The organism is Priestia sp. MDV22-iso46, from assembly GCF_058629175.1.
Genome location: NZ_JBZVWT010000015.1, coordinates 1 through 56,360 on the forward strand (window position 1 = coordinate 1; position 56,360 = coordinate 56,360).

Here is a 56,360-nt window from a genome sequence, read left to right on the forward strand (position 1 = left end):
TCCTGAGCCAGGATCAAACTCTCCGAAGAAATGTTTGACTTGCTCAATTTAAAAAATAAAAATTAACGTTGACGTTTGTCGCTTTGTTCAGTTTTCAAAGTTCAACCGCCGCTCTTGAGCGACTTTTTTATATTAACAAGTTGTCTTTCATTTGTCAACAACTTTTTTAATATTTTATTTCTGATGAATTGCGATTGTTTTCCAATCACTCATCAGCGACATTTAATAATTTAACATCTATACTATATAAAGTCAACACTTTTTGAAAAGTTTTTTTCATTTCATCAAAAAACCTTATTTACTTCCCTGCTTTCACCGAACCTTAGCAAGATCTTTGAAAGGATTTGATACTTCTCTTGAATGTTTCGTTCAAGAACTACATGATTCAAACTTTGTTGAAAAGCAACGTTTGTTCTCTTCATTTCTTCTCTAAGTAGTGCTTCTAACTCTAAACACTCCACCTGATTAAATAAACAAATTTTCATTGATTCACCTGCTTTTTGCGACATTGATTCTCAAACATCAAAATAAAATCACTTCTTCTTTTCCTTACCTGTTATTAATTGTAGACAAAACGCATACAAATTAGACAAGTACTACTTATTAAATGAGGTGACAAAATGAATATGTTTTATACTATTCGAGCCAAAAGAATCAAACAAACAATGCTTATCGTAGTTGCTGCGTTTTTTACAAGCTTTTTTCTCTATGCTCAGCAGACGTTTCACTTTCCCGTGTTTTCAACAGATAACGGTCCAAGAGCTGTTTATAAGGCGGATGACAAAAATCAGGAAGTTGCTCTTACATTTAACATCAGCTGGGGAGATGAAAGAGCTATTCCCATTCTGAATGAACTAAAAAGACAGCATATTGAACATGCTACTTTCTTTTTATCTGCTTCATGGGCTGAGCGTCATCCAGATATTGTAGAGCGCATTAAGAAAGAAGGTCACGAAATTGGCACAATGGGCTATGACTATACTTCTTACACAAGCCTAGAACCTAATGAGATTAGACAGGATCTTGCAAAATCAAAGAAAGTCTTTGATTCACTAGGCCTTAAAGATGTTCACCTTCTTCGTCCTCCTAACGGGCAATTTAATAAAGACATCTTAAAATTAACGGCAGATATAGGATATACTACTGTTCACTGGAGCATTGATTCTAAAGACTGGACAAATCCAGGGGTTGAAAAAATTGTCTCGAATGTTACAAAGCCTTTAGACGGGGGGGATATTATATTGCTGCACGCGTCTGACTCCGCTCAACAAACAGCAAAGGCTATTCCATATATCAAGAATTCATTACAAAATAAAAAAGTCTCAAACGTAAGTGTTTCAACATTAATTTCAAATTCAAAAACCCAAGTAAAAGATATCCGCTGAGATCTATTTCCACTGCATATGGAAAGCAAAAGCAGACAAATATGCTATTTGTCTGCTTTTGCTATTCTTGCGTGCGTAAGAAGTTTGGGCAAAATAAGAAGTTGATACATATTACAAATTAGAAGTGGAAACAACATAAGGTAAAGCCAGCTTTCTTCGTTCGTTCGCAGCGCTGGGAACCATTCAATTGTCGTTACAACAATCATAAAAAACAGCGCTGGTACAAAAGCCTCTTTATTCGTCTGCTTTTTCTTTGCATACGCCACTAATAACCCCACCGCTAACAAGAAAACGCTTAACAAAATATACTTGCCTATGCCTTCTCCCGGTTGTTGAAAGAACTTATATCGAAAATAAGCAACGTCAAATAATACAAATAAAACAAATACAATTTGAACCGATTTCCAAAGTGATGCAGATTTAAAAATTCCCAACCCAAATCGGTGAATAGTTAAATATGCAAAAAAACCCATTTGGCTAATTAAACTAAAAATAAACCCTACGCCTACGAGCCATGTTAAAACAGCAACAATTTCTCCTATCTTTCCTTGTTGAAATAAGTGACCGTATTCCCCCCAGCGCACCGCAAACCCAACAACAGCTGTACTTATACCCCCGACAGCTAACGTGGTTAGAAATAGACGAACCCAATTTCGACTATTCACTTCCATCTCCCCCATAAGTTACAAAATTGTACCTTTTCATAAATTGTACCAATCACGTTTTGAAAAATCTAGAGCTCTTTTATGAATAAAAAACCTTGATTATCTCATATTAAGCGTAAGCATATTAGGAAAGGAGCTCATTACTATGAAAAAGCGACTCATGCTCCTCATTTATATAGGAATGTGTATGCTTTTAGCTACAGCCTGTGCACCGCAAGATGAAGAGAACAATGGTATGGATTATGATCAAACAAAGAAAATGGTTGTTGATATTTTAAAAACAGATGAAGGAAAAAAAGCAGTCGAGGCAATTATGAAAGACCCTTCTGTTAGACAAGATATTTTAATGGATCAAAACGCGATAAAAGATACAATTTCTCAAACCCTAGTATCAGATAAAGGCGTGGAATTTTGGAAAAAAGCCATGGATGATCCGAAGTTTGCTGAAAGCTTTGCTAAAAGTTTGGAAAAAGAAAATAAGACGGTCATCAAACAACTGATGAAAGATCCTGAATATCAAGGAATGCTTCAAGATGTTTTAAAGGATCCGGCTATGGAAAAAGAAGTACTGACTGTTTTAAAGAGTAAAGAATATCGCACTTATTTACAAAAGATTATGACCGAAACGTTTGATAGCCCTCTTTATCAATCTAAAATTCAAGACATTCTTTTGAAAGCTGCTGAAGAAACACAAGGTGGACAAAAACAAAGCAGCGACGACGGTGGTTCTTCTTCCTCTGGATCTGATTCAGGCGGAGAACAGCAACAGCAGTGATTAAATACGCATCTCATATGAGGTGCGTATTTAATTATGTCATTTATTTTTATTAAAAAACCTAAATGACTTCTTTATATTTTTTAATACTTAGTATTTTTATTGGAATTGTAAACTTTAATTCTTAGCTTTATGGTAAAATATTAGAAATTAACACAATCGTTTTATAGCAAAAGGAGGGAATTTGATGGAATTTCGCGTTATTAAAACGTTTCAAACCATTGTTCGTTTAGGAAGCTTTCAATTAGCCGCTGAATATTTAAAGTACTCTCAGCCTACCATTACACTGCACATTCAAAAGTTAGAATCCGAACTAGGATTTAAGCTTTTAGAACGAGGAAAAAGCATTAAACTTACTGAAGCAGGTAAAATCTTTTACGAGCGGGCAAATATTTTACTAAAGGAATATGAATATCTAAATAACACCTTAAAGGATTATTCAACAGGCGAAGCTGGCACGATCCGTATAGGTGCTGCGGAACCTACAGCAAGCAGTCGACTGCCTTCCATTCTCTCATTATTTAAAAAAAGATATCCCAACACAGAAATTAGCTTACTCGTTGCAGACGAAAAGCACCTTCATCAAAATATACGCAATCAAGAAATTGATTTCGCGATTGGCACTGTCTCAGAATCGTTCAGAGATATAGAATTTGAGGCATTACTAACGGAAAAACTTGTGCTGCTACTACCATTCAATCATGCTCTAACAAAAAGAAAAACAATCTTTGCAAAAGATTTAATACACGAAACGCTGATTACAGCTGGGCAATCTTCCGTTCAAAAGAAAATTGAGCAGCTACTCTTTGAGCGAACAGGCCAGCTGCCTGCTAAAGTCCAGTTAGGCACTATTAGCACACTTCAGCATTTTGTAAAAGAAAACTTAGGAATAGCCGTTGTTCCACAAATAAGCGCAACTCTTCCGCCAGATCAAGTGGTGGTTAAAACAATTCATGACTTGCATGACGGGCCTGCAATCGGCATTTTAAAGCACCAGTCTCACACCGTAAGTACAGCTGGAAAAACATTTTTAGCTCTCTTAAAACAAAACCTTGCATTTGATTTAAAAAAGGCGCAGATTGAACTCTCTGTATAATAACAAAAAGCACGCGCTCGAACAGCGCGTGCTTTTTGTTATTTTCCTGTTGCTGCTTTTTCATTTTCGCAAATAAATGCAATCTTGCTTGCAATCTCTCCATATATTTTACCTAAACGATGCGATTCATCGTAAATGGAAGGTGCAAAATCTTCTTCATTCCAGTCGGGCTGACTTAACGGAAGCTGTCCTAAAAGCTCTGTCTGAAGTTCCTCAGCAAGTTTTGGACCTCCGCCTTTACCAAATACATACTCTTTTTCCCCTGTTAGCTGGCTTTCAAAGTAGGCCATATTTTCTACAACTCCAATTACCTCATGATCAGTTTTCAAAGCCATAGCACCCGCTCTAGCTGCAACAAATGCGGCTGTAGGATGTGGTGTCGTAATAATGACTTCTTTACAAGCAGGAAGCATGGAGTGAACGTCTAATGCGACATCACCTGTTCCGGGAGGTAAGTCTAGTAAAAGATAATCTAATTCTCCCCATTCAACTTCTGTAAAAAAGCTCGTCAACATTTTTCCAAGCATAGGTCCTCGCCAAATAACGGGTGAATTATCTTCTACAAAGAAGCCCATGGAAATAACTTTTACTCCGAAACGGTCAACTGGAATAATCTTTTCACCTTCTACTACAGGACGCTGTGTGATTCCCATCATATCTGGGACGCTGAATCCATAGATGTCAGCATCAATTAAACCAACTTTCTTTCCTAAACGAGCTAGAGAAACGGCCAAGTTAACAGAGACTGTTGATTTACCAACGCCTCCTTTACCGCTGGCAATAGCAATAAATTCAGGTGCATTCGGACTAGTTAGTAAGTTGCCAGTATTCGGTTGCTCAGCGCGGTACTGCTGAAGTTCTTCAGGCGTAAACTCAACAAATCGCAGTCCAACCGACTGTACACCTGCTTTTTTTAATTCTTCTACAATCGTGCCTTGAAGGCTCAGCTGTTCACTAGTACCTGTTTTTGCAACAGCAATCTTCAGGCTTATATGCTGTTTTTCAGCTTTGATTGTTATTTCTTTAATCGCATCTGTTTCTGATAGTTTTTTATTTAAAAATGGATCCGTAATTTCCCCTACTACTTCTTTTACTTGCTTTTCCGTTAGCATACTCCCACCACCATGTTAAAATCTATTTATTTATACTATCAAGTATATCATACATATTAGATTTTTCTGAATAGAAGGATGCTATGCTTTTTATTTGGGCTTTTCTCCAGTAAAATACCGGCTGACTCCTTCATAAATGGATTCAGCTAACTTTTTTTGATAGCGTTTCGATTGAAGCATTTTACGTTCTGTAGGATTTGATAAGAATCCTACTTCAACCAAAGCACCTGGTGGCTTGGAATGCTTAAGAAGGTAAAGCGTTTGAATAGCTTTTGCTTCACGACTCGTATTATCCAGATTATTTCTTAGCTCTTGTTGAATGAGTTTGGCCACTTGCTCGTTTTCTTTTAGGGACCCGTAATAGAAAGTTTGAGCCCCTCTCCACGCAGAGGATGGAATAGCATTCAAGTGAATACTTAAGTACAAATCAGCATTGGATTTATTAATCATCGTTAAGCGATTTTTTAAGTCTTCTACTTTTCTGCGACTGTATCCTCTTGTGTCTTTGGCCGCTAGGTCTTCGTCTTTTTCTCTTGTCATAATAACAAGTGCCCCTTGCTCTTGCAGATAGTCCCGAAGCATTAACGAAATTTTAAGAGTTATTTCTTTTTCAAGCACTTCATCCCCTCCTACGGCTCCTCCATCAACACCGCCGTGTCCAGGATCTAGTACAATAACTTTCCCGCTAAGAGGAAGTGAAAGCGAACCGGATGATGTTCTATGATCTATCTGATATTGTACAATGACAAAAAGAACGAGAAGCGCTATAATTGTGCTCATTATTTTTACTTTAGACATTTTATCCCTTCCCTTCTTGCCTCACCTATTTATTTCTATATGGGACAAGAACGGGAATTATGAGTACTTTTTAATGCAAACGTAACCGACGTCTTTTTTCTGCGGTTCGATAACCTTCTTTCCACCAGTCTTGCACATATCCTTGACACAAATAATACAGACCATCTTGATAAAGATCTGTTACAGACATGCTGACGGCTCCGTACAATGTATCAATTAAAAGAGACTCTTCTTGCTTACTGTGCTTCTGAAAGTCTTCGTAGCCTTTACCACGTTTACTCACCCGGGCACCTAATAAAAATGATTCGATGGCAATATCAAGACAGTACTCCTCCACATGTTCGTCTCCTAGCATATTCCACTGAAACATTGGATGAAAATAACGGCGCAGCCTCTCTTGAAGCAAATCAAACGACAGTTCCCTTAGGACTTTGCGTTCATATTTCATTTCTTTTTCATAACGTTTTTCTTTTAAATATGTAACCTCATTCACGATAACGCCTCCCTTTTTTACATATTGTCTGCACAAGCCTTCGTCTCATACGCAAACAACAAATAAAAAAAGCCCTGGTCCAAAGACCAAGGCTTGAAACGTAATATAAAATTAACGTTTTGAGAATTGTGGTGCACGACGAGCGCCTTTAAGACCGTATTTTTTACGTTCTTTCGCACGAGCGTCACGAGTTAATAGACCAGCACGTTTTAATGTTCCACGGTATTCAGGGTCTGCTTCTAATAAAGCACGAGAGATTCCGTGACGAATAGCGCCAGCTTGACCTGCATAACCTCCACCATTAACGTTTACAAATACGTCATAGTTACCTACAGTTTCAGTTAAAGCAAGTGGTTGTTTTACTACTTCACGTAGTGCAGCAAATGGAATGTATTCTTCGATTTCACGACCGTTGATTGTTACGCGACCGTTACCTGGTACTAAACGTACACGAGCAACAGAGCTTTTACGACGACCAGTTCCGTAATATTGTACCTGTGCCAAGATAATAACCTCCTCTTATTAATTATCCGCGAAGTTCGTAAACTTCTGGTTTTTGTGCTTCATGTGGATGTGTTTCACCAGCATACACATGTAATTTTTTGAACATTTGACGGCCTAGGCTACCTTTTGGAAGCATGCCTTTGATTCCTAATTCAAGCATTTTCTCAGAGTAGTTAGTACGCATTTCTAATGCTGTACGTTGTTTCAAACCACCTGGGTGCATGCTGTGACGGTAATAAATTTTATCAGTTAATTTTTTACCTGTTAGTTCGATTTTTGACGCATTGATAAGGATCACGTGATCACCAGTATCAACATGTGGTGTAAAAGTTGGTTTATGTTTACCGCGTAAGATTGATGCTACTTCACTTGCTAAACGACCTAAAGTTTTACCTTCAGCATCGACAACATACCATTTACGCTCTACTTCGTTTGCTTTCGCCATGAAAGTTGTACGCATGAGTTTCCCTCCTAATTTTCATCATCAATTATAAAATTATTTCAACCTTCTATTTCAACACGATTAATTTCCGGGGCTAACCGTGGGGTTAAAATACATACCATATGATATATTATATCTTTAAGCTACTAATGTCAAGAAAATGTTACACCAGGTTTAGTTGTCATAGAAAACGCGCCATAAATATAGTCCTTGCGAAGGCGCAGTTTTCCCTGCACGAGGACGTGATTTGCTTTCTAGAATATCTTTTATAGCATCTGGTTCAATACGGCCTTGTCCTACTTCTAAAAGCGTTCCAACAAGAATACGAACCATATTATACAGAAAGCCACTTCCAACGAATCTAAACACAAGTTGACTATTCTCTTCATACATATCAATCTTGTAAATCGTACGAATCTTATCTTCCACTTCTGTTCTCGCTGAACAAAAGCTTGTAAAGTCGTGTGTACCGAGTAAATATGTGATGGCTTTTTTCATTTTTGAGTAGTCTAATGGATAAGGGTAATGGTATGCATAAGAACGAGTGAAAGGATTTCGATCTTCGCCGCGCAAAATATGATAGCGATACTCTTTTGAAGTAACGTCATACCGGGCGTGAAAATGTGCATCAACTTCACATACATTCTTCATTACAATATCATCTGGTAGCATTGAATTCAATGCTTTTTTCCACTTATCACATGGAATATTTAGGTTTGTATCAAAATGAATGACTTGCCCCTGTGCATGAACATTTGTGTCCGTTCGTCCAGAGGCGTAAATCGGCACTTTTTTGTTATGCATTTTCTCTAAAACGGCTTCAATCTCCAGTTGAACAGTTCGCTTATTGGGCTGAACTTGATAACCTGAAAAGTGTGTGCCGTCGTATGCAACTATACATTTTAAACGTTTCATCTTTTCACCAAACAATCTTTACGTTCTAATCAGCACTAAAACAACTGCTACTGCCAGCAGAAGTAAAAGCATAATTGTATCTATGCTTCCCCATTTCAATTGACGATACTTTGTACGCCCTTCTCCGCCTTTATAACCCCTTGCTTCCATGGCAATAGCTAGCTCTTCAGCACGCTTAAATGAACCTATAAATAGAGGAACAAGCAAAGGAACGACAGCTTTCAAACGATCCGTAACGGGGCCGCTGCTAAAGTCCACTCCTCGTGCTGTCTGCGCTTTAATAATTTTATCTGTCTCTTCCATCAATGTAGGAATAAAGCGAAGAGAAATGGACATCATTAAAGCTAATTCGTGTACGGGAAGCTTGAGCTTTTTAAATGGATTCAGCAAGCTTTCCATTCCATCTGTTACTTCAATAGGCGTAGTCGTTAAAGTTAGCATCGTCGTAATTAAAATTAAGAACAAGAAGCGCAAGGAAATTAAAACACCTTGAATAAGGCCGCCTTTATAGACAGAAAACCATCCCCATTCAAATAAAAGAGGACCTTCCTTTGTCATAAAAATGTGCAAAAGAAACGTGATGATAATAATAAACATAACGGGCTTTAACCCTCTTAAAATAAACGAAAGGGGCACTTTACTCATGGCCACTATCATAAGGGTATACACACCTAAAAAAGCATAGCCGATAGGGTTATTTGCTAAAAACACAATTAATACATACGCAAACACAAGAAGCAGCTTGGCCCGAGGATCCATTCGATGGACAACCGATTGACCCGGCACATACTTACCAATAATGATTGAGTTCATCATAATCGTTCACCTTGCTGCATAAGGTGCTGCACTTTCTCTACCACTTCAGAAAAGGTAATTACCGTATCCGATGCTTCAAGCTGAAATTTCTCTTGCAGCTTCAGCATAAAGCGAAGCGATTCTGGAACATCCAATCCATATTCTTTTAGCTGCGTATGCTGACCAAACACTTCTCTAGGTGACCCTTTCATCGCAACCGTTCCCTTATTCATCACAATTAGCTCATCAGCGTACATAGCTGCATCTTCCATACTGTGAGTCACGAGAATCGTCGTCAAGCCTTTTTCTTTATGAAGACGATAAATCATATTCATAATTTCTTGACGCCCTCTAGGGTCCAATCCAGCAGTTGGTTCATCTAAAATTAGCACATTAGGATTCATCGCTAAAATACCTGCTATCGCTACACGACGCATTTGTCCACCGCTCAAATCAAAAGGAGATCTGGTGAGAATGTCTTCTGGCAACCCTACTAACTTGATAAGCTCTCTTGCTTTTTGCTTTGCTTCTTCTTCCGAAACGCCATAATTCATTGGTCCAAAAGCTATATCTTTTTCCACCGTTTCTTCAAAAAGCTGATGTTCTGGAAATTGAAACACCACGCCTACTTGCTGACGAATAGCTTTTAAATTCTTTTCTTTTCGATTGGCTTTAATGGTGCGCTCACCGATTTGAATTTCACCAGCAGTTGGCTTCAATAAGGCATTCAGATGCTGTATGATTGTTGATTTCCCAGAACCAGTATGGCCAATAACAGCCAAAAATGTACCTGATTGAATGTTTAAATTTAAGTCATGTAGAGCAATTCGTTCAAATGGTGTATTAACTTGATAACGATGCTCTACTTCTTTGAATATAATGTCCATAGTTCGTCCACCAAGTCCTCATCTGTTAAATGAATTTTTGATAAAGGAATTCCTACGGAAGCAAAACGATGGCTTAGTTTAACGGAAAACGGCAAGTCTAGTCCAATATCCGTTAACTTGGAACCTAATGCAAATACTTCGCGTGGAGTACCTGTTGCATATATCTTCCCTTTGTTCATCACAACGACTCTGTCAGCCATTGCTACTTCATCTAAATCGTGAGTAATTGAAATAACCGTCAGTTGTTTTTCTTCTTTTAATTTTCTAACAGTTTCAAGCACTTCAGTTCGCCCAATAGGATCTAACATAGATGTTGCTTCATCTAGAATGATGACAGATGGCTGTACGGCAATTATACCCGCAATGGCCACACGCTGTTTTTGTCCACCTGATAGCTGATGAGGCTCTTGATCCAGAAAAGCACTCATATTGACCATTTCGATTGCTTCAGGTATACGTTTTTCCATAATCTCAAATGGAATCCCGTTGTTTTCAAGCCCAAACGCAATATCGTCTTGAACGGTTGAGCCAACAAATTGATTATCTGGATTTTGAAACACCATTCCAATCTGCTTGCGCACATCCCATATTGTTTCTTCAGATAAAAGAGTATCGCCCACTCGAACCGTTCCTTTTTCAGGTAGCAAAAGGCCGTTTAGAATTCGTGCCAGCGTCGACTTACCAGATCCATTATGTCCAGCTATCGCTAACCATTCACCTTTATAAGCAGAGAGAGAAAGGTGATCTAATGTTAGGTCTGCTTCAGGATCGTATCGAAAGCATAAATCTTTTACCTCTAAAGACATTTCTTTCAACGCTATCTTCCTCTCAGCTTTTTCTATTGCAGCATTGCCTACATTGATTTTTTACACTATTTACCTGGTTTTAGGTATAAAAAAAGGGCAACGACTAGTTACACACTGTCTCGCCCTTTTCTATCTGTATTAAAAATATTAAACTAATTCAATGATAACCATTGGAGCACCGTCACCACGGCGAGGTCCAACTTTTAAGATACGAGTGTAACCGCCTTGGCGATCTTCGTAGCGAGTAGCGATATCGCTGAATAGTTTTTGTAAAGCGCTTTGACCAGCTTCTTCGTTAGCTACTTCATTACGGATGTAAGATGCAGCTTGACGACGAGCGTGTAGATCTCCACGTTTACCTAAAGTAATCATTTTTTCAACAGTTGAACGTAATTCTTTTGCACGAGCTTCAGTTGTCTCAATGCGTTCACTGATGATTAAATCAGTTGTTAAATCACGAAGAAGCGCCTTGCGTTGTGCGCTTGTACGACCTAATTTACGGTAAGACATGTGAGGTCCCCTCCTTTGTTAAGTAGTTAAACAGGTAGATATAATCAGTCGTCCTTACGTAGACCCAAACCTAATTCTTCAAGTTTAGCTTTAACTTCTTCTAAAGATTTACGGCCTAAGTTACGAACTTTCATCATATCTTCTTCTGTTTTATTAGCAAGCTCTTGTACAGTATTGATGCCTGCTCGTTTTAAGCAGTTGTAAGAACGAACAGATAAATCTAGTTCCTCGATCGTCATCTCTAGAACTTTTTCTTTCTGGTCTTCTTCTTTTTCTACCATAATCTCTGCTTTTTGAGCTTCATCTGTTAAGTTAACGAAGATATTTAAGTGTTCCGTTAGAATCTTTGCACCTAAAGCAACAGCTTTTTCTGGCTCGATGCTACCGTCAGTCCAAACATCCAACGTTAACTTATCGTAATTTGTCATTTGACCAACACGAGTATTCTCTACATAATACGATACGCGAGTAACAGGCGTATAGATTGAATCAATTGGAAGTACACCAATTGGTTGGTCTTCACGCTTGTTAGCATCGGCAGGATTATAACCTCGACCTGTGCGAGCAGTAAGTCTCATACGGAAATGAGCATCTGACTCAAGTGTTGCAATATGAAGATCCGGATTTAGAACTTCGATATCGCTGTCTGCTTGAATGTCAGCAGCCGTTACTGTACCAGGACCTTTAACATCGATCTCAAGTGTTTTCTCTTCATCAGAGTAAATCTTTAACGCTAACTTTTTAACGTTTAAAATGATGTTTGTTACATCTTCAACAACTCCAGGAACTGTTGAAAATTCATGTAATACACCTTCAATTTGAATAGATGTTACAGCTGCACCAGGGAGTGAGGATAATAGGATACGACGTAAGGAGTTACCCAAAGTAGTACCATATCCACGCTCAAGTGGTTCGACGACGAATTTACCGTACTTTCTATCATCGCTGATTTCTACCGTTTCGATTTTTGGCTTTTCAATCTCTATCAATATAAACCCTCCTTCAAAACGTCGAAACCTCGGCTAGACGGCTGATTTCTCAAATGCCTAACCGAAATTCCCTATTAGACAGTTCCCGAATGTGCACAACAAATGGAAAACATTTCGTTGCATGAATAAATTCTACACCATCATCATTATAGACAACGAAATAGAATCTATACATATTAATTATACACGACGACGTTTTGGTGGGCGGCATCCGTTGTGAGGTACAGGAGTAACATCTTTAATAGCTGTTACTTCTAAACCTGCAGCTTGAAGAGCACGGATAGCTGCTTCACGACCAGCACCAGGGCCTTTAACTGTAACTTCAAGAGTTTTCATTCCGTTATCCATAGAAACTTTAGCAGCAGTTTCAGCAGCCATTTGCGCAGCAAATGGAGTAGATTTACGAGAACCTCTGAAGCCAAGTGCGCCTGCACTAGACCAAGCAATCGCATTACCGTGAACATCTGTAATTGTTACAATAGTGTTGTTAAACGTTGAGCGAATATGAGCTACACCAGCTTCAATATTCTTTTTCACGCGACGTTTACGTGTATTAGTTTTACGTGCCATCTGTTAATGACCTCCCTTACTAATTATTTCTTCTTGTTCGCTACAGTACGGCGTGGGCCTTTACGTGTACGAGCATTGTTTTTACTGTTTTGACCACGAACTGGTAAACTACGACGGTGGCGGATACCACGGTATGAACCAATCTCAATTAAACGTTTGATGTTTAAAGAAACTTCACGACGAAGATCGCCTTCTACTTTATAGCTATCTAAAATATCACGAATTTTACCTAATTCTTCTTCTGTTAAGTCACGAACGCGAGTATCTTCAGAAACTCCAGCTTCAGCTAGAACTTTTTCAGCAGTTGGACGACCAATACCGAAAATGTATGTTAATGAAATTACTACACGCTTGTCACGAGGAATATCAACACCAGCAATACGTGCCATATGAATAGTGCACCTCCTTATTGATTAACCTTGTTTTTGTTTATGCTTAGGGTTTTCACAAATTACCATTACTTTACCTTTTCTACGGATAACTTTACATTTTTCGCAGATTGGTTTAACTGATGGTCTGACTTTCATGTTTCATACCTCCTTGATAGTACGGAGTGCATAGGTTTTATTTGAAACGGTACGTAATTCTACCGCGAGTTAAATCGTATGGTGACAATTCTACAGTTACTTTATCACCAGGTAAGATTCGAATGAAATGCATGCGAATTTTTCCTGATACGTGAGCAAGTACTGTATGACCATTTTCTAATTCTACCTTGAACATAGCGTTAGGTAAAGTCTCAGCAACTGTACCTTCAACTTCAATTACATCGTCTTTTGCCATTAAAGTGCTCTCCTTTCTTTGAAACAGTAACAAGCTATCATTAAACGACTTAAAAAGAACCTGTTCTGAACATCCGGAGATCGTAATCATTAAATTCAAGATGATTGACGCTAATATACATCTTTACCATTTTAACAGCAATTCAGACGAAAAACGATCATCGTGAATTTAGATAATTACTGTTTACTGTCCAGTGCATCTAGCGAGGAATGGATAGAGATAACATCCTTTAACATTACAATGCTGTCAGAATTTCATATCCCGTCTCAGTAATTGCAATAGTATGTTCGAAGTGCGCACACATTTTACCATCTACTGTGACAACTGTCCAGTTATCAGGTAATGTTTTTACATATCGCATACCAGCATTCACCATTGGCTCAACTGCCAATACCATGCCTGGACGTAGACGCGGTCCTTTATTCGGTGGACCATAATGAGGTACTTGCGGATCTTCATGTAAGTCTTTGCCGACCCCATGGCCAACATATTCTCTTACAATCGAAAAGTTACGTGATTCTGCGTACTGTTGAATAGCATGTGAAATATTCGACAAACGCTCACCCGGCTTAGCTTCTGCTAATCCTTTGTAGAGAGATTGCTCAGTCACATCAAGCAGCTCTTGATTTTCTAATGAAATCTTTCCTACTCCATATGTCCAAGCTGAATCACCGTGATAGCCACCGAATTTAGCTCCGATGTCTAAACTGATGATATCCCCTTCATTAAGCTTGCGTTCACCCGGAATACCATGAACTAATTCTTCATTCACAGAAGCACATACACTGCCGCGAAAACCATTATACCCTTTAAAAGACGGAATTGCATCATGTTGACGAATAAAATTTTCAGCAATTGCATCCAATTCTATAGTCGTAATACCTGGAGCGATATGCTTTTTTAACTCTTGATGAGTTAAAGCCACGATTCGTCCAGCTTCACGCATGACCTCAATTTCCTCTGGTGTCTTGCAAATGATCATTGCTTAACCCCAGCAAGTAATTGACGAACATCCTCAAACACAATGTTAATATCTTGATTACCATTAATATTGCGTAGATAACCTTTTTCTTGATAGAAATCAAGTAGAGGTTGAGATTGTTTAACATTAACTGAAAGTCTAGTTGAAACCGTCTCAGCATTGTCATCTGCACGTTGGTAAAGCTCTCCGCCACATTTGTCACAAACTCCTTCTTTCGCAGGAGGATTGAATACTAAGTGGTAAGTAGCTCCGCAATCTTTACAAATGCGGCGTCCAGTAAGACGCTCCATTAAAATGCTTTGATCTACATCAATATTAATCACATAATCAATTTGCTTGTTTAGTTCTTTTGTAATTGTTTCAAGAGCTTCTGCTTGGGCTACTGTTCTTGGGAAGCCATCAAGTAAAAAGCCGTTTTCACAATCTTGTTTGTTTAAACGCTCGCGCACAATTCCAATTGTTACTTCATCAGGAACAAGGTTACCTTGATCCATAAATGATTTAGCTTTTAAACCTAGTTGCGTTCCTTCTTTAATTGCAGCTCGGAACATATCTCCTGTTGAGATATGAGGGATATCGTAATGCTCAACGATTTTTTCTGCTTGAGTACCTTTCCCAGCACCAGGAAGGCCCATTAACACTAAATTCATTTCTTGCTTCCCCCTCAGTATCTTATCCGTTTAATGGGAAAGCAGCTTGCTTCCCACTAAACAGCTTTACTTAATAAATCCCTTATAATGGCGTTTCACTAATTGACTCTCAAGCTGTTTCATTGTCTCAAGAGCTACACCGACAACAATTAACAAACTAGTACCGCCGATCTGAGCAGATGATGGTAAGTTTGCAATTTTGATGAACAGAACCGGCAACACAGCAATTAACGCAAGGAATATCGAGCCGATTAATGTCAGACGATATAACACTTTCGTTAAATAAGCTTGTGTGCTTTTACCAGGACGGATGCCTGGGATGTAGCCACCTTGCTTTTTCAAGTTCTCTGCTACTTGTTCAGGGTTAACTTGAACAAATGTATAGAAGTAACAAAAAGCAATGATTAACGCTACATACACTATCATACCAATTGGCTTAGTATAGTCAAATGTATTCTGAATCCACGTCGTTACATCATTTGGACCGAAAAATGATGCAATTGTTGGTGGTGTAATAATAAATGAAACTGCAAAGATAACAGGAATAACCCCAGCAGCATTTACTTTTAACGGTAAATGAGTGGATTGACCTCCAACAGGATTACGACCAGCTGAACCCTTTGCATATTGAATAGGAATTTTTCGTAGCGCTTGTTGGAAATAAATAACCCCAACAATAATAGCTAAAACTGCAATTGCAATTAAAACTACCGTTACGATACGAATGAATAATTGATCCCCAACGTCTTCAAATTGCTGTGCATAAATTTGATTTAATGTTGTCGGAATACCAGCTGCAATCCCAGCAAAGATAATGATAGAAATACCATTACCTACGCCTTTTGCAGTAATCTGCTCTCCTAACCACATTAAGAAGGCAGTACCTGCCGTTAACACTGTAGCAATTAGAAGATACGTAGAAATTCCTGGATTAGCGATCAATTGTCCGCCCGAAATATTGTTGAATCCTATAGACATACCTAAAGCCTGGATAAATCCAAGCACAATTGTTCCATAACGAGTTACTTGAGCTAATTTACGGCGCCCAACATCTCCCTGCTTTGACCATTCTGTAAACTTAGGTACAACATCCATCTGCAATAATTGGACGATGATGGATGCTGTAATATAAGGCATAATGCCCATAGCAAGAATGGAGAAGTTTTTTAACGCGCCGCCGCCAAATGTATTCAGAACTCCGAATACATTTAACCCATCTTGCAATTTTAGTACATCCGTATTAACACTTGGTACAGGAATAAATGTACCAATTCGGAAGACAATTAACATTAACAAAGTGAAAAAGATTTTTTGTCTTATTTCACGCACGCGCATTAAATTGGAGATTGTTTGAAACATTAGATCACCTCAACTGTACCGCCAGCAGCTTCGATAGCTTCTTTAGCAGTTGAAGAGAATTTAGCAGCTTTAACAGTTAGCTTAGAGTTTAATGTACCGTTTCCTAGTACTTTAACGCCAGCTTTTGCTTTGCTTACTAAACCAGTTTCGATTAATAATTCTGGTGTTACTTCAGTTCCATCTTCAAAACGGTTAAGAGCTTCTAAATTAACGATCGCGTATTCTTTGCGATTGATATTAGTGAACCCACGTTTTGGAAGACGACGGAATAAAGGAGTTTGACCACCTTCGAAGCCAGGTCTTACGCCACCGCCAGAGCGAGCGTTTTGCCCTTTGTGACCTTTACCTGAAGTCTTTCCGTTACCTGAACCAGTACCACGACCTACACGGTTACGTACTTTACGTGAACCTTCAGCTGGTTTCAATTCATGAAGTTTCATTCCGGAGCACCTCCTTAGAGTGACAATTTATACTTATTGCTCTTTTACTGTAACAAGGTGAGCTACTTTGTTAATCATTCCGCGAATTGCAGGATTATCGTCTTGAACGACAGTTTGATTTAACTTACGTAGGCCAAGTGTACGAACAGTTACACGTTGATCTTCTGGACGACCAATTACGCTACGAGTAAGGGTAATTGCTAGTTTGTTTGCCATTCTATATCCCTCCCTTATCCTAACAGTTCTTCTACAGTCTTGCCACGTAGTTTTGCAACATCTTCAGCACGTTTTAGGTTAGCTAAACCGTTAAGAGTTGCACGTACCATGTTGATTGGAGTGTTTGAACCTAAAGATTTAGATAGAATATCACTTACTCCACCCAATTCTAGTACCGCACGAACTGGGCCACCAGCGATAACTCCTGTACCTTCAGAAGCAGGTTTTAAGAAAATTTGACCTGCACCAAATTGTCCAAGGATTTCGTGTGGAATAGTTGTACCAACCATAGGTACAGTAATTAAGTTTTTCTTCGCATCTTCAATAGCTTTACGGATTGCATCTGGTACCTCTTGTGCTTTACCAGTACCGAATCCAACGTGACCGTTTTTGTCACCAACTACAACTAATGCAGCGAAGCGGAAACGACGTCCACCTTTCACAACTTTAGCTACGCGGTTAACGGTAACAACACGTTCTTCAAGCTCTAATTTATTTGGATCAATACGACGCATGATTTTCCCTCCTTTTACAATTAGAATTGTAATCCAGCTTCACGAGCAGCGTCAGCTAATGCTTTAACACGGCCATGATATAAATAACCGCCACGGTCGAATACTACTTCGTTTACACCTTTTTCTACTGCGCGTTTAGCGACTAATTCGCCAACTTTGATAGCAGCTTCAGTGTTACCAGTGCTTTCTAAAGTCAGGTCTTTATCTAACGTTGAAGCACTTGCGATTGTTACTGAATTTAAATCGTCGATAACTTGTGCGTAAATATGTTGATTAGAACGGAACACGTTTAAACGCGGACGAGTTGCAGTTCCAGATAACTTCGCACGAACACGAGCATGTCTTTTTTTACGAACTTTGTTTTTATCAAGCTTCGTGATCATTTCGGGCACTCCTTTCTTTTACCTAACCGGCATTACTTCTTAGCAGTTTTACCTTCTTTACGACGTACATATTCGCCTTCGTAACGAATACCTTTACCTTTGTAAGGCTCTGGTGGACGAACGTCACGAATATTTGCAGCTAATGCACCTACGCGTTCTTTATCAATACCTTTAATAACGATCTTAGTTTGAGAAGGAACTTCGATTTCGATTCCTGTTTCAGGAGTAATCTCAACTGGGTGAGAGTATCCAACGCTCAATACTAATTTGCTACCAGATTTTTGTGCACGGTAACCTACACCGACTAATTCTAAACCACGTTCGAATCCTTTAGTAACACCTTCAACCATGTTACCTAAAAGGCTACGAGTAGTTCCGTGAAGAGCGCGGTGCTCTTTATTGTCGCTAGGACGATTAACAACTAGTACGTTGTCTTCAACTTTAATTTCGATTTCAGGGTGGAATGTACGAGTTAATTCACCCTTTGGTCCTTTTACAGTTACAGTGTTGCTCTCGTTCGTAACTGTAACACCTGCTGGAAGTTCTAAAGGCTTTTTACCAACACGTGACATAGTTACACCTCCATTCACATTTAAAACTTATTACCAAACGTACGCTAATACTTCTCCACCAGTTTGCTTTTGACGAGCTTCTTTGTCAGTTAAAACACCTTGAGAAGTAGAAACGATTGCGATACCTAAACCGTTAAGTACACGTGGTACTTCGTTAGTTTTTGCATAAACACGTAGACCAGGTTTACTGATACGTTTTAAGCCTGTAATTACACGTTCGTTATTTGAACCGTATTTTAAGAAGATACGGATAATACCTTGTTTGTTGTCTTCGATGTATTCTACATCACGTACGAAACCCTCACGCTTAAGGATTTCTGCAATTTGCTTCTTAATGTTAGAAGCAGGAACTTCAATTTTCTCATGACGAACCATGTTCGCATTGCGGATACGAGTTAGTAAATCTGCAATAGGATCAGTCATTACCATATTAATTTACCTCCTTCCCAAACTTGGGTTTTACCAACTAGCTTTTTTAACACCAGGAATTTGACCTTTATAAGCAAGCTCACGGAAACAAATACGGCAAAGCTTGAATTTACGTAGTACTGAGTGTGGACGTCCACAACGTTCGCAACGTGTATACTCTTGTACTTGGAATTTTTGCTGGCGTTTTTGCTTCGCAATCATTGATTTTTTAGCCACATTTTCGCCTCCTCTGCTTAACGTTGGCAGTTATTACTTCTGGAATGGCATACCGAACTGAGTTAAAAGCTCACGAGCTTCTTCATCAGTGTTTGCTGTTGTAACAATAACGATATCCATACCACGAACTTTAGTTACTTTATCATAATCGATCTCTGGGAAGATCAATTGTTCTTTAACACCTAACGTGTAGTTTCCACGACCATCAAATGCTTTTTTAGATACACCACGGAAATCACGCACACGTGGAAGTGATACTGATACTAGTTTATCGAAGAATTCGTACATACGCTCGCCGCGTAAAGTAACTTTCGCACCGATTGGCATACCTTCACGAAGACGGAAACCAGCGATAGATTTTTTCGCACGAGTTACAACAGGTTTTTGACCAGTGATTTCAGCTAGTTCTTCAACAGCGTTATCTAAAGCTTTTGAGTTAGAAACAGCATCACCGATACCCATGTTGATTACGATCTTGTCGATTTTTGGCACTTGCATTACAGATTCATAATTAAACTTGCTAACTAGAGCAGGAGTAATCTCTTTTGTAAATTTCTCTTTAAGACGGTTCATGTGAACTAAACCTCCCTTCACATTTCATTAATTATTTATCTAAAGTTTCACCAGATTTTTTTGCTACACGTACCTTTTTGCCATCGATAACTTGGTACCCAACACGAGTTGGCTCACCAGATTTAGGATCCAACGGCATTACGTTTGATACGTGGATAGGTGCCTCTTGGCTAACGATTCCACCTTGTGGATTTACTTGAGAAGGTTTAGAGTGTTTTTTAACAACGTTCACGCCTTCAACAAGTACACGGTCTTTCTTTGGGAAAGCTGCAAGTACTTCACCTTGCTTACCTTTGTCTTTACCAGAGATAACCACTACTTTGTCGCCCTTTTTAACATGCATCCTATTCGCACCTCCTTAAAAGGCATTTTGTATTTGTTCTATATATCAATTAGATAACTTCTGGAGCTAATGATACGATCTTCATGAAGTTGTTATCACGTAATTCACGAGCAACTGGTCCGAAGATACGAGTACCACGTGGTCCTTTGTCGTCACGGATGATTACGCAAGCATTTTCGTCGAAACGGATGTAAGAACCGTCAGTACGGCGAACACCACTTTTTGTACGTACAACAACAGCTTTAACAACGTCACCTTTTTTAACAACGCCTCCTGGTGTTGCTTGTTTCACCGTACAAACGATAACATCACCAATGTTTGCTGTCTTGCGACCTGAACCACCAAGTACTTTAATAGTAAGTACCTCACGTGCACCAGAGTTGTCTGCAACTTTTAAACGAGATTCTTGTTGAATCATGTACGAAACCTCCCTTCGGATGAATCATTCTTATCCGATCTATCTTAACTATTAGATGATAACAGCTTTTTCTACAACTTCTACTAGACGGAAACGTTTAGTAGCTGATAACGGACGAGTTTCCATGATCTTCACGATATCGCCTAGTTGAGCTGTATTGTTTTCATCGTGAGCTTTGAATTTCTTTGAGTATTTTACACGCTTGCCATAAAGCGAATGCTTTTTGTAAGTTTCAACAAGAACAGTAACAGTCTTATCCATTTTGTCAGAAACTACGCGGCCAGTGTAAACTTTACGTTGGTTGCGTTCACTCATTCTGAAAGCCTCCTCTCAGACTTAATTATTTATTAGCAGCAATCTCTCTTTCACGAACTACAGTTTTCATACGAGCGATCGATTTGCGCACTTCGCGAATACGAGTAGTATTCTCTAATTGTCCAGTCGCTAATTGGAAACGAAGGTTAAACAACTCTTCTTTTAAAGCCTTAACTTTTTGTTCAATTTCAGCAGTGGTAAGGTCACGAATTTCATTAGCTTTCATTAGAATCACCACCAATTTCTTCACGTTTTACAAACTTACATTTTACAGGTAGCTTGTGTGCAGCTAAACGTAAAGCTTCACGTGCAACCTCTTCAGATACACCTGAAATTTCAAACATTACTTTTCCAGGTTTAACAACTGCTACCCAACCTTCAGGAGCACCTTTACCAGAACCCATTCGGACTTCTAGAGGCTTAGCAGTATAAGGTTTAGAAGGGAAAATTTTAATCCATACTTTACCGCCACGTTTCATGTAACGAGTCATTGCGATACGAGCAGCTTCGATTTGACGGTTTGTAATCCAAGAAGCTTCAGTAGCTTGTAAACCGAATTCACCGAAATGTACTTCCGTACCACCTTTAGCGCGTCCACGCATTTTTCCGCGGTGTTCGCGACGATATTTAACGCGTTTTGGTAATAACATAATTATTTTCCTCCTTCCTCAGTTTTCTTTTTAGTAGGAAGAACCTCTCCACGATAGATCCATACTTTCACACCAAGTTTACCATAAGTAGTATCTGCTTCAGCGTGAGCATAGTCAATATCAGCGCGAAGTGTATGAAGTGGAACTGTACCTTCACTGTAATATTCAGAACGAGCAATATCAGCTCCGCCTAAACGACCAGATACCATTGTTTTGATACCTTGTGCGCCAGCACGCATACTACGTTGAATAGCTTGCTTTTGAGCACGACGGAATGATACACGGTTCTCAAGTTGGCGAGCGATGTTTTCAGCTACTAGTTTAGCATCTAAATCTGCTCGTTTAATTTCAAGGATGTTAATGTGTACACGCTTGCCTGTTAATTGGTTAAGAGCTTTACGAAGTGATTCTACTTCAGTACCACCTTTACCAATTACCATACCAGGTTTTGCAGTGTGGATCGTTACGTTTAAGCGGTTAGCAGCGCGTTCGATTTCAACTTTAGAAACAGCTGCATCGTTTAAACGTTTAGCGATATATTCACGTACTTTTAAGTCTTCATGTAATAAGTCAGCGTAGTCTTTGCCAGCGAACCATCTTGATTCCCAATCACGGATGACACCGACGCGAAGACCGACCGGATTTACCTTTTGACCCATGAATTATCCCTCCTTCTTTTCTGATACCACGATTGTGATGTGGCTTGTGCGCTTGTTGATTTGGCTTGCACGTCCCATAGCGCGTGGACGGAAACGTTTTAAAGTTGGACCTTCGTTAACAAAAGCGTCAGTAATAACTAAATTGTTAGCGTCCATTTCATAATTGTGTTCTGCATTGGCAATAGCAGATTTTAATACTTTCTCAACGACTGGAGAAGCAGCCTTTGGCGTGTGAAGTAGCACTGCTAGCGCTTCACCCACTTGCTTACCTCGAATTAAATCTACAACTAAACGAACTTTACGAGGAGCAATACGTACTGTTCTCGCGACAGCTTTAGCTTGCATTTAAAAGCCTCCTCTCATATTAGCGTCTTGTTTTCTTATCATCACTTGCGTGACCTTTGTAAGTACGAGATGGTGCGAATTCACCAAGTTTGTGACCTACCATGTCTTCAGTAACATAAACTGGTACATGTTTACGACCGTCATATACAGCAATTGTATGACCAATGAACTGAGGGAAGATAGTTGAACGACGAGACCAAGTTTTTACTACTTGCTTGCTGTCAGTTTCGTTTAACTTCTCAATTTTGTTGATTAAATGGTCATCTACAAAAGGTCCTTTCTTTAAGCTGCGACCCATAAATGAACCTCCCTTCGTGATTGTCCTACGGTTCGTTTGAACCGTAGCTCAATCCCGTTATTTTTTACGACGACGAACGATAAATTTATCGGATTTGTTTTTCTTCTTACGAGTTTTGTAACCAAGTGTTGGTTTACCCCATGGACTCATTGGAGACTTACGTCCGATTGGAGCACGTCCTTCACCACCACCGTGTGGGTGATCGTTAGGGTTCATTACAGAACCACGTACAGTTGGACGGATACCTAACCAACGAGAACGACCGGCTTTACCGATGTTGATTAACTCGTGTTGTTCGTTACCAACTTGACCTACAGTTGCACGACAAGTTGCAAGAATCATGCGTACTTCACCAGAAGTTAAACGTACTAATACGTATTTACCTTCTTTACCAAGTACTTGAGCAGATGTACCTGCAGAACGAACTAATTGTCCACCTTTACCAGGTTTCAATTCGATGTTGTGTACTACTGTACCAACAGGAATGTTAGCTAAAGGAAGCGCGTTACCTACTTTAATGTCAGCTTCAGGACCTGACATAACTTCTAAACCTACTTTTAGGTTTTTAGGAGCAAGGATGTAACGTTTTTCACCATCAGCATAATGAATTAATGCGATGTTAGCTGAACGGTTTGGATCATATTCGATTGTAGCAACGCGTCCAGGTATTCCATCTTTATCGCGTTTAAAATCGATGATACGGTATTGACGCTTGTGCCCACCACCTTGGTGACGAACAGTCAATTTACCTTGGTTGTTACGACCACCTTTTCTCTTGACAGGTGCAAGTAACGATTTTTCTGGTTTGTCAGTAGTAATTTCAGCGAAATCAGAAACTGACATGCCACGACGACCATTTGAGGTTGGTTTATACTTTTTAATCGCCATCTCAATTTCCCTCCTTCTCTAGTAATCTTAAGCTTCGAAGAATTCGATTTCGTTGCTCTCTTGAGTTAGTGTTACTACCGCTTTACGACGACGGTTAGTAAGACCACTGTAGCGACCTACACGCTTGAATTTACCTTTGTAGTTCATGATGTTTACTTTTTCAACTTTTACGTCAAAGATTTTTTCGATAGCATCTTTAACCTCAGTTTTATTAGCTCTTACATCAACATCAAACGTATATTTTTTCTCAGCCATTAAGTCTGTTGAACGTTCTGTAATTACGGGGCGCTTAATAATATCACGAGGATCTTTCATTATGCAAGCACCTCCTCTACTTTTTCAACTGCGTCTTTAGTGATTACAAGCTTATCATGGTTCATAACGTCTAATACGCTTAAACCATTAGCTGCAACAACTGTTACACCAGGAATATTACGTGCTGAAAGTGCAACGTTTTCGTTAAGATCAGCAGTTACTACTAATGCTTTGCGTTCTACTGTTAGGTTTTTAAGAACTGCTACCATTTCTTTTGTTTTTGGAGCATCAAAAGAAAGAGCTTCAAGAACAACGATGCTGTTATCTTGAACTTTAGTTGATAATGCAGACTTAATTGCTAAACGACGAACTTTTTTAGGTAATTTGTAGCTATAGCTTCTTGGAACTGGACCAAATACTACGCCACCACCACGCCATTGTGGAGAACGGATAGATCCTTGACGAGCACGACCAGTACCTTTTTGACGCCATGGCTTACGGCCACCGCCTCTTACTTCAGAACGATTTTTAACTTTAGAAGTACCTTGACGTTGAGATGCGCGTTGCATTACGATCGCGTCGAAAAGTACTTTGTTGTTTGGTTCGATACCGAAAACGGCATCTTGAAGTTCGATTTCTCCAACGTTTTCACCGTTTTGGTTAAACAATGCTACTTTTGGCATTGGTTATTCCTCCTTTCTCGAAGAATTATTATTTAGATTTAACTGCAGATTTAACAGTAACTAGAGATTTTCTAGCTCCTGGCACGTTACCTTTTACTAATAAAAGATTGCGTTCTGCGTCAACTTTAACGATTGATAAGTTTTGCACAGTGATGCGCTCTCCACCCATGCGTCCTGGTAATAATTTACCTTTGAATACGCGGTTTGGAGCTACAGGACCCATTGAACCTGGGCGACGGTGGTAGCGAGAACCATGAGACATAGGTCCGCGAGATTGTCCGTGGCGTTTAATAGCACCTTGGAAACCTTTACCTTTTGAGATTCCTGTTACATCAATTACATCGCCTTCTGCGAAAATATCAACCTTGACTTCTTGACCAACTTCATATGCTGAAGCGTCCACACCGCGTAACTCACGGATGAAGCGCTTAGGAGCAGTATTAGCTTTAGTAGCATGTCCTTTTGCAGGTTTGTTAGATAGTTTTTCACGGATATCTTCGAAACCTAATTGGATTGCTTCGTAACCGTCTGTCTCAGCGTTTTTAACTTGAAGAACTACGTTAGCAGAAGCTTCAATTACTGTTACTGGGATCAAGTCACCATTTTCAGCAAATACTTGAGTCATACCGATCTTTCTTCCTAAGATTCCTTTGGCCATTAGTCACACCTCCTAAGTATCTTTTCATTCTTTATTTTAAATTAAAGTTTAATTTCGATATCTACACCAGATGGTAAGTCTAAACGCATTAATGAATCAACAGTTTGTGGTGTTGGATTCACGATATCAATTAAGCGTTTATGCGTGCGCATTTCGAACTGCTCACGAGAATCTTTATATTTGTGTACTGCACGTAGAATTGTATAAATTGATTTTTCAGTCGGTAATGGAATCGGACCAGATACAGCCGCACCAGAACGTTTTGCAGTTTCTACGATTTTCTCAGCAGATTGATCAAGAATTCTGTGATCATATGCTTTTAAACGAATGCGAATTTTTTCTTTTGCCATTATTTTCCCTCCTTTTTCGCCTATTTTACAATAGACATTCTCCGCGGAAATTTCCCCACACTCGCCATGGCAAAGCGGCCGGGTGTGTCGGCAACCTTCCGCATCATCGCAGTCAAAGACCAACATTTTTATTATACTAAAAATGGGTTCATATTGCAACAATAAAGTTAAAAAACTTTTTCATGTGTCGCACACTTTTTTCATTATATATAAAAGGAGATCATTTTGCAAGTGTAATAGTAAAAACTATCTTTACCTTTTATCACCAAATAAAAAAGGAGTAGGTTACCCTACTCCCTTTACTGAAACGAGAAATTACTCGCTGATTTTAGCTACAACGCCAGCGCCTACTGTACGTCCACCTTCACGGATTGAGAATTTAGTACCTTCTTCAATCGCGATTGGAGCGATAAGTTCAACAGTCATTTCGATGTTGTCGCCAGGCATTACCATTTCTACGCCTTCAGGTAAGTTACAAATACCAGTTACATCAGTTGTACGGAAGTAGAACTGTGGACGGTAGTTTGTGAAGAATGGAGTGTGACGTCCACCTTCGTCTTTAGAAAGAACGTATACTTCAGCAGTAAATTTAGTGTGTGGAGTGATTGAGCCTGGTTTAGCTAATACTTGTCCACGTTGGATTTCTTCACGTGCTACACCACGAAGTAAAGCACCGATGTTGTCGCCAGCTTCAGCATAGTCAAGAAGCTTACGGAACATTTCTACACCTGTTACAGTAGTAGATTTTGGCTCTTCAGTTAAACCGATGATGTCGATAACGTCACCAACTTTAACTTGTCCACGCTCTACACGACCTGTAGCAACTGTACCACGACCAGTGATTGAGAATACGTCCTCAACTGGCATCATGAATGGTTTTTCAGTGTCACGTTCTGGAGTTGGGATGTACTCATCAACAGCGTCCATAAGCTCGATGATTTTAGCTTCCCAATCAGCGTCGCCTTCAAGAGCTTTAAGAGCAGAACCTTTGATTACTGGTACATCGTCACCAGGGAAGTCGTATTCAGAAAGAAGGTCACGTACTTCCATTTCTACTAATTCAAGTAGCTCTTCGTCGTCTACCATGTCACATTTGTTTAAGAATACAACTAGGTAAGGTACACCTACTTGACGAGAAAGAAGGATGTGCTCACGAGTTTGTGGCATTGGACCATCAGCAGCAGATACTACTAAGATACCGCCATCCATTTGAGCAGCACCAGTGATCATGTTTTTAACATAGTCAGCATGTCCTGGGCAGTCAACGTGTGCATAGTGACGAGTGTCAGTTTCATACTCAACGTGTGCAGTTGAGATTGTGATTCCACGCTCGCGCTCTTCTGGAGCAGCGTCGATCATATCGTAAGCCATTGCTGCACCTTTACCACTTTTCTTAGCAAGAACAGTAGTGATAGCAGCTGTTAAAGTTGTTTTACCATGGTCAACGTGACCAATTGTACCGATATTGGCATGTGTTTTTGAACGGTCGAATTTTTCCTTAGCCATTCGAAAATCCTCCTTAAAATTCATGTAGTTTATGTTTTATGAGGCCGTGAAAGGGAATGAGCTCCACTTTCACAGCGTACATAAGTAGTTATACTTCAATAAAGAGTGAAAATCAATTATTCACCTTTATTTTTTTTAATAATTTCTTCTGAAATTGATTTAGGAACTTCTTCGTAGTGATCGAAGTGCATAGAATATGTTCCGCGACCTTGAGTGTTTGAACGTAATGCAGTTGCATAACCAAACATTTCAGAAAGTGGAACGAATGCACGTACAACTTGAGCGTTACCGCGTGCTTCCATACCTTCTACACGTCCACGACGAGACGTAATGTCACCCATGATATCTCCTAAGTATTCGTCAGGGATAACAACTTCAACCTTCATCATTGGTTCAAGGATAGCTGGGTTACATTTTGATACTGCGTTTTTAAGAGCCATAGAAGCGGCAATTTTAAACGCCATCTCACTTGAGTCAACGTCATGGTAAGATCCATCAACTAAAGCAGCTTTGATATCGATTAATGGATAACCAGCAAGAACACCGTTTTGTAATGCATCTTCAAGACCAGCTTGAACTGCAGGGATGTATTCACGTGGAACTACACCACCAACGATTTTGTTCTCAAATTCAAAGCCTTTTCCTTCTTCGTTAGGTTCGAACTCAATCCAAACGTGACCGAATTGTCCACGACCACCAGATTGACGAGCGAATTTACCTTCAACTTTCGCACCAGCGCGGAAAGTTTCACGGTAAGCTACTTGAGGAGCACCAACGTTTGCTTCTACTTTGAATTCGCGACGCATACGGTCAACGATGATATCAAGGTGAAGCTCACCCATACCAGAGATGATGATTTGACCAGTCTCTGTATTAGTTTCCGCACGGAAAGTTGGATCTTCTTCTTGTAACTTTTGAAGAGCTGTAGTCATTTTATCTTGGTCAGCTTTTGATTTTGGCTCAACAGATAAAGAGATAACTGGCTCTGGGAATTCCATAGACTCAAGAATTACAAGACTCTTTTCGTCACATAGAGTATCACCAGTAGAAGTATCTTTTAATCCTACAGCTGCCGCGATATCTCCAGCGTATACTTCAGAAATCTCTTCACGAGAGTTAGCATGCATTTGTAGGATACGACCTACACGCTCACGCTTACCTTTTGTAGAGTTTTTGATGTATGAACCAGAGCTTAGTACACCAGAGTAAACACGGAAGAACGTTAATTTACCAACATAAGGGTCCGTCATAACTTTGAACGCTAATGCTGAGAAAGGAGCGTTGTCGCTAGACTCACGCGTAACTTCTTCTTCTGTTTCAGGTACGATACCTTGGATTGCTGGTACATCAACTGGAGATGGTAGGTAATCAATTACCGCATCTAGCATTAATTGTACACCTTTGTTTTTGAATGCTGAACCACAGATAACTGGGTAGAATTCAACGTCACAAGTACCTTTACGGATACCAGCTTTTAGTTCTTCAACTGTAAGCTCGCCTTCGTCTAAGTACTTCATCATTAATTCTTCGTCAAGTTCTGCAACAGCTTCTACTAAGCTTGCACGGTATTCTTCAGCTTGCTCTTTGTATTCCTCAGGAATTTCACGAGCTTCTGAACGAGTACCTAAGTCATCTTCGTAGAAGTATGCTTTCATTTCCACTAGGTCAATGATTGCTTCGAACTCATCTTCAGCACCAATTGGTAATTGGATTGGGTGAGCATTTGCACCTAAACGATCGTGGATCGTTTTTACAGAGTACAAGAAGTCAGCACCAATTTTGTCCATTTTGTTAACGAATACGACACGGGGAACACCGTACGTAGTCGCTTGACGCCATACTGTTTCTGTTTGAGGCTCAACACCAGATTGAGCATCAAGAACTGCCACAGCGCCATCAAGTACACGTAATGAACGCTCAACTTCAACAGTGAAGTCTACGTGTCCAGGAGTATCGATGATGTTAACGCGGTGACCTTTCCAAGAAGCAGTTGTCGCAGCAGACGTGATAGTGATACCACGTTCTTGCTCTTGCTCCATCCAGTCCATTTGTGAAGCTCCTTCATGAGTTTCACCAATTTTATGGATACGGCCAGTATAATAAAGAACACGCTCAGTTGTTGTTGTTTTACCAGCATCAATGTGAGCCATGATCCCAATATTACGAGTGTTTTCTAAGGAGAACTCTCTTGCCATCTTAGGTATTTCTCCTTCCATATTTTAGTTTGTTTTTCAAAAAGTTTCGTTAAAAGATTACCAACGGTAATGAGCAAATGCTTTATTAGCTTCTGCCATTTTGTGAGTATCTTCACGTTTCTTAACTGCAGCACCAGTGTTGTTAGCTGCATCAAGGATTTCGTTAGCTAAACGCTCTTCCATCGTTTTTTCTCCACGAAGACGAGCATAGTTTACTAACCAACGAAGACCTAGAGTAGTACGACGCTCTGGACGTACTTCTACAGGAACTTGGTAGTTAGAACCCCCTACACGGCGTGCTCTAACTTCTAGTACAGGCATGATGTTTTTAAGAGCTTGGTCGAATACTTCCATAGCTTCTTTACCACTGCGCTCTTGTACTAAATCGAATGCTCTATAAAGAATAGCTTGTGACTTACCGCGCTTTCCATCAAGCATCATTTTGTTGATTAAGCGAGATACAAGCTTAGAATTGTAAATCGGATCTGGTAATACGTCTCTTTTTGCAACAGGTCCCTTACGTGGCATTCTACTTCCTCCTTTCACTTTTAAAAGTTTATCTATTAATTGTTAAGCTATTATTTTTTAGCTGCTTTTGGTCGCTTAGTACCATATTTAGAACGACCTTGCATACGGCCATCCACACCAGCAGTATCAAGTGCACCACGTACGATATGGTAACGTACCCCTGGTAAATCTTTTACACGTCCACCGCGGATAAGTACCACGCTGTGTTCTTGTAAGTTGTGACCAATACCTGGGATATAAGCTGTTACCTCGATACCGTTTGTTAAACGTACACGAGCATATTTACGAAGAGCCGAGTTCGGTTTCTTCGGTGTCATAGTACCCACACGTGTACATACACCACGTTTTTGTGGAGAAGATTGGTTAGTTTGAGCTTTTTTGAAGCTGTTGTAACCTCTGTTTAAAGCAGGTGAGTCAGATTTTTTACCTTTACTCACGCGACCATTACGGATTAATTGGTTAATAGTAGGCATTTAAATTTTCCTCCTTTCGCCTTTTGTAAGACCACACATCCAGGTGGTTCATTTTTTAGCAAAAAACAAAGTCTTTGAAACTAAAAGTTCAAAAACGTGTTAACTAATAATTGCAACAGTTGCAGCGTTAACTTCTATCCTACAAGCTTGACCAAGCTTTCGCATAGAAGGGACATACGTATACGGAACGTTTTCTTGCTGTGCCGTTTTTGCCACAATAGATGTGACATAAAAATCAGCGTCTTCAGCAATGATGACTTCCTTTACTGTACCTTTTTTTAATGCTTTCACCGTCTGCTTTGTTCCTACAATAATATGATCAGCCTGTAATACTTTTTCATAAGACATTATCATATCCTCCAAAGTAACAGGTAGTTTATAGGAGCACCTTTGATATAGTATCATTCCCTAGAATGGATGTCAACTAACGTTTTGTAGTTTTTTTAAAAAACATCCATTCTAGAGTAATGATTTTATAATTAGTCGATTGTTACCGTTTCTTCAGCTTGGTTTTTGATCGGTTCAGCATTACGATATCTCGTCATACCTGTACCAGCCGGAACTAGCTTACCAATGATAACATTCTCTTTAAGTCCAAGCAACTCATCACGTTTTCCTTTGATTGCAGCATCCGTAAGAACACGCGTTGTTTCTTGGAATGATGCAGCAGATAAGAAGGAATCAGTTTCAAGAGATGCTTTTGTAATACCAAGTAATACAGGACGGCCTGTCGCTGGACGATTGCCTTCAAGTAATACTTTTTCATTTGCATCAGTGAATTGGTGAATATCAAGTAATGAACCTGGTAATACATCTGTATCTCCTGAATCCATTACGCGCACTTTACGAAGCATTTGGCGAACCATTACCTCTACGTGTTTATCTCCAATTTCTACCCCTTGCATACGGTATACTTTTTGCACCTCACGAAGCAAGTACTCTTGTACAGCCGTGATGTCTTTTACTTTTAGTAATTCTTTAGGATCAATTGAACCTTCTGTTAATTCTTGACCACGTGCAATGCGCTGTCCTTCAATAACTTTCAGACGTGCACTGTACGGAGCTGTGTAAGAACGAGTTTCAATCTCTCCTTGAACAGTAATTTCATGTTGACGATCGCGTCCTTCAGAAATGCCGGCAATTGTACCTTCAATTTCAGAAATAACGGCTTGACCTTTAGGGTTACGCGCTTCGAAGATCTCTTGGATACGCGGTAAACCTTGAGTGATATCGTCTCCAGCAACCCCACCTGTATGGAATGTACGCATCGTTAACTGTGTACCTGGCTCACCGATAGATTGAGCAGCGATGATACCAACTGCTTCACCCACTTCAACTTCTGAACCAGTTGCAAGGTTACGACCGTAACATTTTTTACATACACCGTGGCGAGTGTTACAAGTGAATGCAGAACGAATCCATACTTCTTCAACACCAGCATCCACAATTGTTTCAGCTAGGTCTTCTGTAATTAGTTCGTTTTCTTTCACTAACACTTCGTTTGTTCCTGGGTGAAGTACTGTTTTTCTTGCATAACGTCCAATTAGACGCTCATCAAGTTTCTCAATTTCTTCTGTTCCTTCTTTGATTGCAACAGCCAAAATACCGCGGTCTGTACCACAGTCGTCATCACGTACGATAACGTCTTGTGCCACGTCAACCAGACGACGAGTAAGGTAACCTGAGTCAGCTGTTTTAAGAGCCGTATCGGCAAGACCTTTACGTGCACCATGGGTAGAGATAAAGTACTCTAATACTGTTAAACCTTCACGGAAACTAGATTTGATTGGTAACTCAATGATACGACCAGACGGGTTGGCCATTAGTCCACGCATACCTGCAAGCTGAGTGAAGTTAGATGCGTTACCACGGGCACCAGAGTCACTCATCATGAAGATTGGGTTGCGTTTGTCTAATGATGCCATTAATTTACCTTGGATAACGTCTTTCGCACTGCTCCATACAGAGATAACACGATCATAACGCTCATCTTCAGTAATTAAACCGCGACGGAATTGTTTTAGGACGTTATCTACTTTAGCTTGCGCTTCTGTTAAGATAACTTCTTTTTCTCCTAAAACCACGATATCAGCTACACCAACTGTAATACCAGCTTTAGTAGAATATTTGAAACCTAGGTCTTTCATACGGTCAAGCATTTTAGAAGTCTCAGTAATTTTGAAACGTTTAAATACTTCAGCGATGATATTACCTAAGATTTTTTTCTTGAACGGTGCGATAGCCGGTTGATTCTTGATGAATTCCTTCACATCTGCACCTTTTTCAACAAAGTACTTCTCAGGAGTTTTCACTTCTAAGTTTTCTCTTGTTGGTTCGTTAATGTATGGGAACGATTTTGGTAAAATTTCGTTGAAAACTAATTTACCAACCGTTGTAACAAGCAATTGTTGATTTTGTGCTTCTGTAAACGTTTCGTTGTTTAAAGAACCTGCATACACAGCTACACGTGTATGAAGATGCACATAACCGTTTTGGTACGCTAATAGTGCTTCGTTGGTATCTTTGAACACCATACCTTCTCCAACTGCCTCTTCACGCTCAAGTGTTAAGTAGTAGTTACCTAATACCATATCCTGTGAAGGTGTAACAACTGGTTTACCATCTTTAGGGTTCAAGATATTTTGAGCAGCAAGCATTAAGATACGTGCTTCTGCTTGTGCTTCTGCAGATAATGGAACGTGAACCGCCATTTGGTCACCGTCAAAGTCAGCGTTATATGCTGTACATACAAGCGGGTGAAGACGGATAGCGCGACCTTCTACAAGCGTAGGTTCAAACGCTTGAATACCTAGTCTGTGTAGCGTTGGTGCACGGTTTAAAAGAACTGGATGCTCTTTAATAACCGATTCTAATACGTCCCATACTTCAGGTTGCACACGTTCAATTTTACGTTTTGCACTCTTGATGTTATGAGCTAAACCGCGTTCAACAAGCTCTTTCATTACGAAAGGTTTGAAAAGCTCTAACGCCATTTCTTTTGGAAGACCACATTGATACATCTTTAAGTTCGGACCTACAACGATTACCGAACGGCCAGAGTAGTCAACACGTTTACCTAATAAGTTTTGACGGAAGCGACCTTGCTTACCTTTTAACATGTGAGAAAGAGATTTTAATGGACGGTTACCTGGTCCTGTTACCGGACGGCCGCGACGACCATTATCGATTAATGCATCTACAGCTTCTTGAAGCATACGCTTTTCGTTTTGAACGATAATGCTAGGAGCTCCAAGGTCTAATAAACGCTTTAAGCGGTTGTTACGGTTAATTACACGGCGATATAAATCATTTAGATCAGACGTAGCAAAGCGTCCACCATCTAATTGAACCATTGGACGAAGTTCTGGCGGAATAACCGGTAGAACGTCTAAAATCATCCAAGAAGGTTCGTTACCAGAATGACGGAAAGCCTCTAGTACTTCTAAACGTTTAATAGCACGTGTACGACGTTGACCTTGAGCAGTTTTCAATTCTTCTTTCAAAGCATCTACTTCTTTATCAAGATCGATGTCATGCAATAATTTTTTAACAGCTTCAGCACCCATTGCTGCATGGAAAGTTTGTCCGTACTTCTCACGATACGCACGGTATTCTTTCTCTGATAAAAGCTGTTTCTTTTCAAGTGGTGTATCACCAGCATCTGTTACTACATAAGAAGCAAAATAAATGATTTCCTCTAGCGCACGAGGGGACATGTCTAAGACAAGTCCCATGCGGCTAGGAATACCTTTAAAGTACCAAATATGAGAAACAGGTGCAGCTAGCTCGATGTGACCCATGCGTTCACGACGAACTTTTGCGCGCGTAACTTCTACGCCACAACGATCACATACAACACCTTTATAACGAACGCGCTTATATTTTCCGCAGTGACATTCCCAGTCCTTTTGTGGACCAAAAATACGCTCACAGAATAAGCCGTCTTTTTCAGGTTTTAACGTACGGTAGTTGATCGTTTCAGGTTTTTTTACCTCACCGTACGACCAAGAACGAATTTTATCTGGCGAAGCTAGACCGATTTTCATATACTCAAAGTTATTTACATCTAGCAAGGAGCCTACCTCCCTTTTAATCTACAGGTTTTTTCCCTTAACGTTTATATGAAAGTAATTCCTTACTCTTTTGTGACAGGATCTTTTTGTCCTTCAGAAAGGCTTTCTTCGTTATCTGCAATAATTGATTCTGTTGGTTGCTCATGGTCCTCTTCTGAGTCCATGATATCAATTTCTTGCTCGTCAGCAGAAAGCATCTTCACATCCATACCTAAACTTTGTAGTTCTTTAATTAATACTTTGAACGATTCAGGTATGCCAGGTTCTGGAATGTTTTCACCTTTAACAATTGCTTCGTATGTTTTCACACGACCTACTACGTCATCTGATTTCACTGTTAAGATCTCTTGTAATGTGTAAGCAGCACCGTATGCTTCAAGTGCCCATACCTCCATCTCACCAAAACGCTGTCCACCGAACTGCGCTTTACCACCAAGTGGTTGTTGTGTAACAAGTGAGTATGGTCCAGTAGAACGAGCGTGAAGTTTATCGTCTACCATGTGAGCAAGTTTGATCATGTACATGATTCCTACTGATACACGGTTATCGAATGGTTCACCTGTTCGACCATCATATAGAACTGTTTTAGCATCACGAGACATGCCAGCTTCTTCGATTGTTGCCCAAACATCTTCCTCACGCGCACCATCAAATACTGGAGACGCAACGTGAATGCCAAGCTTACGAGCAGCCATACCTAAATGAAGCTCTAGCACCTGACCGATGTTCATACGAGATGGTACCCCTAATGGGTTTAACATGATGTCAATTGGCGTACCGTCTGGTAGGTAAGGCATATCTTCTTCAGGTAAAATACGTGAAATTACACCTTTGTTACCGTGACGACCGGCCATTTTGTCACCTTCAGAAATTTTACGCTTCTGAACAATATATACACGGACTAATTGGTTTACACCTGGTGGTAATTCGTCGCCATCTTCACGGTTGAAGACTTTAACATCAAGAATGATTCCACCGCCGCCGTGCGGTACACGAAGAGAAGTATCACGAACTTCACGCGCTTTTTCACCGAAAATAGCGTGTAGAAGACGTTCTTCAGCTGTTAGTTCTGTTACACCTTTTGGCGTTACTTTACCAACTAAAAGATCTCCGTCTTTTACTTCTGCACCAATGCGGATGATTCCACGCTCATCTAAGTTGCGAAGCGCATCTTCACCTACGTTTGGAATGTCACGCGTAATTTCTTCAGGTCCAAGCTTCGTATCACGAGACTCAGATTCATATTCTTCAATATGAACAGACGTATATACATCGTCTTTCACAAGGCGTTCACTCATGATGATGGCATCCTCATAGTTGTAACCATCCCATGTCATGAAACCAACCATTACGTTTCGTCCTAAAGCAAGCTCACCTTTTTCCATTGAAGGACCGTCGGCTAAGATCTCACCTTTTACTACTTCGTCGCCAACTGAAACAATTGGACGCTGGTTGTAACAAGTACCTTGGTTAGAACGAACAAATTTTAATAATTTGTATTGATCTAAGTTACCTTTAACTTTTTGTCCGTCTACTTCTTCATAGCGGCGAACAAAAATTTGTTTTGCTTCTACGCGCTCTACAACGCCAGGATATTTACAAATCACGGCTGCACCAGAGTCTTTACCAGATACGTATTCCATACCTGTACCTACGATTGGTGCTTCAGGATTTAATAAAGGTACTGCTTGACGTTGCATGTTCGCACCCATTAATGCACGGTTAGAGTCATCGTTCTCTAAGAATGGGATACATGCTGTAGCGGCAGATACAACTTGTTTTGGTGATACATCCATATAGTCTAAACGATCGCGACGGATAACCGTGTTTTCTCCACGGAAACGTGCAACGACATTTTCATCTAAGAATGAACCATCATCACCTAGACGAGCGTTCGCTTGGGCTACAACATAGTTATCTTCTTCATCAGCTGTTAAGTAGTCAATTCGCTCTGTCACTTTACCTGTTTCAGGATCGATACGACGGTAAGGTGTTTCGATGAAACCGAATTTGTTTACTTTTGCATAAGAAGATAGTGAGTTGATTAACCCGATATTCGGACCCTCTGGTGTTTCAATCGGGCACATACGGCCATAGTGGGAGTAGTGAACGTCACGCACTTCGAAACCAGCGCGCTCACGCGTTAAACCACCAGGTCCTAGAGCTGAAAGACGACGTTTGTGCGTCAATTCGCCTAATGGATTCGTTTGATCCATGAACTGTGATAATTGAGAACTTCCAAAGAACTCTTTAATCGCCGCAATAACTGGGCGAATATTAATTAATTGTTGAGGTGTGATTGTATTCGTGTCTTGAATTGACATTCTTTCACGAACAACACGTTCCATACGAGATAAACCGATACGGAATTGGTTTTGTAACAATTCACCTACAGAACGCAGACGACGGTTACCTAAGTGGTCGATATCATCTGTGTCTCCTACTTGATGAAGCAAGTTAAAGAAGTAACTGATTGATGCTAAAATATCAGCAGGTGTGATATTTTTAACTTCTTCTGTTACATATGCGTTACCTGATACAGTGATGATTTTTTCACCTTCTGGATCATTTGGCGCATAAATCTTAATAGATTGTAATGTAACATCGTCTTCTACTACTCCACCAACCGGACTATAAGTTTTGAAGTTTACTCCACCTTCAAGCATCGGAATCAAGCGATCTAGCAGACGGCGGTCAATCATTGCGCCTTTTTCTGCAATAATTTCACCTGTTTCAGGATCAACTAATGTTTCAGCTAGCTTTTGATTAAATAAGCGATGTTTGATATGAAGCTTTTTATTAATTTTATAGCGACCTACGTTCGCTAAGTCATATCGTTTTGGATCAAAGAAGCGAGATACTAATAGAGACTTCGCATTCTCAACTGTCGGTGGTTCACCCGGACGTAAACGCTCATAGATTTCTAATAGCGCTTTTTCCGTTGTTTCCGTATTATCTTTTTCAAGCGTATTACGGATGTATTCATTATCACCGATTAAATCGATAATCTCTTGGTCAGAACCGAAACCTAGCGCGCGTAACAGCACTGTTACTGGCAGTTTACGAGTACGATCAATACGCACGTATACTACATCTTTTGCATCAGTTTCATATTCTAGCCATGCACCACGGTTAGGGATAACAGTTGCTGTATATCCTTTTTTACCGTTTTTATCAAGCTTTCCACTATAGTAAACACTTGGTGAACGAACCAACTGTGATACGATAACACGCTCAGCACCGTTAATTACAAAGGTACCTGTTTCGGTCATCAATGGGAAATCTCCCATGAACACATCTTGGTCTTTTACTTCACCTGTTTCTTTATTAATTAACCGCACCTTAACACGAAGAGGTGCTGCATAAGTTACATCACGTTCTTTAGACTCTCCTACTGAATACTTTGGCTCACCTAAGCTGTAATCAATAAATTCTAGTGATAAGTTACCTGTAAAATCATCAATTGGAGAAATATCTTGGAACATTTCTCGTAAACCTTCATCTAAAAACCATTGGTATGAAGCCGTTTGAATCTCGATTAAGTTCGGTAACTCTAAAACTTCACTAATACGAGCATAACTTCTGCGTTGGCGGTGGCGTCCATACTGAACTAGTTGACCTGTCAACTGATTCACCCCTCAAATCAAGCGTTATTATTCAAAATATATAATAAACCATATGTTTATTATTGAACAAAAGAAAAATGGTCTCTTTAAATAGAAAACCACAATTTCATAAAAACGTACTATTGATTTTATTAGTTTTTCCCATATAATTCAAAATTATACCTTTTATTTTATGTATAACCCGAGCTTATATGGAATATTTATATATTGGCATTTTATAATGCTAACATACTAAAAAATATTAGTCAACATTTTTTAGCACATATGATATAATACCCTTTTTTCTTTTCTACTACTTCTACTTCATTAAATAGAGATTCTAATTTCGCAAGAGCAGATGGCGCTCCTTGCTTTTTCTGAATCACAATCCAAAGCTCTCCTTGGTCAGCAAGGTGATCTAATGATTTTTCTAGAATTTCATGAACAACTTTTTTACCCGCACGGATCGGCGGATTACTAAGAATAGCTGCAAAATTCGTTTCCTTCACATTTTCATAGCAAGAGCTTTGATAGATTGAAACATTTGATACTGAATTAACTTCAGCATTTTTTTGAGCTAGTGCTAATGCACGTTCATTAACATCAACCATATGAACGTTTCTTTGGCTGTCCTCTTTTGCAAGTGCCAACCCAATTGGACCATATCCGCATCCAACATCCAGAAGCGGGCCGGGACTCTCGGGCATTTGAAACGTTTCAATTAACAGGCGCGATCCAAAATCGACCTCTTTTTTTGAAAAAACACCGCGGTCACTCGTAAATGAAAAAGAGGTTCCTCTCAATTCAAATGAAAAGCGCTCTTCATTACTTGCAGACGATGGTGTATTAGAAAAATAATGTTCTGTCAAAATAGAACCTCCTAATCAATATGTTCTTCTTTACTATAAATGAAAAGGATGACAGAAGCAAAAAAGCTCGCTTGTACAAGCGAGCTTTTTTATATCAGTTGTTAAGCAATAATTACTTAACTTCTACAGAAGCGCCAACTTCTTCAAGTTTAGCTTTTGCTTCTTCAGCTTCTTCTTTAGAAATACCTTCTTTAAGAGCTTTTGGAGCGTTATCAACGATTTCTTTAGCTTCTTTTAAGCCAAGACCAGTGATTTCACGTACTACTTTGATAACTTTGATTTTTTGTCCGCCAGCACTTTCAAGTACTAGGTCAAATTCAGTTTTCTCAGCAGCAGCTTCACCAGCAGCACCGCCAGCTACAGCTACAGGAGCAGCAGCAGTTACGCCAAATTCTTCTTCGATTGCTTTTACTAAATCGTTAAGTTCTAAAACAGTCATATTTTTAACTGCTTCAATGATTTGTTCTTGAGTCATTGTTAATTTCCTCCTTGTGATTGTGTTATATATAACAGACTAGATTATGCACCTTGTTCTTCTTTTTGATCTGCCACAGCTTTTGTAGCAAGAGCAAGGTTGCGAATTGGAGCTTGAAGCACGCTAAGCAACATAGAAAGTAAGCCTTCGCGAGATGGTAGTTCTGCAAGTGCTTTAATTTCTTCAACAGATGCAACATTACCTTCAATTACACCAGCTTTGATTTCTAACGCTTCGTGTTCTTTCGCGAAGTTGTTTAGAATTTTAGCTGGAGCAACAACATCTTCTCCACCAAATGCGATTGCATTTGGACCTACTAACGCATCATTAAGATCTGTTAGTTCAAGTTTTTCTACAGCACGGCGAGTTAAAGTGTTTTTGTAAACTTTGAACTCAATGCCTGCTTCACGTAATTGCTTACGAAGTTCAGTAACTTCAGCAACATTCAAACCACGGTAGTCAACGACAACTATTGAGTTACTCGCTTGAAGTTTTTCAGCAATTTCGTCTACGACTTGTTTCTTTTGTTCAATTACGTTGCTCATCTTTACACCTCCTGTAGATTTCCTTCCGTACACTCAGACAAGGTGCAATAAAAAACCTCCATGACAATAAAGACATGGAGGTGTAGTAAGCGAACCATAACGTTTCACTAATTTATCTCACACACCTCGGTAGGAAATTAAGCTTTGCAGCACCTACTGTCTACGGTACAAATGTTATTCTTTTTAACAACATTATCTATTATAATCAGGGACTTTCAAAAAGTCAACACCGATTTATTTCCAAATTTATTAAGCAGAGAATGAAGCAGTATCAACTTTGATACCAGGGCCCATTGTTGAAGTAACAGCTACGTTCTTCATGTATGTGCCTTTTGCTGCTGCCGGCTTAGCTTTTACCATAGTTTCGAAGATTGTAGTGAAGTTTTCAACTAACTTGCTCTCTTCGAAAGATACTTTACCAATTGGTACGTGGATGTTACCCGCTTTATCAACGCGGTATTCTACTTTACCAGCTTTGATTTCGTTAACTGCTTTTTGAACATCAAATGTTACTGTACCAGTTTTAGGGTTTGGCATTAAACCTTTAGGTCCTAATACACGACCAAGTTTACCAACTTCACCCATCATGTCTGGAGTAGCTACGATTACATCGAACTCGAACCAACCTTGTTGGATTTTGTTGATGTAGTCAGCATCGCCAACGTAGTCAGCGCCTGCAGCTTCAGCTTCTTTAGCTTTTTCGCCTTTAGCGAATACTAATACACGTTGAGTTTTACCTGTACCGTTTGGTAGTACTACTGCACCACGAATTTGTTGGTCAGCTTTCTTAGGGTCAACTCCTAAACGGAATGCTACTTCTACAGTTGCATCAAATTTAGTTGTGTTTGTTTTCTTTACTAATTCAATCGCTTCTTGTACTGAATAAGTTTGTGTACGATCTACAAGCTTAGCAGCTTCAACGTACTTTTTACCTTTTTTAGCCATTTTTGTTTCCTCCTTATGTGGTTTTAACGGAATAACCTCCCACTAATAAAGGTTGCGAGCATAGGAAAACTTCCATTTCTCGCAACCTTCTAACACCCAATCAAATGGAATTAGTCTTCAACTACGATTCCCATACTGCGCGCTGTACCTTCTACCATGCGCATTGCAGATTCAACGCTAGCAGCGTTTAAGTCAGGCATTTTAGTTTCAGCAATCTCACGCACTTTGTCACGCTTGACTGTTGCAACTTTATTACGGTTTGGTTCACCAGAACCAGACTCAATACCAGCCGCTTTCTTAAGTAGTACAGCAGCAGGTGGAGTTTTCGTAATAAATGTAAATGAACGGTCTTCAAATACCGTGATTTCAACAGGAATGATAAGACCAGCTTGATCAGCTGTGCGAGCGTTAAACTCCTTACAGAAACCCATGATATTAACACCGGCTTGACCTAATGCAGGACCAACTGGTGGCGCTGGATTTGCTTTACCTGCAGGAATTTGTAACTTAACAAGTTTAATTACTTTTTTAGCCACGAGACACACCTCCTTAAGTCCGTGATGTGGTAATAGGGCGATGCCCTCCCACTCAATGTTCTTTATATATAAAATAAAGAAATAGTTGTTTTAGTCTCTAGTTTTGAGACATACTGACTTATGAAATATTAACATTAAACTTCATGAATTGCAAGGTCTTACAGATTATATTTTTTCAATTTGTGTAAAGTCTAGCTCTACTGGCGTTTGTCTTCCGAACATATCCACATGAACCTTAACTTTACGTTTATCTGTATCGATTTCTTCAATGGTACCTTCGAAGTTTGCAAACGGACCTTCTTGAACTAATACTGTTTCTTTTAGTTCAAAGTCAAAGTCAGCATGCTTCTCGTCCATGCCCATTTGTTTTAAGATCATTTCTACTTCTTCTGGTAGAAGAGCAGTTGGCTTTGATCCAGAACCTGCTGAACCTACAAAGCCCGTAACGCCAGGTGTATTACGAACTACATACCATGAATCATCCGTCATGATGATTTCAACTAACACGTACCCTGGAAATACTTTTTTCTTTGTAATCTTTTCTTTGTTGTTCTTAATTTCTCTTTCTTCTTCTTCAGGAACAACAACGCGGAAAATTTTATCTTGCATACCCATTGTTTCTACGCGCTTTTCTAAATTTGTTTTTACTTTATTTTCATATCCAGAATAAGTATGGACTACATACCAATTTTTCTCCATTTCTGAGGACTATACGTCCTTCCCTCCCAGCTCACTATAAAATAAGATGTCCTAATCTATTGCACAGACAACGCACTAGGAAAATAGTTGACTCCTAGCACAATCATTCTTAAAGCAAATTAAAAAACCCGTCTCCGGGCTTTTCTGAAAAAAACATAATTTAGCTTTATTATACCATGATTTAAGTCAATTTATTCAAGGGATTAAACGAATAAGTGACGAAATTCCGTAATCAACTACTACAAAAAAGAGTGTCATAAATACAACTGTAGAAATAACAGTAATTGTATAACGAGTTAGCTCATTTTTTTTAGGCCAACTTACCTTCTTCATCTCACGCCCAACATCACGCAAGAAATTTCCTACACGGTTCATGTTTGTAACCTCCAATAAATTAAAAGGGGTATTAGTCTGTGCAGATTATTGATCTACTTTGTTTCACGATGAATCGTATGTGCGTTACACGTTTTGCAAAACTTCTTCATTTCTAAACGATCTTCGTTTTGCTGTGTGTTTTTCATAGTCGTATAGTTACGACTAGCGCATTGCACACACGCAAGTACAACTTTTTTACGCATAATGTCAACCACCTATAGAGTGATAATGTCTATAAAAAAGTATCACAGACTTTCTTAGCATGTCAATATGAGGATAGAAGGCTACATTGTGATTTCACGAATCTCGAGGTAGCGCTCTAATTTCCTCTTCACACGCTGAAGTGCATTATCGATGGATTTGACGTGGCGGTTTAACTCTTCTGAAATCTCTTGATAAGATTGACCATCTAAATAAAGAACGAGAACTTTTCGCTCAAGATCACTTAACAGTTCAGCCATCTTTAATTCAATATCATCAAACTTCTCTCGATTAATGAGCAACTCTTCTGGATTTGCTACTTTTGTCCCCGAAATAACATCCATTAAGGTTCGGTCGGACTCTTCATCATATATTGGCTTGTCCAATGATACATAAGAGTTTAATGGAATATGTTTTTGCCTTGTTGCGGTTTTAATAGCGGTAATAATTTGCCTCGTAATGCAAAGTTCAGCAAAAGCTTTAAACGAAGTTAGCTTATCTTCTCTAAAATCTCTAATTGCCTTATATAACCCTATCATACCTTCTTGTACAATATCTTCACGGTCTGCCCCAATTAAAAAATATGACCGCGCCTTTGCTCGCACAAAGTTTTTGTATTTATGAATCAAATACTCTAATGCGTCAATATCGCCTTTATGCACAAGATCGACAACTGTTTCATCCTCTTGTTGTTCGAAATGAGCATGCAGTTTTCTCCCATAATTATCGCCCATATCGATCCCCCCGACCGCACAGTAGATAGAAATATTATACAGTAGCTAATTCCGTACCGTCAATAACCTCACCGCTGTCCCCGGCGCCATTTTTCGAAAATTTCGGCTACTTGATTGGAAAGTTGAATGCGTGCCGCTGGCTTTTGATTTTGAATAGACTTCACATCAAGATTAATATGTTTCTCAATTTGCTCAATTTCGTTGTACAATTCTCGAGCAGAAATTCTAAGCGCACCTTGTCCAAAGATTGCCCACTGCTCCGTAAAATCAGATGTAGCAACATGAATCTGTGTCTTTACATTGTTTAGCTCTTGAGCCAGCTTTTCAATGTACTCATCCGCTGTTTCATTTTCTCTTGTAAATACAACGTCAACCTTATGATTTTTTGCCTTCTTTTCAATTCCTTCGACCATATGAGCATCGAAGACAATAATGACACGATAACCCATATATGCTTGATACTCTGCCATCTTTTCGATTAACAGGTCTCGAGCACCGGCTAAATCATTATCTCTAAGCTTTCTTAGGTCGGGCCACGCACCTATCATGTTATAACCATCCACCAGTAGAATATCCATTCTTATTCACCTAGAGGATGGCGTTTTCGGTAAACCTCATACATGAGAAGACTAGCTGCTACAGATGCATTTAACGATGTAACATGCCCAACCATCGGAAGCTGTACAAGGAAGTCGCATTTTTCACGAATCAAACGACTCATGCCTTTTCCTTCGCTTCCAATCACTAACGTAAGCGGCATACCTCCATCTAAGTTGCGGTAATCATCGCTTTCTTTCGCATCTGTTCCAACAATCCATACGCCTCGATCTTTTAATTCATCAATCGTCCTTGATAGGTTTGTTACCCTTGCTACGGGAACATGTTCAATTGCTCCTGTAGAGGCCTTAGCTACAGTGGCGGTTAATCCAACTGAACGGCGCTTTGGAATAATAATACCGTGTGCGCCAACGGCATCAGCTGTTCGCATAATAGAACCTAAATTATGGGGATCTTCAAGCTCATCTAACAGAAGAAAAAACGGACTTTCATTACGTTTTTCCGCTAAGTTAAATAAATCATCTAACTCTGCATACTGATAAGCAGCAACTTGTGCAGCTACTCCTTGATGAATACCGTCTACCATTTGCTCAATTTTCTTTTTCGGTACAAACTGCACCAATACACCATTACGTTTTGCTAACTGCGTGATTTGCCCCATAGAACCGCCTTGCGATCCTTCGGCAATCCATAGTTTGTTAATGTCGCGCCCAGACTTTAGGGCTTCTAGGACCGGATTACGTCCAATGATAAATTCATGTTCCATGATTCATTCCTCCCTCTCCTTCATCGACGAAAGAGATAGCTTTAGTAATAAGTTCCATCATTCTTTCTTCTTCACCTAAAAGATACAAATAGCCTACGACCGCTTCAAATGCCGTACTGTAGCGATACGTTTGCACATCTGTGTTTTTAGGGACTGTACCGGACTTTGCATTGCGTCCTCGGCGCAGTACACCTTCTTCTTCTTCAGTAAAAAAGTTTTCATTTTTAAAATAATATACGATTTGCGCTTGTGCTTTTGCTGATACATATTTTTTAGCTTTATTATGAAGCTGGTTAGGGCGCACTGTCCCTAACACCAGCAGGTGGCGGCGAACATGTAAATCAAACACCGCATCACCCATATAAGCAAGAGCTAAGCTATTTAGCTGTTTTACATCTAATTTACTGCTGCTCATAACACTATTATCCTCTTTTCCATCTTGTTCCTTGCGCCGTATCTTCTAAAATAATATTTTTAGCCTTTAATTCATCTCGAATTTGATCTGCTAATTGGAAATTACGATCTTTACGAGCCTGAATACGACCTTGGATCAATTGATCAATTTCTTCGTCTAGAAGTTCAGCTTCTCCAAACGTAATGCCTATTGCAGCACCTAATTCTTTAAACTCTTTAATAAAGGCTTCAATTACATCTGTAGACGTTGTTTGTTCTAACAAATACAAGTTAGCTTGCTTTGCTAGCTCGAACAGAACAGAAATGGCATTTGCCGTATTAAAATCATCATCCATCTCTTCAACAAACGTTTCGCGAAGCTCTTTTAGCTTTTCGAACCATTCTGAAGCATCTTCTTGAAGATTTGTTGCTGCCTCTAGACGGTGAGTTAAGTTGCCGTAAGCTGTTTGCAGACGCTCAAACCCTTTGCGCGTATTCTCTAAAATTTCTTCGTTATAGTTAATTGGGTGACGATAGTGAACAGATAAAATAAAGAATCGAAGTAGGGAAGGATCATGCTTTTTAATAATGTCATGAACTAACACGAAGTTCCCTAGTGATTTAGACATCTTTTCATTATCAATATTGATATATCCGTTATGAAGCCAGTATTTCGCAAACGATTTCCCAGTGAGCGCTTCTGATTGGGCAATTTCATTTTCGTGATGAGGGAAAGCTAAATCCTGGCCGCCTGCGTGGATATCAATTGTATCACCTAAATACTTGCGTGCCATCGCAGAGCACTCGATATGCCAGCCTGGTCTTCCTTGACCCCAAGGGCTATCCCATGCGATCTCTCCATCTTTGGTTGCTTTCCAAAGAGTAAAGTCTAATGGATCTTCTTTCTTTTCTCCAACTTCGATACGAGCACCGGATTGCAATTCATCAATAGACTGATGTGATAATTTTCCGTATCCTTCAAACTTACGTGTACGATAGTATACATCACCCTCTGACTCATATGCATATCCTTTTTTCACCAGTTCATCGATGAACTCAATAATGATATCCATATTTTCAGTTACGCGTGGATGCACATCGGCATGCTTGCATCCAAGAGCTGACGTATCTTCAAAGTAGGCATCGATAAAGCGGTTTGCGATCGTTGGAACATCTTCTCCTAACTCTTTTGCTGCCTTAATTAATTTATCATCCACATCTGTGAAGTTTGAGACATACTCTACATCGTAGCCTCTAAATTCTAAATAGCGGCGCACCGTATCAAATACGATCGCAGGACGCGCATTTCCAATATGAATATAGTTATACACGGTCGGTCCGCACACGTACATTTTGACTTTGTTTTCTTCTAGCGGTACAAACGTCTCTTTTTGACGTGTTAACGTGTTATATAGCTTAATTGCCATGGTGAATCTTCCCTTCTTTTAATTCCTTTAATTGATTTTGCAGGTGTAAAATTTCTTTCTCTAGCTGTTTGAAACGCTCTGCATCTGGATCTGGTAAATCTTGATGATTCAAATCTTTTGGAATCCGGACGCCATTTTGAATGACGACTCGGCCAGGGATACCAACAACCGTTGAGTTTTCTGGGACGTCATTTAACACAACTGAGCCCGCTCCAATTTTGGAGTGCGCATGAATCGTAATCGACCCTAGTACTTTAGCACCTGTTGCAATTAAGACATTGTCTTCGATCGTCGGGTGACGCTTTCCTTTTTCTTTCCCTGTTCCTCCGAGTGTTACTCCTTGATATACTGTTACATTATCTCCAATTTCGCACGTTTCCCCAATAACAATTCCCATTCCGTGGTCAATAAAAAATCGGCGGCCAATTTTCGCACCCGGATGAATTTCAATCCCTGTGAAGAATCGGCTAATTTGTGAGATTACACGTGCCAGAAAAAACCACTTTCTTTTAAAAAGCCCGTGAGCTAATCTATGTGCCCAAATAGCATGCAACCCCGAATAGGTTAATATCACTTCAATATAACTTCTTGCTGCAGGATCTTGTTCAAATATGGCCTCAATGTCTTCCTTTAACAACTTTAGCATCATCTCACCCCAATTCCGCTATTCCTCTATCTACTCATTGATTGTATAAAAAAACGCCCCTATGTCAAATGACACAGAGACGTATATACGCGGTTCCACTCTGTTTGGATCAACAAACGATCCCAACTCTTCTCTCATAACGTGAAAGTACCCGCTTTTGCCTACTTACTTAGTAGCATTCAACAAAAGACTCAAAGGCGCACTTCAACAAGTTTTGTCATAGGTTACTTTCAGCCGGTGATAACCCTCTCTGATATGCAATGAACTTGCCTACTCTTCCTTCTCAACGATATCCATATTTGATTATTTTATCATATGGGCAAAATAGAAATTTGTTAACTATAAATGCTTTCTAAACGAGCTAAAACTGTTTCTTTCCCTAAAAGAGAAATAGCTTTTGGAAGCTCAGGACCGTGTGTTTCGCCTGTTGTTGCTACACGAATTGGCATAAATAGTTTTTTACCTTTTTGACCTGTTGCTTTTTGTACAGCCTTTGTTGCTGCCTTAATTTCATCAGCGCTGAATTCTTCTAAGGAAGAAATCTCTTCAGCAAATGCTTTTAACACTTCCGGTACTTGCTCTTCAGCAAGCACTGCTTTTGCTTCTTCACTGTAATCAATTTCTTTCTTAAAGAACATTTCAGTAAGTTCAACAATCTCGGCGCCAAAGCTCATTTGTTCTTGGTATAGAGCGACTAGGTCACGTACCCATTGTTCTGTTTCTGCATCGCGCGTTTCTTCAACTTTTCCAGCTTTCACTAAGTGAGGAACTGATAAAGCTACTACCTCGTCTAAATCCAATTGTTTCATGTATTGGTTGTTCATCCAACGTAATTTGCTTGTATCAAATAGTGCTGGAGATTTTGATAAACGAGCTGGGTCAAAAATTTCAATGAACTGTTCTTTAGAGAAGATTTCTTCTTCTCCCACAGGTGACCAGCCAAGCATTGTAATAAAATTAAACAGTGCTTCCGGCAAGTAGCCTAATTCTTTATATTGCTCAATAAACTGAATGATTGACTCATCACGTTTACTTAGCTTACGGCGATTTTCATTTACGATCAATGTCATATGACCAAATACAGGAGGCGTCCAGCCTAAAGCTTCATACACAAGAATTTGCTTCGGTGTATTAGAAATATGGTCATCTCCGCGTAGAACATGTGTCATCTTCATTAGATAATCATCAATGGCTACAGCGTAATTATATGTTGGTGTACCGTCTTTTTTCACAATAACGAAGTCACCAATGCCTTCAGACTCAAATGATACTTCATCTTTGACAATATCATTCCATTTAATTTCTTTGTTACTAGGAACACGGAAGCGAATGCTTGGCTCACGGCCTTCTGCTTCTAGTTCAGCACGCTGTTCAGCTGTTAAGTTACGGCACTTCCCTGAATAGCGCGGCATTTGACTGTTTGCCTGCTGTTCTTCACGCTCTTTTTCAAGCTCTTCTGACGTACAGTAACAGTGATAAGCTAATCCTTTTTCAAGAAGTTCTTCCGTATATTTTTGATAGATTTCCGTACGTTCAGACTGGCGGTAAGGACCGTACTCGCCGCCTACGTCGATACTCTCATCCCATTCAATACCTAACCATTTTAAATAGCGCAGCTGACTTTCTTCTCCGCCTTCGATATTACGCTTTTGATCTGTATCTTCAATACGGATAATAAATTTACCGTTTTGATTTCGTGCAAATAAATAATTAAATAGTGCTGTTCTTGCATTCCCTATATGAAGATGTCCAGTGGGACTCGGGGCATAACGAACTCTTACTTCGCTTGACATAACTAAGATGACCTCCAATTTAATATTACTTATAGTATGTATTTAGATATTTTAGACATGTTCTAATTTTATCACCAAATAGGTATCTGTCAAAGTCAACTGTTTTTATTTTTGATAAACTAAAACGGCTGCTTGGGCGGCAATTCCTTCTTCACGTCCCGTAAAACCTAACTTTTCTGTTGTTGTTGCCTTGACGTTAATTTGAGAAATGCTTGCTTCTAACAGCTGCGCAATACGCTCTCTCATTGGTTCAATGTAAGGAGCCATTTTAGGTTTTTGCGCGATAATTGTGCAATCTACATTGCTTAATTCATAGCCTTCATCTTTTAGTAGTTTCCATACGTGTTGAAGAAGCTTTGCTGAATCAGCATCTTTAAATTCAGGGTCTGTATCCGGAAAATGCTTTCCGATATCTCCTTTAGCCGCCGCTCCTAATAAGGCATCTGCGATTGTATGCAACAGCACATCTGCATCTGAATGGCCTAATAGTCCTTTTTCATACGGAATTTCTAAACCGCCGATGATTAAAGGTCTTCCTTCTGCAAATTCATGTACGTCGAAACCTTGTCCTACTCGAATGTTCATTTTTCCACTCCTTCAGTCCTGTTTAGCTTTGTTAATATAGCTTCTGCATATAACAAATCTTCTGGTGTTGTTAGTTTTATATTATCGTAATTTCCCTCTACAATCGATACTTTTTGCCCCGCTCTTTCTACTAAGCTTGCATCATCGGTACCTAAGTATTCATTTGTTTTTGCTTTTTCGTGTGCATTCATTACTACATCAAAAAGAAAAGCCTGCGGCGTTTGAATAGCCCACAAGCTAGAGCGCTCAACTGTTTCAATGACAGTACCCTGTTCCACACGCTTAATTGTGTCTTTTACTGGAACAGCCAGCACAGCAGCCTTATCACTAGCAGCTTTTTCTACTAACTCATGGATTGTGTTTTGTTGAACAAATGGACGAGCGCCATCATGAATCAATACCATCTGAGCCTGCTTTAAACTTTTAAGACCGTTATAAACGCTATGTTGACGTTCATCGCCCCCAACTGTCAATGATTGAACCTTTTGAATTGGATATTCGATTAATAACTCTTCAAAAATCTCCACTTCTTTTTCGTTTACGACTAGTACAATTCCACTGCACCAAGGATCTTGTTCGAATTTTTGCAGCGTATGAATGATAAGCGGAACGTTTTGAATAGTTAAAAATTGTTTGTTCCGCCCCGCTTTCATTCGCTTCCCCTGACCTGCAGCTAACACGATAATTTCATACTTCATAGGTATACTCCCTTTACCTGTTACGTCACAGTGCTTTTTCTAATAACTTGGGTTTCGCAAAAATCATACGGCCTGCTGAGGTTTGGAGTACGCTCGTCACCAGTACATCAATTTGCTTTCCAATATAATTTCTTCCTTCTTCTACCACGATCATTGTACCGTCATCAAGATAGGCAATACCTTGATTGTGCTCTTTACCGTCTTTTATAACCAATACGTTCATTTCTTCTCCTGGAAGTACAATTGGCTTGACGGCATTTGCTAAGTCATTGATATTTAAAACGCCAACATTTTGAAGTTCACATACTTTATTTAAATTAAAATCGTTTGTCACGACCAAACCGGAAGTCAGCTTTGCCAATTTAACCAGCTTGCTGTCTACTTCTTGAATGTCTTCGAAATCGCCTTCATAAATTTCTACCTTCATTGCCAGTTCTTTTTGAATACGGTTTAGAATATCTAGACCTCGTCTACCTCTGTTTCGTTTTAGAACATCCGACGAATCAGCAATATGCTGAAGTTCCTCAAGCACAAAGCGCGGAATAACAATCGTTCCGTCTAAAAATCCTGTTTGACAAATATCTGCGATACGGCCGTCAATAATAACGCTTGTATCTAAAATCTTAAGAGACTTTAATGATTCTTCGTTATCTGTTTCTTCTTCTTGTCCTTTTTTCTTCCCAATTCGAGCCGGCATCGAAAACACGCTTACAAGTTCATCACGTTTTTTAAACCCGACTTGAAACCCTAAGTAACCTAAAAGAATACTTAGAAAGATTGGTAAAATGGTACTTACTACTTGAAGTTGAATTCTACCTAAAAAAGCTCCGACCAAGTAGGCCACAATAAGCCCTAAAATCAATCCTAAGCTCCCGAAAAGCACATCCGTTACAGGCGCCTTCAGTAACGCCTCTTCCACTCGGCGAATTAATTCAACTATATAATCAACAATCCAAAACGTGACAAGGAAAAACAAAATGGCTCCCAGTATTGCATCGACGTAAGGCTTTTCTAGAAATGCTACATCTTGCAGACTTAATAATTGAATAAGTTCAGGTATAAAAAAGACGCCCAATGTACCACCTGTAATAATAAAAAATAACTGTACAAAACGTTTTAACACGCCTTCACCTCCCTTTATCATTATAAACAGTTTACAATGATTGAAACCTGTTATTTAACCAAAAAACAGAATTTGTAAACAAACTGTCACTTTTTTTGTATTTTCACAATATCTTAATGAATCAAACATTTTATGTCAATTAATATCCTATAGCTGACGGTTTGTAAGATGCTGCTCTTTTAGTCTTTTTAGGCCTTCTCTGATTTTCCTTGCTCGAATTTCACCGATGCCTTCTACCTCATCCAATTCTTCTACCGACGCATCTGCTATCGTTTTTAAATCCCCTAATTCATCAATGAGATTTTCAATAATAATCGATGGAAGTCTTGGAATTTTATGAAGCATTCGATACCCTCTAGGAATAACGCTGTCTTCAAAGCTTGTATACATAGGATATCCCATTAAGCGAAGGAGCGTTTGGTCATCGAGAAGAACATTATTTGACGGCTGCTGCATGCGTTCAATTACTCGGTAAGGGTCAAAGCTGAGATCATACATATAATCTTTGATTAATAAAGTTGCTTCTTCCTCTAAGTGGGAAAGTAGTTCATTCATTTGGAGACGGATTAGTCTTCCTTCTGTTCCTAACTCGCTAATATAGCTCAAAATTTCATTTTTAATACGCAGAACCATTTCTGTACGATGAAGCGACTGCAGCACATCTGTATGAGTTACTTGCTCTTCAAACTCTAATGCACTGAGACTTGTAATCGATTCGTCTAATACCGCCTTGTACTTTTCAAGTGTCCCAAGCGCTTGATTCGCTTTTGCTAAAATAACACTAATGTCTTTCAATACATACTGCAGAGACCCTTTGTAAAGCGTAATCACATTTCGTCTTTGTGAAATGGCTATCACCAATACACCTGACTGCTTAGCTACGCGCTCTGCTGTACGGTGACGCATTCCTGTCTGTGAAGAAGGAGTAGAGGGATCTGGCATGAGCTGAGCATTAGCAAATAATATCTTGCTTCCGCTGTCGTTTAAAATAAGCGCTCCATCCATTTTGGCTAACTCGTATAAATGCGCAGGTGTAAATGCACAATTAATCGAAAATCCTCCATCTACCATCTTTTTGACTTGTTCATTGTAGCCCATAACAATTAAGCCGCCCGTCTTTGCCCGCAAGACGTTATCGATACCGTCACGAATAGGGGTTCCTGGTGCTACAAACTGCAGAATTTCTGATATTTGTTTTTGACTAACTGTTGTTTTTTCTCCTTCCACTGCTTATCCTCCTAATGTATATTGCAGAGCCTCCGCTACTGTTGATACCCCAATCACATCAATACCATCTGGGACTTTCCATCCTCCTAAATTTTTCTCCGGGATAATAATTCGTTGGAACCCTAATTTTACCGCTTCTTGAACGCGCTGTTCAATTCTAGACACTCGGCGTACTTCACCTGTTAATCCTACCTCTCCTACAATAACATCTGTAGCGCTAGAAGCAGCATCTCTGAAGCTTGAAGCAATGCTAACGGCTACAGCTAAATCGATTGCTGGTTCATCTAATTTCACTCCACCTGCTACTTTTAAATAAGCATCTTGATTCTGCAGCAGCATTCCTACACGCTTTTCTAAGACAGCCATGATAAGCGAAACGCGATTATGATCTACTCCCGTCGCCATTCTTCTAGGGTTTCCAAAGCTCGTTGGACTGATTAGCGCCTGCAGCTCTACTAATACGGGTCTTGTCCCTTCCATTGAAGCGACAACAACCGATCCTGCTGCTCCCTGAGATCGTTCTTCTAGAAAGATTTCAGATGGATTCAATACTTCTTCTAGCCCACTTTCTTTCATTTCAAAAATGCCCATTTCATTTGTAGATCCAAACCGGTTCTTAACCGCTCTTAATATACGATACGTATGATGGCGCTCTCCTTCAAAATAAAGAACCGTATCCACCATATGTTCAAGAAGTCTTGGACCTGCAATGGCCCCTTCTTTCGTTACATGACCCACAATAAAGATGGCAATTCCATTCGTTTTAGCAACACGCATTAGTTCAGCCGTACACTCTCGCACCTGTGAGACGCTTCCTGGCGCTGATGTCACATCAGCATGGTAAATGGTTTGAATTGAATCAATCACCACAAAATCAGGCTGCATACTTGAGATGGCCTCTAGTATTAATTCTAAGTTTGTTTCTGCGTGAACATAAAGCTCTTCAGCTTTTACACCTAGCCTGTCCGCTCTTAACTTCGTTTGTTTGGTTGATTCCTCTCCCGAAATATATAGTACTTTATTTTGTTTCATTGCTAACTGCGCAGAGGTTTGCAAAAGTAAAGTAGACTTTCCGATACCCGGATCTCCCCCTATTAAAACGAGTGACCCTCTGACAATGCCTCCTCCTAATACACGATTTAACTCTGCAGAAGGTGTAAAAATTCGTGGTTCTGTTGTAGATTCAATCGCTGTAATTGACTGAGGTTTTTGAACTTTAGAAGCAGTAGCTCCGGAAAAAGCTCCTCGGCGTGATGATTTCGTTTCTTCCATTTCTTCTACCATAGAATTCCAGCTTCCGCATCCGGGACATTTCCCCATCCATTTTGCTGATTCATATCCGCAATGCTGACATGCAAATTTTGTTTTTCGTTTCGCCATTATGTTATCAATCTCTCCGTTCATTCAATCGATTTCTATCTCTATTGTACACTATTTCCTAAGCTAAAATAAAAAGGGAGGCATACGTGTTTTTTCGTATGCCTCGTCTTGGTTTGAGTAAATTTAGCTGATGCTGCTTGGAGCGGAGGATTTAACAACAAATTCTCCTTTGTCTACATCTAGCGTCACTTTCTGACCTTTTTGAACAACCCCTTTTAGCAGCTCTTCAGATAAACGGTCTTCAATATGTTTTTGAATTGCTCTACGAAGTGGACGAGCACCGTATTCTGGATCAAAACCTTCCTCTGCAATCTTATCAATTGCCTCTTTTGTTAATTCAAGATCAATTTCTTGCTCTTTTAAGCGTTTTGTTAACTGATCCGCCATTAATTTAACGATTTCAGCTAAGTGAGGTTTCTCTAATGAATGGAAGACGATAATTTCATCGATACGGTTTAAGAACTCCGGACGGAACGCGCGCTTCATTTCCGCCATTACTTTTCCTTTCATATCTTTGTAGTCTTGCCCTTCTGCTTCTACTGTGAACCCTAAGTGCTTGCTTCGTTTTAATGTATCAGCACCTACGTTTGATGTCATAATTAAAATCGTATTACGGAAATCAACTGTACGGCCTTTTGAATCTGTTAAGCGTCCATCTTCTAACACTTGTAATAAAATGTTAAATACATCCGGATGCGCTTTTTCAATTTCGTCTAAAAGAACAACTGAGTAAGGTTTTCTTCTTACTTTTTCCGTTAACTGGCCGCCTTCTTCGTATCCAACATACCCTGGAGGTGAACCTACTAAGCGTGAAGTAGAATGTTTCTCCATGTACTCAGACATATCGATACGAATCATTGCATCTTCATCGCCGAAGATTGACTCCGCTAATGCACGTGCAAGCTCTGTTTTACCAACCCCTGTTGGTCCTAAGAAAATGAATGAACCAATTGGACGTTTTGGATCTTTCAAGCCTGCTCTAGCACGGCGCACAGCTTTTGCAACTGCTTTTACCGCTTCTTCTTGCCCAATTACACGAGAGTGAAGAATCTCTTCCATGTTCAGCAGTCTTTCTGTCTCTTCCTGTGCCAGTTTAGAGACCGGTACACCCGTCCAGCTAGATACCACCATCGCAATATCTTCTACGGTTACAGCTGAGTTTTCTTTACCTTGCTGCTCTTTCCAAATTTTCTTTGTGTCTTCTAATTCTTCGCGTAGGCGTTGCTCTGTATCGCGTAAAGATGCTGCTTTTTCAAATTCTTGACTTTGAACAGACGCATCTTTTTCATTGCGTACTGATTCTAATTTTTGCTCTAATTCCTTTAAATTTGGCGGCGTTGTAAATGAACGTAAACGCACTTTTGAACCAGCTTCATCAATTAAATCGATTGCTTTATCTGGTAAGAAACGATCGGAAATGTAGCGATCTGATAGTTTCACCGCTTGCTCGATTGCCTCATCAGAAATAGATACTCGGTGATGCGCTTCATAACGGTCACGAAGCCCTTTTAAGATTTGAATAGACTCTTCCAACGTTGGTTCATCCACTTGAATTGGCTGGAAGCGACGCTCTAACGCTGCATCTTTTTCAATGTACTTTCTGTATTCATCTAAAGTGGTGGCACCGATACACTGAAGTTCTCCACGAGCAAGAGACGGTTTTAAAATATTAGAAGCATCGATAGCTCCTTCTGCGCCACCAGCGCCAATTAATGTGTGTAACTCATCGATAAAGAGAATGATATTACCTGCTTGACGAATTTCATCCATTACTTTCTTCAGGCGATCTTCAAATTCTCCGCGGTATTTTGTACCAGCAACGACCGTTCCCATATCCAAAGTCATAACGCGTTTGTCACGTAAAATTTCTGGAACTTCATTGTTGACGATTTGCTGAGCCAAACCTTCAGCGATTGCCGTTTTACCGACACCTGGCTCCCCAATTAATACAGGATTGTTTTTTGTACGTCGGCTTAACACTTCAATAACACGCTGAATTTCTTTCCCACGTCCGATAACAGGGTCTAAGCTTCCTTCGCGCGCTACAACTGTTAAATCGCGTGCTAAGCTGTCTAGCGTAGGTGTATTGGCATTTGAAGAGCCTCCGCCTTGATGGCTTGAAGCAGCTTCATTGCTACCTAATAAATGAAGCACTTGCTGACGAGCTTTATTTAGGCTGACACCTAAATTATTTAAAACGCGTGCTGCAACGCCTTCACCTTCACGAATTAAGCCTAGTAAGATATGTTCTGTTCCTACATAAGAATGACCAAGCTTTCGGGC

Annotated in this window: 72 protein-coding genes and 2 other annotated features (1 of these 74 running past the window's edge); of the genes, 3 read left to right on the forward strand and 69 right to left on the reverse strand. The window is 39.7% G+C overall.

The features are described 5' to 3' along the window. Window positions 1-284: 284 nt before the first annotated feature. Window positions 285-485 carry a hypothetical protein gene (locus AC4NPH_RS28740; protein WP_014462000.1) on the reverse strand — a complete coding sequence of 67 codons (201 nt, stop codon included), beginning with the start codon at window positions 483-485 and terminating at the stop codon, window positions 285-287. A 135-nt stretch (window positions 486-620) separates the two neighbouring features. Here AC4NPH_RS28740 and pdaB point away from each other — a divergent pair, with 135 nt between their 5' ends. Then, entirely contained in the window at window positions 621-1,385 is a 765-nt protein-coding gene (pdaB, locus tag AC4NPH_RS28745; RefSeq protein ID WP_013054966.1) for a polysaccharide deacetylase family sporulation protein PdaB, read from the forward strand. Window positions 1,386-1,429: 44 nt separating this feature from the next. Here pdaB and AC4NPH_RS28750 read toward each other — a convergent pair whose 3' ends face one another. Continuing rightward, a complete protein-coding gene (locus tag AC4NPH_RS28750) occupies window positions 1,430-2,050 on the reverse strand; it encodes a KinB-signaling pathway activation protein (protein WP_013054965.1) in 621 nt (206 codons plus the stop codon). Window positions 2,051-2,195: 145 nt separating this feature from the next. Between AC4NPH_RS28750 and gerD the strand changes: the two genes are divergently transcribed. After that, a complete protein-coding gene (gene gerD, locus AC4NPH_RS28755; RefSeq protein ID WP_013054964.1) occupies window positions 2,196-2,825 on the forward strand; it encodes a spore germination lipoprotein GerD in 630 nt (209 codons plus the stop codon). Window positions 2,826-3,012: 187 nt separating this feature from the next. Beyond that, entirely contained in the window at window positions 3,013-3,921 is a 909-nt protein-coding gene (locus AC4NPH_RS28760) for a LysR family transcriptional regulator (RefSeq protein WP_098196918.1), read from the forward strand. 38 nt (window positions 3,922-3,959) lie between these two features. Here the strand turns inward: AC4NPH_RS28760 and AC4NPH_RS28765 are convergent, their stop codons facing one another. From AC4NPH_RS28765 to clpC, 67 genes are all read right to left on the reverse strand, one after another. After that, window positions 3,960-5,033: an Mrp/NBP35 family ATP-binding protein gene (locus AC4NPH_RS28765; RefSeq protein WP_013054962.1), complete on the reverse strand. Its 1,074-nt coding sequence runs from the start codon at window positions 5,031-5,033 to the stop codon at window positions 3,960-3,962. Between the two features lie 90 nt (window positions 5,034-5,123). Next, window positions 5,124-5,831 carry an N-acetylmuramoyl-L-alanine amidase CwlD gene (cwlD, locus tag AC4NPH_RS28770; protein ID WP_013054961.1) on the reverse strand — a complete coding sequence of 236 codons (708 nt, stop codon included), beginning with the start codon at window positions 5,829-5,831 and terminating at the stop codon, window positions 5,124-5,126. Window positions 5,832-5,901: 70 nt separating this feature from the next. Continuing rightward, a complete protein-coding gene (locus tag AC4NPH_RS28775) occupies window positions 5,902-6,324 on the reverse strand; it encodes a DUF2521 family protein (protein ID WP_013054960.1) in 423 nt (140 codons plus the stop codon). 111 nt (window positions 6,325-6,435) lie between these two features. Beyond that, on the reverse strand, window positions 6,436-6,828 hold the full coding sequence (gene rpsI / locus AC4NPH_RS28780) for a 30S ribosomal protein S9 (RefSeq protein ID WP_013054959.1): 393 nt from the start codon (window positions 6,826-6,828) through the stop codon (window positions 6,436-6,438). Between the two features lie 22 nt (window positions 6,829-6,850). After that, window positions 6,851-7,288: a 50S ribosomal protein L13 gene (gene rplM / locus AC4NPH_RS28785; protein WP_013054958.1), complete on the reverse strand. Its 438-nt coding sequence runs from the start codon at window positions 7,286-7,288 to the stop codon at window positions 6,851-6,853. Between the two features lie 156 nt (window positions 7,289-7,444). Then, window positions 7,445-8,185, reverse strand: coding sequence for a tRNA pseudouridine(38-40) synthase TruA (gene truA / locus AC4NPH_RS28790; RefSeq protein WP_013054957.1), 741 nt, complete (start codon window positions 8,183-8,185; stop codon window positions 7,445-7,447). Between the two features lie 18 nt (window positions 8,186-8,203). After that, window positions 8,204-9,001 carry an energy-coupling factor transporter transmembrane component T family protein gene (locus AC4NPH_RS28795; RefSeq protein ID WP_013054956.1) on the reverse strand — a complete coding sequence of 266 codons (798 nt, stop codon included), beginning with the start codon at window positions 8,999-9,001 and terminating at the stop codon, window positions 8,204-8,206. Beyond that, window positions 8,998-9,867, reverse strand: a complete 870-nt coding sequence (locus tag AC4NPH_RS28800) for an energy-coupling factor ABC transporter ATP-binding protein (RefSeq protein WP_013054955.1) — start codon at window positions 9,865-9,867, stop codon at window positions 8,998-9,000. Before AC4NPH_RS28800 ends, AC4NPH_RS28795 begins: the two co-directional genes overlap by 4 nt. Beyond that, window positions 9,843-10,682: an energy-coupling factor ABC transporter ATP-binding protein gene (locus tag AC4NPH_RS28805; protein ID WP_013054954.1), complete on the reverse strand. Its 840-nt coding sequence runs from the start codon at window positions 10,680-10,682 to the stop codon at window positions 9,843-9,845. The genes AC4NPH_RS28800 and AC4NPH_RS28805 overlap by 25 nt, the downstream gene beginning before the upstream one ends. A 138-nt stretch (window positions 10,683-10,820) precedes the next feature. Beyond that, complete coding sequence (gene rplQ, locus AC4NPH_RS28810) at window positions 10,821-11,183, reverse strand: 50S ribosomal protein L17 (RefSeq protein WP_013054953.1); 363 nt, start codon at window positions 11,181-11,183, stop codon at window positions 10,821-10,823. Between the two features lie 44 nt (window positions 11,184-11,227). Next, the gene (locus AC4NPH_RS28815) at window positions 11,228-12,172 is read right to left on the reverse strand and encodes a DNA-directed RNA polymerase subunit alpha (RefSeq protein ID WP_013054952.1); all 945 of its coding nucleotides are present in this window, start codon (window positions 12,170-12,172) and stop codon (window positions 11,228-11,230) included. 180 nt (window positions 12,173-12,352) lie between these two features. Further along, window positions 12,353-12,742: a 30S ribosomal protein S11 gene (gene rpsK / locus AC4NPH_RS28820; RefSeq protein WP_013054951.1), complete on the reverse strand. Its 390-nt coding sequence runs from the start codon at window positions 12,740-12,742 to the stop codon at window positions 12,353-12,355. A 23-nt stretch (window positions 12,743-12,765) separates the two neighbouring features. Beyond that, on the reverse strand, window positions 12,766-13,131 hold the full coding sequence (gene rpsM, locus AC4NPH_RS28825) for a 30S ribosomal protein S13 (protein WP_013054950.1): 366 nt from the start codon (window positions 13,129-13,131) through the stop codon (window positions 12,766-12,768). A 24-nt stretch (window positions 13,132-13,155) separates the two neighbouring features. Continuing rightward, a complete protein-coding gene (gene rpmJ / locus AC4NPH_RS28830; protein WP_003156543.1) occupies window positions 13,156-13,269 on the reverse strand; it encodes a 50S ribosomal protein L36 in 114 nt (37 codons plus the stop codon). Window positions 13,270-13,306: 37 nt separating this feature from the next. Beyond that, on the reverse strand, window positions 13,307-13,525 hold the full coding sequence (infA, locus tag AC4NPH_RS28835; protein WP_010285101.1) for a translation initiation factor IF-1: 219 nt from the start codon (window positions 13,523-13,525) through the stop codon (window positions 13,307-13,309). 235 nt (window positions 13,526-13,760) lie between these two features. Further along, window positions 13,761-14,507 (reverse strand): type I methionyl aminopeptidase, encoded by a 747-nt coding sequence (gene map, locus AC4NPH_RS28840; protein ID WP_014462024.1) that lies wholly within the window; start codon window positions 14,505-14,507, stop codon window positions 13,761-13,763. Beyond that, entirely contained in the window at window positions 14,504-15,157 is a 654-nt protein-coding gene (locus AC4NPH_RS28845; RefSeq protein WP_013054948.1) for an adenylate kinase, read from the reverse strand. The genes map and AC4NPH_RS28845 overlap by 4 nt, the downstream gene beginning before the upstream one ends. Before the next feature lie 66 nt (window positions 15,158-15,223). Then, window positions 15,224-16,516 (reverse strand): preprotein translocase subunit SecY, encoded by a 1,293-nt coding sequence (gene secY / locus AC4NPH_RS28850; protein WP_013054947.1) that lies wholly within the window; start codon window positions 16,514-16,516, stop codon window positions 15,224-15,226. Beyond that, window positions 16,516-16,956, reverse strand: a complete 441-nt coding sequence (gene rplO, locus AC4NPH_RS28855; RefSeq protein WP_013054946.1) for a 50S ribosomal protein L15 — start codon at window positions 16,954-16,956, stop codon at window positions 16,516-16,518. The genes secY and rplO overlap by 1 nt, the downstream gene beginning before the upstream one ends. Window positions 16,957-16,989: 33 nt before the next feature. Next, on the reverse strand, window positions 16,990-17,172 hold the full coding sequence (gene rpmD, locus AC4NPH_RS28860; RefSeq protein ID WP_013054945.1) for a 50S ribosomal protein L30: 183 nt from the start codon (window positions 17,170-17,172) through the stop codon (window positions 16,990-16,992). A gap of 14 nt (window positions 17,173-17,186) precedes the next feature. After that, window positions 17,187-17,687 carry a 30S ribosomal protein S5 gene (gene rpsE / locus AC4NPH_RS28865; protein WP_013054944.1) on the reverse strand — a complete coding sequence of 167 codons (501 nt, stop codon included), beginning with the start codon at window positions 17,685-17,687 and terminating at the stop codon, window positions 17,187-17,189. A 20-nt stretch (window positions 17,688-17,707) separates the two neighbouring features. Continuing rightward, the gene (gene rplR / locus AC4NPH_RS28870) at window positions 17,708-18,070 is read right to left on the reverse strand and encodes a 50S ribosomal protein L18 (protein WP_013054943.1); all 363 of its coding nucleotides are present in this window, start codon (window positions 18,068-18,070) and stop codon (window positions 17,708-17,710) included. A gap of 32 nt (window positions 18,071-18,102) precedes the next feature. Beyond that, entirely contained in the window at window positions 18,103-18,642 is a 540-nt protein-coding gene (gene rplF, locus AC4NPH_RS28875) for a 50S ribosomal protein L6 (RefSeq protein ID WP_013054942.1), read from the reverse strand. 30 nt (window positions 18,643-18,672) lie between these two features. Continuing rightward, on the reverse strand, window positions 18,673-19,071 hold the full coding sequence (gene rpsH / locus AC4NPH_RS28880) for a 30S ribosomal protein S8 (RefSeq protein WP_013054941.1): 399 nt from the start codon (window positions 19,069-19,071) through the stop codon (window positions 18,673-18,675). Window positions 19,072-19,101: 30 nt separating this feature from the next. Next, entirely contained in the window at window positions 19,102-19,287 is a 186-nt protein-coding gene (locus AC4NPH_RS28885; protein WP_013054940.1) for a type Z 30S ribosomal protein S14, read from the reverse strand. Window positions 19,288-19,320: 33 nt separating this feature from the next. Continuing rightward, complete coding sequence (rplE, locus tag AC4NPH_RS28890; protein ID WP_013054939.1) at window positions 19,321-19,860, reverse strand: 50S ribosomal protein L5; 540 nt, start codon at window positions 19,858-19,860, stop codon at window positions 19,321-19,323. 31 nt (window positions 19,861-19,891) lie between these two features. Continuing rightward, window positions 19,892-20,203, reverse strand: a complete 312-nt coding sequence (gene rplX, locus AC4NPH_RS28895; RefSeq protein WP_013054938.1) for a 50S ribosomal protein L24 — start codon at window positions 20,201-20,203, stop codon at window positions 19,892-19,894. Window positions 20,204-20,252: 49 nt separating this feature from the next. After that, entirely contained in the window at window positions 20,253-20,621 is a 369-nt protein-coding gene (gene rplN, locus AC4NPH_RS28900) for a 50S ribosomal protein L14 (protein ID WP_013054937.1), read from the reverse strand. Between the two features lie 51 nt (window positions 20,622-20,672). Then, entirely contained in the window at window positions 20,673-20,936 is a 264-nt protein-coding gene (rpsQ, locus tag AC4NPH_RS28905; RefSeq protein WP_013054936.1) for a 30S ribosomal protein S17, read from the reverse strand. A 25-nt stretch (window positions 20,937-20,961) separates the two neighbouring features. Then, window positions 20,962-21,162, reverse strand: a complete 201-nt coding sequence (gene rpmC, locus AC4NPH_RS28910; RefSeq protein ID WP_013054935.1) for a 50S ribosomal protein L29 — start codon at window positions 21,160-21,162, stop codon at window positions 20,962-20,964. After that, on the reverse strand, window positions 21,152-21,586 hold the full coding sequence (gene rplP / locus AC4NPH_RS28915) for a 50S ribosomal protein L16 (RefSeq protein WP_013054934.1): 435 nt from the start codon (window positions 21,584-21,586) through the stop codon (window positions 21,152-21,154). The genes rpmC and rplP overlap by 11 nt, the downstream gene beginning before the upstream one ends. A 2-nt stretch (window positions 21,587-21,588) precedes the next feature. Further along, entirely contained in the window at window positions 21,589-22,245 is a 657-nt protein-coding gene (rpsC, locus tag AC4NPH_RS28920) for a 30S ribosomal protein S3 (RefSeq protein ID WP_013054933.1), read from the reverse strand. Window positions 22,246-22,248: 3 nt separating this feature from the next. Next, window positions 22,249-22,590, reverse strand: coding sequence for a 50S ribosomal protein L22 (rplV, locus tag AC4NPH_RS28925; RefSeq protein WP_013054932.1), 342 nt, complete (start codon window positions 22,588-22,590; stop codon window positions 22,249-22,251). Window positions 22,591-22,609: 19 nt separating this feature from the next. After that, a complete protein-coding gene (gene rpsS, locus AC4NPH_RS28930; RefSeq protein ID WP_013054931.1) occupies window positions 22,610-22,888 on the reverse strand; it encodes a 30S ribosomal protein S19 in 279 nt (92 codons plus the stop codon). A gap of 57 nt (window positions 22,889-22,945) precedes the next feature. Further along, a complete protein-coding gene (gene rplB, locus AC4NPH_RS28935; protein WP_013054930.1) occupies window positions 22,946-23,776 on the reverse strand; it encodes a 50S ribosomal protein L2 in 831 nt (276 codons plus the stop codon). A 27-nt stretch (window positions 23,777-23,803) separates the two neighbouring features. Continuing rightward, window positions 23,804-24,091, reverse strand: coding sequence for a 50S ribosomal protein L23 (gene rplW, locus AC4NPH_RS28940; protein WP_013054929.1), 288 nt, complete (start codon window positions 24,089-24,091; stop codon window positions 23,804-23,806). Beyond that, window positions 24,091-24,714 (reverse strand): 50S ribosomal protein L4, encoded by a 624-nt coding sequence (gene rplD, locus AC4NPH_RS28945; RefSeq protein WP_013054928.1) that lies wholly within the window; start codon window positions 24,712-24,714, stop codon window positions 24,091-24,093. The genes rplW and rplD overlap by 1 nt, the downstream gene beginning before the upstream one ends. A 28-nt stretch (window positions 24,715-24,742) precedes the next feature. Then, on the reverse strand, window positions 24,743-25,372 hold the full coding sequence (gene rplC / locus AC4NPH_RS28950; protein ID WP_013054927.1) for a 50S ribosomal protein L3: 630 nt from the start codon (window positions 25,370-25,372) through the stop codon (window positions 24,743-24,745). Window positions 25,373-25,413: 41 nt separating this feature from the next. After that, window positions 25,414-25,722: a 30S ribosomal protein S10 gene (gene rpsJ / locus AC4NPH_RS28955; protein WP_013054926.1), complete on the reverse strand. Its 309-nt coding sequence runs from the start codon at window positions 25,720-25,722 to the stop codon at window positions 25,414-25,416. A gap of 315 nt (window positions 25,723-26,037) precedes the next feature. Next, window positions 26,038-27,228 carry an elongation factor Tu gene (gene tuf, locus AC4NPH_RS28960; RefSeq protein ID WP_013054925.1) on the reverse strand — a complete coding sequence of 397 codons (1,191 nt, stop codon included), beginning with the start codon at window positions 27,226-27,228 and terminating at the stop codon, window positions 26,038-26,040. Window positions 27,229-27,344: 116 nt separating this feature from the next. After that, window positions 27,345-29,423 carry an elongation factor G gene (fusA, locus tag AC4NPH_RS28965; RefSeq protein WP_013054924.1) on the reverse strand — a complete coding sequence of 693 codons (2,079 nt, stop codon included), beginning with the start codon at window positions 29,421-29,423 and terminating at the stop codon, window positions 27,345-27,347. Window positions 29,424-29,480: 57 nt separating this feature from the next. Next, entirely contained in the window at window positions 29,481-29,951 is a 471-nt protein-coding gene (rpsG, locus tag AC4NPH_RS28970) for a 30S ribosomal protein S7 (protein WP_013054923.1), read from the reverse strand. Window positions 29,952-30,001: 50 nt separating this feature from the next. Continuing rightward, window positions 30,002-30,424, reverse strand: coding sequence for a 30S ribosomal protein S12 (rpsL, locus tag AC4NPH_RS28975; protein ID WP_013054922.1), 423 nt, complete (start codon window positions 30,422-30,424; stop codon window positions 30,002-30,004). Window positions 30,425-30,523: 99 nt separating this feature from the next. Then, a complete protein-coding gene (locus tag AC4NPH_RS28980) occupies window positions 30,524-30,772 on the reverse strand; it encodes a 50S ribosomal protein L7ae-like protein (RefSeq protein WP_013054921.1) in 249 nt (82 codons plus the stop codon). 131 nt (window positions 30,773-30,903) lie between these two features. Then, complete coding sequence (gene rpoC, locus AC4NPH_RS28985; protein WP_013054920.1) at window positions 30,904-34,497, reverse strand: DNA-directed RNA polymerase subunit beta'; 3,594 nt, start codon at window positions 34,495-34,497, stop codon at window positions 30,904-30,906. Window positions 34,498-34,559: 62 nt separating this feature from the next. Then, window positions 34,560-38,123, reverse strand: coding sequence for a DNA-directed RNA polymerase subunit beta (gene rpoB / locus AC4NPH_RS28990; protein WP_013081368.1), 3,564 nt, complete (start codon window positions 38,121-38,123; stop codon window positions 34,560-34,562). Window positions 38,124-38,368: 245 nt separating this feature from the next. Further along, window positions 38,369-38,971, reverse strand: coding sequence for a class I SAM-dependent methyltransferase (locus AC4NPH_RS28995; protein WP_013054918.1), 603 nt, complete (start codon window positions 38,969-38,971; stop codon window positions 38,369-38,371). A 112-nt stretch (window positions 38,972-39,083) separates the two neighbouring features. Next, entirely contained in the window at window positions 39,084-39,446 is a 363-nt protein-coding gene (gene rplL / locus AC4NPH_RS29000; RefSeq protein ID WP_013054917.1) for a 50S ribosomal protein L7/L12, read from the reverse strand. Between the two features lie 44 nt (window positions 39,447-39,490). Next, window positions 39,491-39,991, reverse strand: coding sequence for a 50S ribosomal protein L10 (rplJ, locus tag AC4NPH_RS29005; protein WP_013054916.1), 501 nt, complete (start codon window positions 39,989-39,991; stop codon window positions 39,491-39,493). A 40-nt stretch (window positions 39,992-40,031) separates the two neighbouring features. Continuing rightward, window positions 40,032-40,175: a sequence feature (ribosomal protein L10 leader region), on the reverse strand. A gap of 65 nt (window positions 40,176-40,240) precedes the next feature. Beyond that, entirely contained in the window at window positions 40,241-40,936 is a 696-nt protein-coding gene (rplA, locus tag AC4NPH_RS29010) for a 50S ribosomal protein L1 (RefSeq protein WP_013054915.1), read from the reverse strand. 110 nt (window positions 40,937-41,046) lie between these two features. Next, window positions 41,047-41,472, reverse strand: coding sequence for a 50S ribosomal protein L11 (rplK, locus tag AC4NPH_RS29015; RefSeq protein WP_013054914.1), 426 nt, complete (start codon window positions 41,470-41,472; stop codon window positions 41,047-41,049). A 165-nt stretch (window positions 41,473-41,637) separates the two neighbouring features. Continuing rightward, window positions 41,638-42,171 (reverse strand): transcription termination/antitermination protein NusG, encoded by a 534-nt coding sequence (nusG, locus tag AC4NPH_RS29020; protein ID WP_013054913.1) that lies wholly within the window; start codon window positions 42,169-42,171, stop codon window positions 41,638-41,640. 195 nt (window positions 42,172-42,366) lie between these two features. After that, complete coding sequence (gene secE, locus AC4NPH_RS29025; RefSeq protein WP_013054912.1) at window positions 42,367-42,546, reverse strand: preprotein translocase subunit SecE; 180 nt, start codon at window positions 42,544-42,546, stop codon at window positions 42,367-42,369. A 53-nt stretch (window positions 42,547-42,599) separates the two neighbouring features. Continuing rightward, a complete protein-coding gene (gene rpmG / locus AC4NPH_RS29030; protein WP_013054911.1) occupies window positions 42,600-42,749 on the reverse strand; it encodes a 50S ribosomal protein L33 in 150 nt (49 codons plus the stop codon). A gap of 81 nt (window positions 42,750-42,830) precedes the next feature. Beyond that, a complete protein-coding gene (gene sigH, locus AC4NPH_RS29035) occupies window positions 42,831-43,481 on the reverse strand; it encodes an RNA polymerase sporulation sigma factor SigH (protein ID WP_013054910.1) in 651 nt (216 codons plus the stop codon). A 68-nt stretch (window positions 43,482-43,549) separates the two neighbouring features. Next, complete coding sequence (locus AC4NPH_RS29040) at window positions 43,550-44,059, reverse strand: NYN domain-containing protein (protein ID WP_013081364.1); 510 nt, start codon at window positions 44,057-44,059, stop codon at window positions 43,550-43,552. Window positions 44,060-44,061: 2 nt separating this feature from the next. Beyond that, window positions 44,062-44,805: a 23S rRNA (guanosine(2251)-2'-O)-methyltransferase RlmB gene (gene rlmB, locus AC4NPH_RS29045; RefSeq protein ID WP_013054908.1), complete on the reverse strand. Its 744-nt coding sequence runs from the start codon at window positions 44,803-44,805 to the stop codon at window positions 44,062-44,064. Then, window positions 44,795-45,220: a Mini-ribonuclease 3 gene (locus AC4NPH_RS29050; protein WP_013054907.1), complete on the reverse strand. Its 426-nt coding sequence runs from the start codon at window positions 45,218-45,220 to the stop codon at window positions 44,795-44,797. The genes rlmB and AC4NPH_RS29050 overlap by 11 nt, the downstream gene beginning before the upstream one ends. Window positions 45,221-45,227: 7 nt before the next feature. Further along, window positions 45,228-46,625, reverse strand: a complete 1,398-nt coding sequence (gene cysS, locus AC4NPH_RS29055) for a cysteine--tRNA ligase (RefSeq protein WP_013054906.1) — start codon at window positions 46,623-46,625, stop codon at window positions 45,228-45,230. Continuing rightward, entirely contained in the window at window positions 46,615-47,271 is a 657-nt protein-coding gene (gene cysE, locus AC4NPH_RS29060; RefSeq protein ID WP_013054905.1) for a serine O-acetyltransferase, read from the reverse strand. The genes cysS and cysE overlap by 11 nt, the downstream gene beginning before the upstream one ends. A gap of 72 nt (window positions 47,272-47,343) precedes the next feature. Further along, window positions 47,344-47,567, reverse strand: a binding site (T-box leader). 39 nt (window positions 47,568-47,606) lie between these two features. After that, the gene (gene gltX, locus AC4NPH_RS29065; RefSeq protein WP_013054904.1) at window positions 47,607-49,064 is read right to left on the reverse strand and encodes a glutamate--tRNA ligase; all 1,458 of its coding nucleotides are present in this window, start codon (window positions 49,062-49,064) and stop codon (window positions 47,607-47,609) included. 105 nt (window positions 49,065-49,169) lie between these two features. Next, window positions 49,170-49,649 (reverse strand): 2-C-methyl-D-erythritol 2,4-cyclodiphosphate synthase, encoded by a 480-nt coding sequence (ispF, locus tag AC4NPH_RS29070; RefSeq protein WP_013054903.1) that lies wholly within the window; start codon window positions 49,647-49,649, stop codon window positions 49,170-49,172. Next, on the reverse strand, window positions 49,646-50,347 hold the full coding sequence (ispD, locus tag AC4NPH_RS29075) for a 2-C-methyl-D-erythritol 4-phosphate cytidylyltransferase (RefSeq protein ID WP_029325232.1): 702 nt from the start codon (window positions 50,345-50,347) through the stop codon (window positions 49,646-49,648). The genes ispF and ispD overlap by 4 nt, the downstream gene beginning before the upstream one ends. 25 nt (window positions 50,348-50,372) lie before the next feature. Then, window positions 50,373-51,470, reverse strand: a complete 1,098-nt coding sequence (locus AC4NPH_RS29080) for a PIN/TRAM domain-containing protein (RefSeq protein WP_335447077.1) — start codon at window positions 51,468-51,470, stop codon at window positions 50,373-50,375. A gap of 147 nt (window positions 51,471-51,617) precedes the next feature. Then, a complete protein-coding gene (disA, locus tag AC4NPH_RS29085) occupies window positions 51,618-52,697 on the reverse strand; it encodes a DNA integrity scanning diadenylate cyclase DisA (RefSeq protein WP_013054900.1) in 1,080 nt (359 codons plus the stop codon). Between the two features lie 3 nt (window positions 52,698-52,700). Next, complete coding sequence (radA, locus tag AC4NPH_RS29090; protein ID WP_013054899.1) at window positions 52,701-54,077, reverse strand: DNA repair protein RadA; 1,377 nt, start codon at window positions 54,075-54,077, stop codon at window positions 52,701-52,703. Between the two features lie 123 nt (window positions 54,078-54,200). Then, on the reverse strand, window positions 54,201-56,360 hold the 3' portion of the coding sequence (gene clpC / locus AC4NPH_RS29095) for an ATP-dependent protease ATP-binding subunit ClpC (RefSeq protein WP_014462041.1). Its footprint extends 282 nt past the window's final position; the window shows 2,160 of its 2,442 coding nt (coding positions 283-2,442); the start codon falls outside the window, past its right edge; the stop codon is at window positions 54,201-54,203.

Bases quoted from the DNA above. Each gene is read 5' to 3' on its own strand.
- AC4NPH_RS28740 (WP_014462000.1), bottom strand. From the start codon at position 485: ATGAAAATTTGTTTATTTAATCAGGTGGAGTGTTTAGAGTTAGAAGCA.
- pdaB (WP_013054966.1), top strand. From the start codon at position 621: ATGAATATGTTTTATACTATTCGAGCCAAAAGAATCAAACAAACAATG.
- gerD (WP_013054964.1), top strand. From the start codon at position 2,196: ATGAAAAAGCGACTCATGCTCCTCATTTATATAGGAATGTGTATGCTT.
- AC4NPH_RS28760 (WP_098196918.1), top strand. From the start codon at position 3,013: ATGGAATTTCGCGTTATTAAAACGTTTCAAACCATTGTTCGTTTAGGA.
- AC4NPH_RS28765 (WP_013054962.1), bottom strand. From the start codon at position 5,033: ATGCTAACGGAAAAGCAAGTAAAAGAAGTAGTAGGGGAAATTACGGAT.
- cwlD (WP_013054961.1), bottom strand. From the start codon at position 5,831: ATGTCTAAAGTAAAAATAATGAGCACAATTATAGCGCTTCTCGTTCTT.
- rplM (WP_013054958.1), bottom strand. From the start codon at position 7,288: ATGCGTACAACTTTCATGGCGAAAGCAAACGAAGTAGAGCGTAAATGG.
- truA (WP_013054957.1), bottom strand. From the start codon at position 8,185: ATGAAACGTTTAAAATGTATAGTTGCATACGACGGCACACACTTTTCA.
- AC4NPH_RS28795 (WP_013054956.1), bottom strand. From the start codon at position 9,001: ATGATGAACTCAATCATTATTGGTAAGTATGTGCCGGGTCAATCGGTT.
- AC4NPH_RS28800 (WP_013054955.1), bottom strand. From the start codon at position 9,867: ATGGACATTATATTCAAAGAAGTAGAGCATCGTTATCAAGTTAATACA.
- rplQ (WP_013054953.1), bottom strand. From the start codon at position 11,183: ATGTCTTACCGTAAATTAGGTCGTACAAGCGCACAACGCAAGGCGCTT.
- rpsK (WP_013054951.1), bottom strand. From the start codon at position 12,742: ATGGCACGTAAAACTAATACACGTAAACGTCGCGTGAAAAAGAATATT.
- rpsM (WP_013054950.1), bottom strand. From the start codon at position 13,131: ATGGCACGTATTGCTGGTGTTGATATTCCTCGTGACAAGCGTGTAGTA.
- rpmJ (WP_003156543.1), bottom strand. From the start codon at position 13,269: ATGAAAGTCAGACCATCAGTTAAACCAATCTGCGAAAAATGTAAAGTT.
- infA (WP_010285101.1), bottom strand. From the start codon at position 13,525: ATGGCAAAAGACGATGTAATTGAAGTTGAAGGTACAGTTGCTGAGACT.
- map (WP_014462024.1), bottom strand. From the start codon at position 14,507: ATGATCATTTGCAAGACACCAGAGGAAATTGAGGTCATGCGTGAAGCT.
- AC4NPH_RS28845 (WP_013054948.1), bottom strand. From the start codon at position 15,157: ATGAATTTAGTGTTAATGGGCCTTCCTGGTGCTGGGAAAGGTACTCAA.
- secY (WP_013054947.1), bottom strand. From the start codon at position 16,516: ATGTTTCAAACAATCTCCAATTTAATGCGCGTGCGTGAAATAAGACAA.
- rplO (WP_013054946.1), bottom strand. From the start codon at position 16,956: ATGAAACTTCATGAATTGAAACCAGCTGAAGGTTCACGTAAAGTACGT.
- rpmD (WP_013054945.1), bottom strand. From the start codon at position 17,172: ATGGCAAACAAACTAGCAATTACCCTTACTCGTAGCGTAATTGGTCGT.
- rpsE (WP_013054944.1), bottom strand. From the start codon at position 17,687: ATGCGTCGTATTGATCCAAATAAATTAGAGCTTGAAGAACGTGTTGTT.
- rplR (WP_013054943.1), bottom strand. From the start codon at position 18,070: ATGATCACGAAGCTTGATAAAAACAAAGTTCGTAAAAAAAGACATGCT.
- rplF (WP_013054942.1), bottom strand. From the start codon at position 18,642: ATGTCACGTGTTGGTAAAAAGCCTTTAGAACTTCCAGCAGGTGTTACA.
- rpsH (WP_013054941.1), bottom strand. From the start codon at position 19,071: ATGGTAATGACTGATCCTATTGCAGATTTACTAACTCGTATCCGCAAT.
- rplE (WP_013054939.1), bottom strand. From the start codon at position 19,860: ATGAACCGTCTTAAAGAGAAATTTACAAAAGAGATTACTCCTGCTCTA.
- rplX (WP_013054938.1), bottom strand. From the start codon at position 20,203: ATGCATGTTAAAAAGGGCGACAAAGTAGTGGTTATCTCTGGTAAAGAC.
- rplN (WP_013054937.1), bottom strand. From the start codon at position 20,621: ATGATTCAACAAGAATCTCGTTTAAAAGTTGCAGACAACTCTGGTGCA.
- rpsQ (WP_013054936.1), bottom strand. From the start codon at position 20,936: ATGAGTGAACGCAACCAACGTAAAGTTTACACTGGCCGCGTAGTTTCT.
- rpmC (WP_013054935.1), bottom strand. From the start codon at position 21,162: ATGAAAGCTAATGAAATTCGTGACCTTACCACTGCTGAAATTGAACAA.
- rplP (WP_013054934.1), bottom strand. From the start codon at position 21,586: ATGTTATTACCAAAACGCGTTAAATATCGTCGCGAACACCGCGGAAAA.
- rpsC (WP_013054933.1), bottom strand. From the start codon at position 22,245: ATGGGTCAAAAGGTAAATCCGGTCGGTCTTCGCGTCGGTGTCATCCGT.
- rplV (WP_013054932.1), bottom strand. From the start codon at position 22,590: ATGCAAGCTAAAGCTGTCGCGAGAACAGTACGTATTGCTCCTCGTAAA.
- rpsS (WP_013054931.1), bottom strand. From the start codon at position 22,888: ATGGGTCGCAGCTTAAAGAAAGGACCTTTTGTAGATGACCATTTAATC.
- rplB (WP_013054930.1), bottom strand. From the start codon at position 23,776: ATGGCGATTAAAAAGTATAAACCAACCTCAAATGGTCGTCGTGGCATG.
- rplW (WP_013054929.1), bottom strand. From the start codon at position 24,091: ATGAAAGATCCTCGTGATATTATTAAGCGCCCCGTAATTACAGAACGT.
- rplD (WP_013054928.1), bottom strand. From the start codon at position 24,714: ATGCCAAAAGTAGCATTGTTTAACCAAAACGGTGAAAACGTTGGAGAA.
- rplC (WP_013054927.1), bottom strand. From the start codon at position 25,372: ATGGCCAAAGGAATCTTAGGAAGAAAGATCGGTATGACTCAAGTATTT.
- rpsJ (WP_013054926.1), bottom strand. From the start codon at position 25,722: ATGGCAAAAGAAAAAATTCGCATTCGTTTAAAAGCATATGATCACAGA.
- tuf (WP_013054925.1), bottom strand. From the start codon at position 27,228: ATGGCTAAGGAAAAATTCGACCGTTCAAAAACACATGCCAATATCGGT.
- fusA (WP_013054924.1), bottom strand. From the start codon at position 29,423: ATGGCAAGAGAGTTCTCCTTAGAAAACACTCGTAATATTGGGATCATG.
- rpsG (WP_013054923.1), bottom strand. From the start codon at position 29,951: ATGCCACGTAAGGGACCTGTTGCAAAAAGAGACGTATTACCAGATCCG.
- rpsL (WP_013054922.1), bottom strand. From the start codon at position 30,424: ATGCCTACTATTAACCAATTAATCCGTAATGGTCGCGTGAGTAAAGGT.
- AC4NPH_RS28980 (WP_013054921.1), bottom strand. From the start codon at position 30,772: ATGTCTTATGAAAAAGTATTACAGGCTGATCATATTATTGTAGGAACA.
- rplL (WP_013054917.1), bottom strand. From the start codon at position 39,446: ATGACTCAAGAACAAATCATTGAAGCAGTTAAAAATATGACTGTTTTA.
- rplJ (WP_013054916.1), bottom strand. From the start codon at position 39,991: ATGAGCAACGTAATTGAACAAAAGAAACAAGTCGTAGACGAAATTGCT.
- rplA (WP_013054915.1), bottom strand. From the start codon at position 40,936: ATGGCTAAAAAAGGTAAAAAGTACGTTGAAGCTGCTAAGCTTGTAGAT.
- nusG (WP_013054913.1), bottom strand. From the start codon at position 42,171: ATGGAGAAAAATTGGTATGTAGTCCATACTTATTCTGGATATGAAAAT.
- secE (WP_013054912.1), bottom strand. From the start codon at position 42,546: ATGAACCGTGTAGGAAATTTCTTGCGTGATGTTGGGCGTGAGATGAAG.
- rpmG (WP_013054911.1), bottom strand. From the start codon at position 42,749: ATGCGTAAAAAAGTTGTACTTGCGTGTGTGCAATGCGCTAGTCGTAAC.
- sigH (WP_013054910.1), bottom strand. From the start codon at position 43,481: ATGGGCGATAATTATGGGAGAAAACTGCATGCTCATTTCGAACAACAA.
- AC4NPH_RS29040 (WP_013081364.1), bottom strand. From the start codon at position 44,059: ATGGATATTCTACTGGTGGATGGTTATAACATGATAGGTGCGTGGCCC.
- rlmB (WP_013054908.1), bottom strand. From the start codon at position 44,805: ATGGAACATGAATTTATCATTGGACGTAATCCGGTCCTAGAAGCCCTA.
- AC4NPH_RS29050 (WP_013054907.1), bottom strand. From the start codon at position 45,220: ATGAGCAGCAGTAAATTAGATGTAAAACAGCTAAATAGCTTAGCTCTT.
- cysS (WP_013054906.1), bottom strand. From the start codon at position 46,625: ATGGCAATTAAGCTATATAACACGTTAACACGTCAAAAAGAGACGTTT.
- cysE (WP_013054905.1), bottom strand. From the start codon at position 47,271: ATGCTAAAGTTGTTAAAGGAAGACATTGAGGCCATATTTGAACAAGAT.
- gltX (WP_013054904.1), bottom strand. From the start codon at position 49,064: ATGTCAAGCGAAGTAAGAGTTCGTTATGCCCCGAGTCCCACTGGACAT.
- ispF (WP_013054903.1), bottom strand. From the start codon at position 49,649: ATGAACATTCGAGTAGGACAAGGTTTCGACGTACATGAATTTGCAGAA.
- ispD (WP_029325232.1), bottom strand. From the start codon at position 50,347: ATGAAGTATGAAATTATCGTGTTAGCTGCAGGTCAGGGGAAGCGAATG.
- radA (WP_013054899.1), bottom strand. From the start codon at position 54,077: ATGGCGAAACGAAAAACAAAATTTGCATGTCAGCATTGCGGATATGAA.